Below are 40,497 nucleotides of genomic sequence, written 5' to 3' on the forward strand. Positions count from 1 at the left end.
CAGTCGGAGGCGGCGTACCGCCCTCCGGTATGGCCGGAACGGGCAGAGGAGCAACAGAAGATGCTCCATCTGGACATCCGGGTCGATGACCTCGACGAGGCCGGGGCGTACGCCGTCGCCTTGGGTGCGACACTGGCGGAAGTCCAGCCACAGGACGACGTCCGCGTGTTCTTCGACCCAGCGGGACATCTCTTCTGCCTCTTTCTCCACTGATTTCACCACTGACGGCCGGTCAGCGGATTCCACTCCCTTCGCGACCACGAGCCACGGGCCGCCCGAAAGGAAGAGGGCTTAGAGCGGCTAACACAATGAGCCGAATGGTCAGTGGCTGACTGAGCGGCAGCCAGGCCGGGGGACGATGTGGCAAGCGTTGGACAGAAGCACCTGTGGGGAGTCTCTGTGCATTCAGGACTGCTCTTTGCGGTCCGGGCCGGGGAAGCGTTCGGCGAAGCGTGCCCCTACTGCCAGGACCATGAGAGCCGCGGTGCATCCGCCCAGCAGCATGACTGCGGACGGAGAGGTGCGGTCCAGGATGACTCCCCCTACGAGTGCACCGATAGAGAATGTTGCCTGGAAGGAGGCGGTGAACAGGACCGTTGCCGCTTCCGGGGCATGCGGTGCCGCCTTGGAGAACCAGGTCTGCGACGCGACTGGCACGGCGCCATACGCGATGCCCCACACGATCAGCAGTATCACTGCGCCGACCTCCCAGCAGCCCAACGCTGGAAGCAGGAGGGTCACCGTGGCGATCAGGCCGGCCGCGAGCCCAAAGACGGTCCGGGGATACCGGGCCACCCAGGCGCCGCCCAGGAAGTTGCCGAGGATGCCGGCGGCACCGTAGAGCAGCAAGAACGTAGTGATCAGACCACCGCTGGCGTGGGTGACCTGTTCCAGGAACGGTGTCACGTAGGTGTAGGTGCCGAAGTGAGCCAGCACAACAAGGAACGTCAGCAAGAGTGCGAAGCGGGTTTTGACACTGCGGAGCATGCCGCTGAGGACGCCAAGCCGTGTGGCCTGGACCGGAGGAAGCGGCGGTACGAGCAAGAGCAGCATGACCAGTACGCCGACCGTCAGAGTTCCCATGACGGTGAAGGCCGTTCGCCATCCGGCGAGATCTCCGATGAGGGTCCCGGTCGGCACGCCGAGGACGGATCCCAGCGGGACGGCAGAGAAGATCACGGCAGTAGCCCTGCCGACCGAGGCCGGCGGCACCAGTCGTTCCGCCAACCCTGCCCCGATCGACCAGAAGCCGCCGATCGTGATCCCGACCATGATCCGGGAGGTCAGTACGAGCCAGTAGTTGGATGCCGCGGCGGCCAGGAAGTTCGCCAGTGCCAGCAGGAGCATGAAAACGCACAGCATCACTCGGCGGTCGAAGCGTGCCGTGGCCGCGGTGACCAGTGGGGCGGCGATAGCCGCCAGGAAGCCGGGCATGGTCATCATCAGTCCAGCCATCCCGTCCGAGATGGTGAAACTGGATCCGATCGAGGTCAGCAGACCGATCGGCAGGATCTCGGTGGTGACGATGGCGAAGATTCCCAGCATCACCGAGACCACGGCCAGCCACCCCATCAGCGGGGACCGAGGGGATAAGAACTGGCTGTTGACTGAAGCGGTGGTGGTAATCGGCATGGCGTTCCATCCTGTGAAGGCAGCGCGGTTCGCGATCAGTCCAGCAGGTTTCGTCGAGAGGTAGCTGGCAGGTCTGCGACTGCACCCTTGCCCTGCACGGGTGATGTCGCATACCCGCCGACAACGGCCTCCGCAATGAAGTGCCTTGGTCCTAGCGGTGGTGTCGGCAGGGCGCGCTGAGCACTCTGACCACATGGGGGCTTCACCATGGAACGTGTCGGATGAGCTGTGGGAGCGGATCGAACCGCTTCTACCGTGCAAGCAACGGCGGTTCCGGTATCCAGGGCGCAAGCCCGTGCCGGATCGAAAGGTTTTCTGCGGCATCCTGTACGTGCTGCACACCGGCATCCAGTGGGAGTACCTGCCCGCCGAGATGGGCTTCGGGTCGGGCATGACCTGTTGGAGACGGCTGCGGGACTGGAACGAGGCCGGAGTCTGGCAACGACTGCATGAGGTACTACTTGCCGAGCTGAATGCCGCATCGCGGCTCGACTGGGCGCGCTGCGTTGTCGACTCCAGCCACGTGCGAGCCCTGAAAGGAGGGATCCACACAGGTCCGTCGCCGGTCGACCGTGGCCGGGCAGGCTCCAAGCACCACATGATCACTGACGGGCACGGCACCCCGCTCACGGTCATCCTCACCGGAGGCAACCGCAACGACGTCACCCAGCTGCTGCCACTGCTCGATGCCATCCCACCAGTCCGCGGCCGGGTCGGCCGTCCCCGCCGCAAGCCTGACCCGCTGTTCGCCGACCGCGGCTACGACCACGACATCTACCGCGAGATGGTCCGTGCCCGCCGGATCCTGCCCGTCATTGCCCGCCGTGGCACGCCCCACGGCAGCGGACTGGGTATCTACCGTTGGGTGGTAGAGCGTACGTTCGCCTGGCTACACGGCTTCCGACGTCTCCGGGTGCGCTGGGAACGCCGAGCCGACATCCACGAGGCGTTCCTGAGACTCGCCTGCTGTCTCATCGCCCACTGGCAACTCAGCTCATTGTGTTAGCTCCTCTTAACCAAAGGTGGCCGGGTGGCCTGGGTGTGTGCGGATAACGGGAGGACGCCAGGCGGGACGGCGGGACACAATGCCGCAATGGTTGATCACGTTCACAGTGCCCCACGTCCCGACTTCGTCAGCAAGCCCACGCTGAGAGGGGAAAAGGTGCTGCTCCGGCCAGTCACGGTGGATGACGTGTCCGCGCTGATGCCGATGTTCCGGGACGCGGAGGCATCACGGCTGACCGGCAGCCATGACGACGGCCGACCTGATGAAGCGCGGATACGCACCTGGTACGACACCCGGCGGGACCAGGAGGACCGGCTGGACCTCGCCGTGGTCGAGCAGGCGACGGGGAACGTCATCGGTGAGGCGGTTCTCAACGACTGGGACCCGGGCAACGAAAGCTGCAACTTCCGCATCTGCCTCGTCCCTGGCACCTACGGGCACGGCATGGGGACGGAGGCGACCCGGCTGATCGTGGGATACGGCTTCGAGAAGCTGGGTCTGCACCACATCTCGCTGGAGGTCTACTCCTTCAATCCGCGGGCTCGCCGCGTCTACGAGAAGGTGGGGTTCGTCGCTGAAGGCGTACTGCGCGATGCGCTGCTGTGGGAGGGCACGCGGGTGGATGCGGCGGTGATGTCGTTTCTGGCGCCGGAGTGGTTCCAGCATCATGGCTGGCCGGAACCAGCCGGTCACACGTCGGTGTGACCGTACCGCTGGTGTCAGATCGTTCGCTGGAGGCCGCCCGCTGGCGCGGGGGTCCGCACGGCGGACGGCGCTTGGTTTGGCCTTGCCCGCCCTTGCCTTGCCTCACAGATACTTGCTGGTCGGAGGACGGAGACGGCGAGCAGGCGGGGGCGAGGAGGGAATCGAGGGGGCGCACGAGGGGCGCACGTGGTGACGAATTGTCACTGACTGCCCCTACCATGTCTCACATGTCCCCAACTCCTTCTGCCCCCATGGGGGATCCCGTCCCTTCGTCCGAGGCCAACGAATCGATCCGGCGATTTGTGCGCGCCCGGCACGGCTTGGCATGGACGGCGCAGGACATGGCGGAGTATGCGGTGCTTCTGGAGATCTGGACGGCCGCGGTGCGCTCAGAGGTGGTGGAGGCGGCATAGCCCGCAACGCCGGCGTCTGCCAGAGTGACTCCCGCCGCGGTCAGTGCGTCATCGCTCCCTGCGTAGGGGTCGGCCGTCACGACCGGAACATCGCCGCCGAGTGCCGCGGACCAGTGCATGCGGAACACTTCCGTTTGATGCGGCAGTGCGCAGACCACGCCTACTCGGCGGCCACCGGCCAGCGCATATGTTCCCTGCTGGACCAGCCCCTGGGCGGGAAGCAGTGGGCGCCGGGTGGTCAGCGAGGGGAGGGGCCCGCTGCACGACAACAGGGTTGCCACGGCGGCGTCGGCTTCTGCACGGCGCACCGCATCGGTCAGACGGGGCGCTACGGCCCGGTGGCCCAGCACGACAGGTGCGCCGTTGCGCAGCCGGGTGAGCAGTGGCACCTCGTCGGCGGCCGGACGCAGGGCGGCCAGTTACTTGTCGTCCGGGCGGTCCCCGAAGGGATCCAGGGCGCCATGTGCGATCAGCTCCACCGAGGTGAGCAGGTGCGTTACGTCGGGCAGCGGCTCGCCGTGCGCTGCTTGGCCAATATTGACCAGACCCGGCTTCGCCCTCTTCTTCGCGCACTCCTCCAAGAGCACAATCCCGGTATCGGATGCCGGAGGGGGCCCGGTGCGGTTCGTGCTGCTCGTCGGAACACTTGCCGAGTTGGACAGCGGTCATGCCCTGTACGCCAACCGCCTTTTCGCCGACGGGCATGAGGTGTGGATCGGCACTCTGAACGGGCTCACCGGTGCGGGAATCCGGATCCAGTGTCCGATGGGCCAGGTCGATGGCCCCCTGAAGGCTTTCGGGCCGTTCCTCGGCAAAGTCGAGGTGCGTGACATCGCGGGTGCGAACGTGGTGTGGGTACTGAACTACCCCTACCCAGGCGTGCAGGAAGTGGCCTGGCAACTGCTGTGGCAGCTCAACCAACAGGTGCCTTTGACCAGCTGCGGGACGCCGGCTGGTCTCGGCGAATCCCTTGGCCGCGCTCACCACGGCAGCGGCACGCGCTCAGATCAGCGGGCTGACCTGGTCACCGATACCGAGCAGAGCCCGGCCGTAGATCTCGGTCGCGATGGCAGGGTTGATCAGCGCGTGCCGGCTACCGGTCTCCTGATCTCGCCAGATGCGCTGCAACGGATTTCCGTCGGCGAAGCTTTTGGCTCCGTGGACGGTCAGCAGGATGTCCAGCGCCTCTCGTGAGCTGCGAGCGACCGTGGCGATGTCCATGCGCACCCGGGCCCGGTCGAGGAGGGGCATGCACTGGCCCCTCGCCGCACAGTTGTCGACATCGTCCGCCGCCCGCATGAGGTGCAGGGTGGCGGTATCGATCAGTTGGGCGGCCTCGGCGCATTGCATCTGGGTGGAGGGCGCCTGGCGTGCCTGCTCGTAGAAGGTGTGCGAAATGCCGCGTCCCCGCGCCAGAGAGGCCCGCACCAGTTCCATTCCGCCGCGGGCAAGACCCAGCAGCGGGCCGGCCAGCGACAGGGCAAGCGTCGGAACGAACGCCGCGCGGTAGAGGACCTCGTCCCTGAACTCGGTCGGATATCTGCCCTGCTTCGCCCCGGTCACCGACAGGATGCGGTGCGCAGGGACAAAGACGTCGTGGGCGATGAGGGTATTGCTTCCGGTGCCGCACATCCCGGCCACATGCCAGGTTTCCTCGATCTTCAGTTGGTTCATCGGGACCAGCGCCAGTCCTTGGTCCGGCCGCTCGCCGCCTGCGTCGGTGATCGATACGCCGAGCAGCGCCCACTCGGCGTGCAGACAGCCGGACGCGAAGCCCCACCGTCCGGTGATGACCTGCCCTCCGTCGGCCGGCGTGCTCGTGCCGTGGGGCGGGAGGGCAGCGCAGGCTCGGGCACGGAGGTTCGCCTCGTAGACCTCACGCTGCGCGCGTTCCGGAAAGAGGCCGATGACCCAGCCGGAGACGTTGATCAAACTCGTGGTCCAGGCGGTGGACCCACAGCCGCGGCCGAGTTCCGCCCCCACCTCAACAAGGGTGCGGACGCTCGCCTGGTGGCCACCGAATCGCCTGGGAACCGTGATGCCGAACAGTCCGGCCTCGTCGAGTGCCGCGATGTTCTCCTCGGCAACCCTTCGCTGCTCCTCTGTGCGGGCGGCATGGCGCCGAAGCAACTCGACCAGTGAGGCGGCCCGTTCCGGTAAGACGACCGGCCCCTCGCCACCGCCGGATTCGGCGGACCGGTTCATCGCATTCGTCGTCACGAGGGAAGCCTCCTCCATGTCGGGCGCCCCGCTGCGGAGGGGAAGCGCCCTGCCTTGCCCTCATGGAAGCATCGTCGACCACCGCATGGCGGGGAAAGGGCAGCGTCTGCGCCGACATTCCGGAACCGCCTATGGCCGCATTCGTCCGCGCCGGTCGCTGCCTCACCGGAGACCTCCGAGCCCTCGGGTCGCCGCCCCGACGATGTGGTCCGCCGCCCACCGAGGCGGCGGACAGCGCCCATTACGCTCCGAGGGCGTGTGCGAGGGCCTCGTCGAGCAGCTCCCGCAGGGCCGAGGAGGTCGGTGCGACGGCGGTGGCGAGCAGGGCAGGGCCGCCGGCCAGGGGTGCGAGGACGGCACAGCCGTCGTGGGTCCCATTGCGGAGGAGGACGGGGTCGTGTTCGGCGTCCATCTCTGGTTCTACGAGGAGGAGTTGGCCGACGGCGCGGTGCCCGTCGAGGAGGGCGGGACCGTCCCAGCCGGGCTCGGGGTCTCCGTAGGCGGTGTGCTGGTCGAGCAGTGGGCGGCCGGCGCGGTGGACCCGGATGCGGCTGACGAGGTGACCCGACTTCTCGTCGGCTCGGCCCAGGAGCTGCTCCTCTCGCAGCAGGAGTCGTGCGGTGGCGGCGAGGTCGACCGTGCAGGTCTGGTGCAGGTTGCTACCGGCGGCGCTGATCAGCGGCCGGGGTAGCCAGCGCAGGCTGGCGCCTTCCCCGGCGGTCAGTCGTACGTCGTAGGTGGCCGGGGCGGTGGTCGGGCCGCGGAGGGCGAGTGTGGCGGCGGCCGTCGTGACTTCCAGTTCGGCCCGGTCTTCGGCGGTGATGTCGAGGGCGAGCCGGTCGCCGCCGAGCGGGGCGCTCATCGCACCGATGATGCCCACCGTGGCGCCCCGGCCGCCGGTGCGCATGCGTCGGAGGTGGAACGGGCCGTCGCTGTGCATTTGCGGAAGCGTGGTGACACGTCCGTTGTACGTGGCGCGGATGCGGGCGGTGGCGCGCACGCCGTGCGGGTGTCCGGCAGATTCCCCGGCGTCGGCGGCTTTGAACGGGCCTTTGGGTACGGCGAGTTGGGTGTCTGCGTTCATGCCGTCGCCTCCGCACGCCACCGCGTGAGGTGGCCGGTGACCCGGTCGGCGATCTCGCGGATGCCGTCGTCGGAGGTGAGGCTGGTGAGGACGACGGGCAGGTCGCCGCGGTGTCGTTCGGCGTCGGCGGCCATGGTGGCGAGGTCGGCGCCGACGTGCGGGGCGAGGTCGGTCTTGCCGGAGCCGACGGGTCCGCCCAGGCCGACGCGGAAGGCGCGGCGGCTGCCGTCCGCGCGAAGCGGCGTCGCGCTGTAGGCGTGGCGGTGGGGCAGGGTCACGGGGTGGTCGGGGTGCATGGGAGCTCCGAGAGGCGGGCGGGAGGTGGGGGTGGGGGGGGGGTCAGGAGGCGAAGAGCCGCACGGTCCAGGCGGCGTGCTGCTGCGCGGTGATGTCCAGGAGGGGAGCGGATGCCGACGGCAGGGCGCCCAGTCCCTCGGTCGCGACGCGGTCCGCCGCGTCGGCGGCGGCCAGGGCAACGGCGTCGATCTCCGTGCTGAGGCGCGCCAGCAGCCGCGAGGCGCCGAGCGGGTCGAGGCTGAGCAAGCGCACCGCCGCGGTGGTCGGTCCGCCGACGCTCTCGTACGCGGCGGCGCGGGCCGCGTCCACCGGGGCGAGTCCGGCGGCTCGGGCGGCGAGGCCCTGGACGACGGGCTGATGGGCGCCCCGAGGGCGCGCGGCGGCCACACGGTCGAGTTCGGGGGACGGGAAGGTGGCGCGTGCCGCGCGCATCATCTGCCGGCCCAGCCTGCGGGCCACGGCGCGCAGCGCGGGAACAGGGGTGCGGGCGTCGGCGGCGTCGTCCAGCAGCAGCGGGTCGCAACCGGCGGCGGCCGCGGCGGCCAGGCCGGCCGTGGTCAGACCGGTGGTGTGCAGGCGTCCGCGGCAGAACGCTTCGAGGCTGTCGAGGTCGTGTACGGAGGTGTGGGCGATGGCGGCTTCGACGCCGCCGGAGTGGGCGTGCCCACCGGCGGGAAAGCGACCGTCGGCCAGCAGGAGCAGGGCGGTACGGCTCATGGGCGCGCGGCTGCCTTTCGCGGGATCGGGGGCGGATCGGAGGGTGCGCCGTGGCGCGGGCGGGCGCGGGTGCCCGTCCACACCACGGTCGCCGTGCCGACGCCGTCGGCCGGGCGGGCCGGTTCGGGTCAGGCCGGTTCGGGTCAGGCCGGTTCGGGTCAGGCCGGATCAGAAGAGGAAGTACCGCTGCGCCATGGGCACTTCATTCACGTAGGACCGCGGCACGGTCACTCCGTTGAGTTCCGTACGGGTGTCACCCGTGGTCGCGCCGCCGATGGTGACCTCGAAGCTGTTGTGGTCGACCTCGAGCTCGATGTTCCACGTGTCGTTCAGCTTCATGTCGGCCTTGGTGACGCCCCGGGTGCTCTTGATCGGTACGAACTCCTTGTCGAGGCCGAGGCCGGGCCGGGTGCGCTTGTTGAGGCGGGCAGCCACTGTGTTTGCTGTGCCGCTGCGCGTCACGTCGGGTGCCACGAAGTTGACCGAGTTGGTCTTCGTGGCTCGGCCGGTGGCGCCCCAGACCGCCCGGGGCAGGTAGGGCTGCGGCGTCGTGATCGACGCGTTGGCATCGCCGACCTGCGCGTACGCGAGCTGCCCGCCTTTGAGGACCATGTGCATCTTCACGCCGAAGAACTTCGGCTCCCACAGCACCAGGTCCGCGAGCTTCCCCGTCTCCACGGAACCGACGTGTCCGTCGATGCCATGTGTGACCGCCGGGTTGATGGTGTATTTGGCGACGTAGCGACGTGCTCGGTAGTTGTCGTTCGGCGTCAGCCGGTCCGCATTGTGCGGGTGGCCCGTGTCGTCCGTGTCGTCCTTGACCGGGCGGACCTGCGCGTGCGCGAGGTCCTCCGGCAGATGGCCGTAGCGGGACTTCATGACGTGCGCGGTCTGCCACGTACGCATGATCATCTCTCCGATCCGTCCCATCGCCTGGGCGTCGGAGGACATCATCGAGATGGCGCCCATGTCGTGGAGCAGGTCTTCCGCGGCCATGGTGGACGGCCGGATGCGGGAGTCGGCGAAGGCCATGTCCGCCGGAATATCCGGGTTGAGGTGGTGGCAGACCACCATCATGTCGACGTGCTCCTTCACGGTGTTCACCGTCAAGGGGCGGGTCGGATTGGTCGAGGCGGGCAGGACGTTCTTGTATTTGACCAGCTCGATCATGTCCGGAGCGTGGCCACCACCGGCTCCTTCGACGTGGAAGATGTGAACCGAGCGTGCCTGGCCCGACTCGCCTGTGAAGGCGTCGCGGGTGCTGTCCAGGAAGCCGGACTCGTTCAACGAGTCGGCGTGCAGGGCCAGCTGAACTCCGCGGGTATCACACACCTTCAGCGCCGCATCGATCACGGCGGGCGTGGCACCCCAGTCCTCGTGGACCTTGAACCCGATGACACCGGCGTCGACCTGTTCCTCAAGGGCATTCTCGTCCACCGTGCTGCCCTTGCCGAGCAGACCGATGTTGACGGGGTACTGGTCCAGGCTCTCGAAGGCCCGCGTGATGTGCCAGGAGCCCGGGGTCACACTGGTGGCCGTACTGCCCTCGGCCGGGCCGGTACCGCCGCCGATGAGGGTGGTCACTCCCGCGGTGAGCGCCTCGTCGATCTGCTCGGGACAGATGAAGTGGACATGGGTGTCCACGCCGCCCGCGGTGAGGATGCGCCCGTTGCCAGAGATGACCTCGGTGCTCGGGCCGACCACGAAGTTCTTCGGCCGCGCCGTCACCGGAAGCCGATGCCCCTTGGGGATGCGGCGCGGCATCTCGAACTTCTTGATCTGGTCCATCGTCTCGGGGTTGTACGCCTTGCCGATGGCGTCGATCTTCCCGTCGCGGATACCGACGTCTGCCTTGACCACACCCCACCAGTCGAGGATCAGCGCACCTGTGATGACGGTGTCCACGGGCTTGCATCCCTTGTCGTCCCCGGTCCTTGGGATGTGCGCCATGCCCATCGACTCACGGATCACCTTGCCGCCGCCGAAGATCATCTCGTTGCCGCTGTGCTCGGGCCCGCCGCTCCAGTCCGCCTCGATTTCAAGGGTCAGGGCGGTGTCGGCCAGGCGCACGCGGTCTTTGGTGGTGGGCCCGTACAGAGCGGTGTAGTCGGCCCGCTTCAGCATGTTGCCCGGTCGCCCGGCCTGCTGGCTCGCCGAGCCGGTGCCCGACGGCATGTTCGCGCTCTTGCTCACGGGTTCACCTCCTTGCGCAGTCCCTTGACGATCCGATCCCCCTGGATATCCACGAGTTCGACGCAGCATTCGTCGCCCGGCTCGAAGCGCACGGACGTACCCGCGGGGATGTTGAGCCGACGCATCCATGCGGCTTCGCAGTTCCTGAGCTTGCGGTCCTTCGGCGGAACCGTGGCGGGGACCTCGACCGCGACGACCTCCAGGTCGGGATTGACCTCGGCGAAGTGATAGTGGGAACCCACCTGGATGGGACGGTCCGACACGTTCTTCACCTTGATCTTCGTCCTGCCCCCGGCGATCTTCGTGTTGCTCCGACTCCCCTGGCGGGTGGCGTCTTTCTGCACATTCCGGTTGAACTCGATCGCCTCGTACCAGGAGGCGGCGTCCTCGCACGCGTCGCAACACGCGGACGAGCCGTTGCCGTTGCCTTTGCCGCACTCGACCGGGCAGTCCGGTGCGCGCGGCGGCCGGGGATGCTCGACCTTGCCCGGATGGACCTCGGGTTCCTCCGCGGCCTCGGGGAACGGGTCGTGGAGGGTGACAAGCTTGGTGCCGTCCGGGAAGGTGGCCTCCACCTGGACGTTTTTGATCATCTCTGGGACGCCCTCCATGACCTCGTCACGGCCGATCAGGCGTCGGCCCGAGTCCATGATGTCGCTGACCGTCTTGCCGGCGCGTGCCTGCTCGAAGACGTGCACCGACAACAGGGCCATCACCTCTGGATAGTTGAGGAGCAGCCCGCATGCGCGGCGCCGCTGCGCTACGTCGGCGGCCACATGAATGAGCAGCCGTTCCTGCTCATGTGGAGTCAAATGCACGAGGTGCCGTTTCTCTCGCTCGGACAGTGCGTGCAGCCGGGCATGCCGAAGGCCGCGGAAGACGTCCCCGGTTGGCGCCAGGCGCTCGTCGAGCATGGACGGGAGAAGCCGATGGCAGACTTGAAAGGCGGATCATGTACTCGATGAGGTGACGCCGACGCGCAGGGGTTTATACCGCGGGGCAGTGGGGGCCTGGGGCGGAGGCGCGAAGATACCTCTGCGCCGAGCGACCCCCAGTCGACGCACTATCGCGGCCGCCCCAAGGCGTCGAGTCGAGTCATACCCGGATCCGCATCAGTATCCGCACCGTATCCGGATCCGTACCCGTATCCGTCGGGAACACAATGCGGCCGGGCAGTCGCGCAGGGCAGCCGGGTGCCCTGCACCCTGTCGGGGCCGTCAGGCGGCCGGAGGCGACGGGAGGGAATAGAGGCCCGAGGTGGCTGGAGGTCGCCACCCGGCGGCTTCCCACGCCCCGCGGGTACGCCGCTCCATGGCACGCTGAGGAGAGGACAATCGCAGGAGCACGAGCAGCCAAGCCACTGGCGCGATCGGTACACCGCGACCGCCACAGCAGCGATCGACGTGGCTGCCACGTGGCAGCCACCGGGCCGACGAGACAACAGGCAGGTCGAGGAGCACATGAGTACGCCACTTCCCGGCTTCGAGGACTTCGGGGGGCTTGAGCGGAACGGGCTGCCGGGAGACATCGAGGGACCCGCGGGAACCGGTCGTTCTTCGGGAACCAGGGCTGCAGGAGCCAGGATGCCCGCGAGAACCACGGGCGGCGGCTCTGCCGGGACCACGGGCCCTGCGGGGGCCGAAGGCACCGACCAGCCCCAGCGGACTCCTCGCACGCCCGCCGCCACCGGCAATGACATCAACGACACCGACGCTACTGACGGTACGGCCAGCTCCTCCCCGCCCCCCGGCCAGGAACGACACCCCTCCCGCCACGTTCTCGCCCCCGGCGCCGTCCACGTCCCCGGCTGGCTGACCCTGGACCAGCAGCGCGAGCTGGTCACCGCCTGCCGCGGCTGGGCGCGTGGCCCGGCACCGATCCGGCACACCAAACTCCCCCGGGGCGGCGTGATGTCCGTCCAGACGGTGTGCATCGGATGGCACTGGCAGCCGTACGCGTATACCCGGACCGCCGACGACGTCAACGGTGCCCGGGTTGCCGAATTCCCTTACTGGATGATCGAGTTGGGTCGCAGGGCGCTGGTCGACGCGTATCAGGACGCGACCGCGGGCGAGGGCTACACACCTGACACCGCACTGATCAATTTCTACGACGACCAGGCGAAACTCGGCATGCACCAGGACAAGGAGGAGCGGTCCGGCGCACCGGTGGTTTCGCTCAGCATCGGCGACACCTGTGTCTTCCGGTTCGGCAACACGGAGACGCGGACCAAGCCGTACACGGACATCGAGCTGGCTTCCGGCGATCTGTTCGTCTTCGGCGGCCCGTCGCGCTTCGCGTACCACGGAGTGCCCAAGGTCCGGCCGGGCACCGGCGACCCGGCGACGGGCCTCGCCAATGGCCGCCTCAACATCACCATGCGAGTCACCGGGCTCAGCTGACCCGCGAGTCGGCCCCGTATTGACCCGCCCGTCGACCCCGTATCCAGTGCGGAGTTCCGCCCGACCGTCACCGCACCCGGCCCTGTCTCCCACACAGCGAACCAAACGGCGGGCCCCGCAGCCGGCTCAGCTCCCGGCCCCCGCCCACGGCCCGCCTCCAACGCGGCAGATCCACACACCCCGCCCATATCCGCTCCCAGGAGACAGAGGCAGAGGCACACTGGACTCATGTGCCGCAGCATCAAGACCCTTCGCCCGCCCGTTACGCCCGAAGTCACCGATGACGACGTCCGGGCCGCGGCCCTTCAGTACGTCCGCAAGGTCTCCGGCTTCCGCGCACCGGCCGCACACAACCGCGAGGTGTTCGAGCACGCCGTGGACGCCGTGGCGGCCGCGACTCAGGAACTCCTCAACGGTCTCCAGATCCGTGGGACGGCAGCACAGCAGCGCTGAGCCCGACTGTCCCGGCAGCCCATCCCACAGCCGACGGCCCCACAGCCCTCACCACTCCAGCAACGCCTGCACCGGAAGGTGATCGCTCGGGAACTGTCCGTGCTCGGAGAAGGTGTTGATCGTGGCACACCGTGTCCGCACGCCCGGCGAGGTCAGAATCCAGTCGATCCGGTCCCCGTCCAGCACCAGCGGCCGATACCCGTGAAACGTCCCGTACTGAGCGCTCCGCTCCTCGGCCACGTCCCAGCTGTCGACGAGCGCCCCGTCCGCCAGCATCGCCTCGTATACGGGATTCTTGTGCGCCGCGACATTGAAGTCACCCGTGACGATCCGCGGCAATGACGGATCGAGCACACCGAGCCGCTCACGGATCAGCGCAGTCGATCGCTCCCTCGAGTACTGGTTCGCATGATCGAGGTGGGCATTCCACGCAGCGAACTCGCCCCCGCCCCACATATCTCGGAACCGCACCCAGGTCACCATCCGAATCACGGTGTTCCCCCAGGTCGCCGACCCGATCAGATACGGCGTATCGGACAGCCAGAAATGGTCGTACTCGACCGGTGCGAGTCGCCGCACATCATAGAAAATCGCCGCGAATTCATCCCGGCTTCCGCCTCCCCGCCCCGTCCCCACCCAGGCGTAATGCGGACCCAGATCCTCCGCGATATCGCGGAGCTGCCCGTAAAGCCCCTCCTGGGTCCCGATCAGATGCGGAGCCTCGCGCCGTAGGAGCGACCGCATTACGGGGCGCCGCTCGGCCCACGAATGCGGCCGGGTGTCGGAGGCGTAACGCAGGTTGAAGGTCATGACCCGCAGCCCCCTCCCCTCCCCCCGATCGGCGGCGCCCGCGTGCCCGGCCCCGTACGCCACCGCCGGTACGGAAGCCGCCCCCGCGGCCGCCACTCGCAGAGCCGACCGCCGGCTGAATCCCACCGCCGCGGACGGCCCGGCGAATCCTGACGACGCCGGCAACGCCGTGTCCGCAGCGGCTCGAGACTCCCCGACGGGAAGACGGTCATCGTTCACAACGACTCCATTCGTCCCTACGCAGGTCAGGACCAACACCCCATCCGCAGAGTCCCGAGCACCGCCATGAGCCGAAAATGGCCTCGAACAGAACCGCACGGCAATCCGGGGCGAAAAAATCTCCCCCTCAATTCCGTCCGGCAGGTCCCTGCCATTCCGCATGCCGGATACGGGAGATCGACTGCACGCCGGCGACCGTCCCCCACTCATCCTTGCCCAGCCGCGACAACGGCCGAAGCTTGGCGATCTCCGGATGCCCGTCAGCCAGCACGGCGGCCGATACCACTGCGTGCACCACCCGCCCGAACACCACCGTGGAATCCCCGATCCCCAGCGTGCTGTGCACCTCGCACTCCAATGCCACCGGCGACTCGGCCACCCGCGGCGGCTTCACCCGCACACTCGGCTCGGAAGCGATTCCCGCGGCCTCGAATTCATTCACCCCGTGCGGGAAATCCGTAGCACTTTCGTTCACCTGCTGCTCCATGCCCTCCGCGGCAAAACTCACCACGAATTGGCCGGTTGCCTCGATGTTCCGCAGGGTGTCCTTCCGCCCGACGGAGCTGAACTGCACTACGGGCGGCGTCACGCTGGCTATGTTGAAGAAGGAGTGCGGGGCAAGGTTCGCTGAATCACTATATGGATCGTAGGTCGACACCCAGGCGATCGGCCGCGGCACAACCACCGCGGTCAGCAGCCTGTAGAACTCGTTGCGAGACATGTCAGCGGGATCAAAGTCGATACGCATGGTGATCAGTATCCATGCAGGCGGCCGCGCATCCTACGGCGGATCCCCGGCACCACCAAACCCCCGAGTTCGACGGAAAGTGCCCGGTACCGGAGCCACCGAGCACCAGGAGCCGAACACCGTGACGACCGCAGCCCCCACCGTCTGGGAGGACTTCGACGTTCCCGCGCACGCCCGCGGTGGACAGGTGACCCTCAACCTCTACGACCACCTGGCGGCATACGCGCCCAAACGCCCCGGCGCGTACCTGCGCATCTCCTCCGACCGCTTCGGTCTGGAGACCGGCGTCGACCGTCAGCTCGAGGACGCCCAGGATTCGCGCACCCGCCTGCGTTGGGGCCCGTTCGCCAAGATCTACCGCGAGAACGACACCTCGGCCTTCAAGAAGCGCAAGGTCGTCAAGTCCGACGGATCGGTCGACTGGGTGGTCCTGCGCCCAGAATTCCGCCAACTGCTCGCCGACCTCGCGCACGGTGTGATCGACGGCGTCATCTTCTACGACCTCGACCGGCTGGTCCGCCAGCCGCGGGATCTGGAAGACCTCATCGACATCGTCGAGTACGTCAAGAGGCCTGTCACCGGGGCCACCGGCGGCCGCATGAATCTGATCAATGACAGCGACCGTCACATGGCTCGCATGATGTGCGTGATGGCGCTCAAGTCCTCCGAGGACACCGCCCGCCGCGTCGCCCGCCAACACCTGTCCGCCGCTCAGAACGGACTCGCCCAAGGCCGCATCGCCTACGGCTGGGTACGCAAGGGCGGGCGCAAGGGACAGCTCGTCCCGGATGAGGCCGACGTCGTCGTCCGCATCTTCCAGGACTTCATGACGGGAGAATCGGCCTACAGCATCGCCAAGGCATTCAACAACGAAGGCATCACGCCGCCCTCCGCCCGCACCTGGTCATCCACCATGATCGCCAAAATGCTCCGCAATCCGCGCTACGCGGGCATGGTTTCCTACGCGGGCAAGCACCGAGTCGAAGCTGCCGCAGCCGGGGACGGCTGGTCCTTGGTCCTCTTCGACGACGAGGGGCGTCCCCTGCTCGGGACATGGGAACCCATCGTCACCCCGAAGCTGTGGTCCCAGGTCCAGTTCGAGTGGCAGCGCCGTCGCCAAAAGGCCGGCATCAAGCCGGGCGAGTCCGGCGTCGCACCGATCAACAAGTACTTGCTGTCCGGAATCCTGCGATGCAACAAATGCCGTCGCGGCCTTGTCGGTCATTCCTACAGGGAGCGCAGGTCAGGAAGGACCATCCGCAATTACATGTGCCCACCCTCCGATCGAGGGGGCTGCGGCGGAACCGCCATCGCGGCTCAGACTGCGGACGCAGCAATCGAGGAAGCAATGGCGACGTTCCTTCGCAAGCAGCTTCAGGCCGCCAAAACCGATCAGGTGGAATCCTCGGGCGCCATCACAGCATTGCAGGCTCGACTTGACCAGGATCTCTCGCGCAAGAGTGAACTCATCCATCAATGGTCGGAAGGCTCCTTGCACGAAGCCGGTCTCACCGAAGAGGACTACTTCACCATGCTCGCGACCCTCAACCGAAAGATCTCCACGCACAGGGAATCGATCGCCGCCCTGGAGGGCGCACCGGAACCGGCAGTTGCTCCTGACGAGCTCCTCAAAAACTGGACGGGCGGTTCACTGCGCCAAAGGCGCGCGATACTCAAGCGCTACCTGCACTCCATTACAGTGCAACCGCCCCTCCCGCCATCGGATTTCAACCGATCCGAACTCGTGAAGGAACGCCTCACTCCTCACTGGAAGTCGGCCGGAGAACTCGCCGCGTAGACGAGAGGCGTCCCCAGGGAGGTGATCGGGGCTGCCGATGCCGGAGAGCATCAGCAGCTTGGGGGACTCGACGGCGCCGGCCGCGAGAATCACCTCGCCGGCGGCGCACGCCTGGTGCAGGCCCAGCCGGACCGGCTCGCCGTGCACGTCCCGTACTTCGCGGCCACCCACGCCAGGCCGCTCCCGCCGTTGGAGGTACTCCCCCCCACACAGGTGTCACCGGCGAAGGCGAGCCCGATGACCTGGGCGTTGCAGCGCAGGGTGAGGTTGGAGCGGCGGAGGGCCGGCTCCAGGTAGGAGGCGAGGACCCCGCGGCGCCGCCCGTCGGCGATGTCGAGGTGATGCCATCCGGCGCCCTGCATGACGCCTGCGTTGAAGTCCGCCACCTTTTCGTGGCCCAGCTCGGCGCAGGCATCGAGGAATGCCTGGGAGGCCGGGTGGGGATCGTGCTGGGCGGCGGAAACGGGCGGAAGGGTCTCCAGGCGCTCGAAGTACGGCCGGACATCCTGGAACGACCAGCCCGCGGCGCCCTGGTAGGCCCAGTTGTCGAAGTCCGAGGGGTGACCGCGGACGTGCATCATGAGATAGAGGTTGCTGGTGCCGCCCACCGCGCGACCGCGTGGTTCCCGGGTCACCCGGCCGTTGAGGCCTGGTTGCGGAGTGCTGCGGTAGCGCCAGTCGATCCGGCCGCCGAGCAGCCGGAGCCAGGCGGTGGGGTCGTCGACCTCCTGCGGGATCCGGCCGGTTCCGGCCTCCAGCAGGAGGACGCGTACGTCGGGGTCCTCGGTGAGCCGGGCGGCCAACACGCTGCCGGCGGTGCCCGCTCCGACGATGACGTAGTCGAAGTCTTCCTTGATGGAACTCATAGGGCTCATGGGGCTCATAGGTCTCTCCGGGCGTTCCGTGCAGGGGGCTAGCTCTGGGAGAGCACCTGGAACGGCTGGGTGTCGTGGTGGTTGGCCAGGTAGGTGATGCGCCCGTTCTCGATGCGGAAGTAGTTCATGGCAGCCGCCTCGATGGGCTTGCCCGAGGAGCTCCGCGCGGAGATGTGGGAGACCACCGCGGCTTCGTCCCCGTCGACCAGGAAGTGCGACGGGATGTTCTCGAAGGAGGCGTACAGCTCCTCCATGCCGGCCATCATCGAGCGGAGCTTGTCGCGGCCCTCGATACGGCCGGCCAGTTGTTCGTCCATTACCATGTCGTCGGCGAACAGGTCGCACCACCGGTCCCAGTCACCGGCGTTGGCGTAGAGGTAGTAACGGGCGAGCACATCGCGGGCGTCCCTCACGTTTCCCAGCTCCTCACAGGGCGGCGGAGCCCGGCATCGGCTCCAGCGCATTGCAGATGTAGGTCTTGATCAGCGGTGTGGGTCCGCTGTGGCCGGCGACCACGGTCCAGGTCTGGCGGGCGTCGAAGCCGAGCCACTCACTCCTGGCTGACGGCGGATTCCACATCCGGGCCTGCCAGTTGACGCGGACATGGACGCGGGCCTCGGAGCCGTCGACGACGACCCGGGTGCCGGTGACCTTGTGCTCCTCGTCGAAGAACCGGTGCGAGACGGCCACGTACCACTTGGCGAAGCCGACATGCCCCCGGAAGGTGCCTTCGGGGAAGCGCATCACCAGGCCGTCGTCGACGACGAACGTCTTCATCTCGTCCAGGTCGTCATGGCGGTCCAGTGCGGCGTACCACCGCTCGGCCAGCGCACGGACGGTTTCTTCGGTCAGCCCTCGGAGGGCGGATGCCTCCGGCATGGCGGGACTCCTCGGGTGTCGGTCAGAGGTGTCGGTCAGACCTGCAGGTCGACCAGGAAGGGCCCCGCTGCGGCGAGCATCCGCTCGACAGCGTCGGCGGCTTCCTCGGGCTTCTCGACCCGAATGCCGTCGGCGCCCAGGGCGCGCGCCACGTCGGCGAAACGGATGTCGGGGCGGGACAGGTCGAAGGACGACGGGAAGTCGTGCCGGGGGATGTCCCGTTCCTTCCAGTACTGCGCGATGTTGTCGTCGAGCAGCCGGTACTTGCGGTTGTTGCAGACCACGAACTTGGCCGCGACCGAGTGCCGGGCGGCGGTCCACAGGGCCTGGTACGTGTACATCGCCCCGCCGTCGCCGGTGAAGCCCACAACCGTACGGTCGGGGTGGGCGAGCTTGGCTCCCACGGCCCCCGGGATACCGACTCCGAGGGAGCCACCACGGGTGAGGAAGTAGTCGCCGGGCCGGTCCGGAGGCAGATGCTTGACCACGGCGGGCGAGGAGGTGAGGGCCTCGTCGAACACGATGAGGTCGTCCCCTGCCCGGCGGGCGAGTTCCTGCAGAAAACATTCCAGCGTCGAGCCGCCTACCGCCGCATCGCCCAGGGTCCGCTGCCGCTCCTCCTTGCGTACCGCCAACCGCCGGGCAGCCGCGGCGCGTTGGACGGAGGTCAGTCGGCCGGGCAGCTCGGCGGCGAGCACCGTGAGGGCCGGCCGTGGGTCCGCCACCACACCGAGATCGACCGGGAAGTTCTTGGCGATCTCGTAGGAGTCGAGGTCGATGTGAACGATCCGGGCGTCCGGCCGGAAGGGGCTGCCGAGCCCCGGGAAGACCTCCGGGAAGACGTATGTACCCACGATCAGCACGGCGTCCGCCTCCGCCACGACGGCGGCACTGCGCTCGCCGAACATATGGCCCAGCTGGCCACGGTACAGCGGATGCGAGCCCGGGAAGTTCACCTCCGAGGAGTCGACGCCCCAGACGTCTGCCCCCAACTGCTCGGCCACAGCTACCAGTTGCCGCTGCGCCCCGGCTGTTGAGACACCGTCGCCGGCCAGGATCAACGGGCGCTCTCCGGCCGCCAGCAGCTGCGCGGCCCGGGCCACCGTCCCCGCCTCGGGTGCAGAGACCGTGACGGGAACGGTGGAAGCGATGACGGGCTCGTCATTGAGCTCGTCGAGCACGTCCATCGGCAGGGCGACGAAGACCGGGCCGCGCGGCGGGGTCATGGCGATCTTCACGGCCCGGCGCACCACCCGCAACAGCGAACGTGGATCGGTCACCCGGGCCGCGTACTTGGTCACCGGGCGCGCCATGGCGACGAGATCGGCCGCCATCTGGGCGTCCATGGCGTCGTACCGCACCCCGGCGTCGCCGGCGATGGCGACGAGCGGAGTGTGCCCGCGCATCGACTGGTAGAGCATGCCGATCGCATTGCCCAGGCCCACCCCGCTGTGCAGCTGCAGCAGCGCCGCCTTCCCGGTCGCCCGCGCATAGCCGTCCGCGATTCCCGCCGCCACCGTCTCCTGAAGAGCCAGCACATACCGGAATCCCGGGCCCTGTTCGGCCGCGTCGAGCAGGCCCTGTTCCGCTGTTCCGGGATTTCCGAACATGACATCCAGGCCGTCGGCCTTGAATTGCTCGATGAGTTTGACGTTTCCAGACTTGCCCACCATCGTGCACTCCCTGCGGATTCTTTTACGCGACTGCTGCCAACGGGTCCGTTACCAGCCGAACCGGGTGATCCCGTCCTCCAGCACCTCGACCATTTTCTGACCGGTCAGGAAGGAATCGGGGGTGGAACGACCGGTGATGAACGGGAAATCGACAATCACCGAGAGCGGCTTTCCGAAATTCCCGTGATAGGCACCCTGCGGCCCCGTCGCATCGCGCAGGATGTACTCCAGCGGGTACGGCGGCGGGCCCATGACGAAGTCGGTTCCCAGGAAGCCGGTGCCCTCCTTGTAGTCGTACTCCTTGCAGTGACCGGTGACGTGCTTGCCCCAGATGATGCTCCTGCGGTCGTCCCAGTCGCGGGCGAAGGCAAGGCAGGCGACGCCGTAGCACTCGGCGCCGACCGGCTTGCCGGCCCGGACGAACGCCAGGATCAGATCGTGCAGCCGCTCGTTGTTGGCCAGGTCGACGATGGGCCCGCTGCCGCCGACGATGAGCAGCGCGTCGAACTGTTCCAGCTCCGTGTCGACCTGCTCCAGCGACCGGTGGTACTGCTCCAGCTCGCGGAGGTAGTCGGGGGCGCTGGTGTAAGGCCGCTCCGGGATCCGGCCGGTGAGGCTCAGCGGATTGTCCAGCCGGTTTCCGCTCTCCACCTGCCGGCCCAGTTCGGCCACCTCGGCGGTGGTCACGGAACGGCCGAGCGGCGGGTCGATGTATTCCTCGTCGAGGCTCGGCGGAAGGGCGTGGGCGCGCTTTCCGGTGGGCGTCGCAAAGGTGACGCGGTATCCGCGCTCGTCGAACTCGCGGAGCGGGCCGACCAATTCCTCGGCCCAGTATCCGTACTCGGAGAGAACGACCAGAATGTGCTTCACGTGAATCCTCCGACGTGGTCGGTTTCGGTGTCCGACCATGACACTGGGCCAACGGCGAACACCTGTCAAAGGAAATCGGAAGCAGTTTGTTAGGTGCTCGCGACTTGTTGAGGTCGCGAGCGGCCGGCGTCAAGACTCCGCAGTAACAAGTAAGAGTTTGTGAGGTCGCCGCATGGGGTACCGGCCGCCTGGCTAATCTCCGTTCGCCGACTCATCCCTAAAGAAGGCAGAAGAAAAGGATGACGACTCCAACGCGCCAGGAATTCATAGCCGTAGTGCGCGACGGCGATACCGAAAGGGTGTCCGGGCTGCTCCACCTCGGGGCCGACCCGAGCGCCCGTGACACAGCCAGTGGGCTGACCGCCTTGATGATCGCGGCGGGCCGGGGGGACACGGCCACCGTACGGCTGCTCCTGACGGCCGGCGCGGACGTGTACACCACGGACTCCCGCGGCGGTGGGACGGCTCTGCACAAAGGCCGTCCAGGGCGGCGACACCGAGACCGTCCGGGCTCTGCTGGAGGCGGGCGCCTTCGTGGATGCCGTCGCCGCCACCACGGGGCACACCCCACTGATGGACGCCCTCTGGTACAAGTGGCCGGAGGTCGTGGCCGTGCTCCTGGATCACCAGGCGGGCCTGAACCTGTCGACGCACTACGGCTTCTCGATGCGCGAGCACTTCGAGTACGAGCTGAACGTCAACAGCCGCGGCAAGGACAAACTGCTCGCTGCCGAACGCCTGTTGAAGGACCGTACGCAGAGCGACACGGCGGCGGCACAGGCACAGCAGCTGATGGGTGCGGTGGTCGCCGGGGACCTCGATGCGGTGCGGGGTCAGCTCTCCGAAGGTGCCGCGGTCGACGCCCGCTTCCCGGTGGTCAACGGCTTCAACGACGGCCACACGCCACTCCTGGTGGCCTGCCGGGACGGTCATGAGGAGATCGCCCGCGAACTGATCGCCGCCGGCGCCGACGTCAACGCCACCGAACCCACCTTCGGTGCCGTACCGCTGCACAAGGCCGTCTACAACGGCCACGCCGGTATCACCGCCCTGCTGGTCGACACCCCCGGAACCGACCTGGACCTCCAGGGCATCACCAATGGCTACACCCCTCTGCACGACGCTCTCTGGCACGGCTACGAGGGGTGCGCGCGCGGGTCCTCATCAACGCCGGTGCACGACAGGACCTCGTCGGACACGACGGCAAGACACCGGCCGACATCGCCCGCGACAGCCTCGGTGCCGAACACTCGCTCACCCGCGCCCTGACCACCGTCACCAGGGCGGCCGCCGCCCTCCACTCCGCCTGACGAGGAGTCACCGTGCTGTTCTACGTACAGATGAAGTGGAATCACGAAGGCCGCATCACCCTGGACGAACTCTGGGACGTCGAAGCCCAGGAGACCGCGCACGCCAAGGAGACGATCGACTCCGGAATGGTCGTCGGCATCTGGAAGGTCGCCGCTCAGAAGCGAGTCATCGCGGTCGTGGACTGTGCGGACGCCGAGGAACTCGACCGCACCGCACTTGGACGGCTGCCCATGCGTGAGTACCTCGACTTCGAGGTGGTCTGGCCGCTGCGCGACTACCGCGGCTTCGCCGAAGACGTGAACGCCCACTACCGGGTCTGAGCCCCCGACGGGGTCTGCCGTTCCACCCTTCCCCCTGGGAAAACTAGGAGAACCACGTGATCCACCAGATCATCCTTGCCCACCCCAAGCCCGGCATGTCAGAAGAGGAGTTCCAGCGCTACTGGGTCGAGCAGCACGCGGTCCGGTACGCGGTCAAGATCCCGCAGATCAAGCGGTACTGCGTCGACACCCGCATTCCCCGGCCCGGCGACGAGGACGACCCGCTGTGGAGCGGAGTGGCCGAGATCTGGCTGGAGAACGAGCAGGAGCAGCTCGCCTCCCTGCAGACCCCGGAGTTCCTGGAGGGCGCGCGACGGGACGAGCCCCGCTGGGCGGCGTTCTGGCGCACCGTGGTGCTGGACACCGACGCGCATGTCGTAGTTCCCGGAAACGACAGCGACGGACCCACGACCAAGGCGATGATCCTGGTCAAGCGCCGCGAAGGCCTGCCGCTCCGCGGATTCAGGGAGCGCAGTCTGGCCCGTCACGCCCGGCTGTCCGAGAAGGTCCCCGGCCTGCGCAAGTACACCCAGAACCACACCCGTGACTCCTTCTACGGCGTGGGCGAGGCGGTACTGGACGCCGCTTACCAGCTCTGGTTCGACGACGTCCCCGCCTTCGAGGCCGCGCAGGAGACGCCCGAGTACCGGGAGATGCTCGCCGACCTGAGCCTGTTCACCGAGCCGCGCTACGTCCACACGCTGCTGCTCAAGGAGAACTGGATCGCCGGCCGCGAGGGAGCCCGATGAGCGACGCCGAGCTCCGCGACCGCCTCGACATCATCGAGGTGTGCACCCGGATGTGCTGGCACACCGACAAACGCGAATGGGAGCAGCTGCGCTCCCTTGTCTTCGCGGAGAAGGTACAGGTCGACTACACCAGCCTGAACGGCGGCGAGCCGGCCGAGATGGCGGCCGACGAACTGATCGACGCCTGGCGGTCGTTGCTGTCCCGTCTGGCCTCGACCCAGCACTTGCTCACCAATCAGCTGGTGCGGACATCGGGCGACACCGCCGTCGCCACGGCCGACTTCCAGGCCACCCACCTGCTGCCCAACGCTCTCGGCGGCTCCTTGTGGACGCTCGGCGGTCACTACCGCTTCACCCTTCGCCGGGCCGCCTCCGGATGGCGGATCGACGGGCTGACGATGACCACCGACTGGGCCAAGGGCAACCGGAAGATCATGGAAGGGACCACACGATGACCCGTACCACCCGGGAGACCGCCACCGGCTGGTTCTCCGCACTCACCAGCGGCGACGCCGACCGCGCGCTGGGCTATCTGGCCGACGACATCGAGTGGGTCAACTACACCCCGGTGCCCGGCTACAACGACCGTATGCCGTGGATCGGCACCTATCACGGCCCGGCGGCGGTGCTCGACAGCCTGAAGGTCTTCCTGGACATGGTCGACGTCGGGACGGAGAAGCTCGTGGACCTCATCGTCGAAGGCGACCAGGCCATCGGCATCCTCCATGAGAAGTCCGTGGTCAAGGAGACCGGCCAGGCCTTCGAGATCGAGTTCATCCAGCACCTCACGGTGCGCGACGGGAAGATCGTGCGCTGGAAGTCATACACCGACCCGTCCCAGATCCTGCGCGCGATCGACGGGAGGGCGGCATGACGCACACCGTACGAACCGAGCGGGTCACCTTCGACAGCGACGGCGAAACCCTCGTCGGCACCCTGTACCGGCCCGACGGCCAGGAACTTCGGCCCGCGATCGTCGTCACCGGATCCTGGACGACCGTCAAGGAACAGATGGCCGCGGTCTATGCCCAGCGGATGGCCGAGGCCGGCTTCGTCGCGCTGGCCTTCGACTTCACCGGCTTCGGCGAATCCGGCGGCCAACCCCGCCAACTGGAGTCCCCGGCGCGCAAGATCGCCGACATCCACCACGCCATCACCTTCCTCGCCCAGCACTCCGCCGTGGACGCCGGACGAATCGGCGCCCTGGGCGTCTGCGCGAGCAGCGGATACACCGCTGTGAACGCTGCGGACGACCCGAGGGTACGAAGCCTGGTGCTGATCGCCCCCTGGCTCCACGACGCTGACCTCGTACAGGACATCTACGGAGGCGCCGACGAGGTACAGAAGAAGATGGGCCTCGGCCTCGACGCCCTCGCCCAGTACGAGAAGGGAGCGGCCGCGCACTACGTGCCGGCCGTCAGCCTCACGGACCCCCAGGCCGCGATGTTCGGCCCCTTCGACTACTACCTGGACGAGAAGCGCGGGGCGGTGCCTGCCTGGGACAACCGGTTCGCCGTGATGTCCTGGCCGCAGTGGCTGACGTTCGACCCGCATCCGGCGGCCTCCCGTATCAAGGCGCCGACCGTGCTCGTCCACAGCCGGGACGGGGCGATCCCGCAGGGGGCGGAGAAGTTCCACGCCGCTCTCGGCGGCCCGAACGCACTCGTCTGGACCAGCGGAACGCAGTTCGATTTCTACGACCAGGACGCCAAGGTCACCGAGGCCGCCGGAATTGCCGCCAGGCACTTCACGGAGACCCTGACCTAGCGCGGCAGACCCAGCACTCGGCGGGGCACAGCGGTGGGCAACACGGCACCGCTGTGCCCCGCCCCTTGCCCCGATCCCTGCCCAGCCTTGTGCTGACGGAGGCACTCACCCATGCCCACCCTGCCCAGCTGCTCTCACCTCGACCAGATCACCCGGACAGCCCCCGTGGACGTCATGCCGTCGGAAGGCTGCCAGGAATGCCTGCGATCCGGAGACGGATGGATCCACCTGCGCCGCTGCCTCACCTGCGGCCACATCGGCTGCTGCGACTCCTCCAGGAACCGCCACGCCGGCCGCCACTACGAGTCCACCCGCCACCCTGTCGTCGTGTCCCACCAGCCGGACGAGTACTGGGGATGGTGCTTCCCGGACCAACTCTTCCTCGAGTTCGAGTTCACCGAGGGGACATCCCGATGACCCCGGCTCCATCGCCGACGACGGCACCGGCCCCGACCACGGCCCCTGCCGACGAGGCACGAAAACCGGTGATCCTCGCGGTGGACGACGACCCCCAGGTACTCCGCGCCGTACGCCGTGACCTGCGCAGCGTCTACGCCGACCGCTACCGAATACTCGGCGCGTCCTCCGCCGGTGAAGCGCTGAAGGTCCTGGACGCTTTGGACGAGCGAGGCCACGACCCGGCACTCTTCCTCGTCGACCAGCGCATGCCCGACATGACCGGAGTCGACTTCCTGCTGGAGGCCGTGAGCCGTTTCCCCGACGCCCGCCGGGTGCTCCTCACCGCATACGCCGAGACCGACGCCGCCATCACCGCCATCACCGCCATCAACAAAGTCCGGCTCGACTACTACCTGATGAAACCCTGGGACCCACCCGCCGAACGCCTCTTCCCTGTCCTCGACGACCTGCTCTCCGACTGGCTCGCCGCCTACCGCCCCGCCTACCAGGGCATCCGCGTCGCCGGCCATGTCGTATCAGCCCGCACCCACGCCGTACGCGACTTCCTCACCCGCAACGGACAGCCATTCCTCTTCCTCAACGCAGCGACCGACCCCGAGGCCCGGCACCTCCTCGACCAGCACCCCACCGCCACCACCGGCCTCCCGCTCGTCGCCTTCCCCGACGGCACCGTGCTCTCGGCCCCCGACAACGCCCAACTCGCCGACCGGCTCGGCCTCTCCACCACCGCCTCCCGCCCGCACTACGACACCGTCATCGTCGGCGCGGGACCGGCCGGCCTCGCCGCGGGCGTCTACGCGGCCTCCGAAGGCCTCTCCACCCTCCTCCTGGATGCCGACTCCCCCGGCGGACAGGCAGGAACCTCCAGCCTCATCGAGAACTACCTGGGCTTCCCGTCCGGCCTGTCGGGCGGCGACCTGACCCGACGCGCGGTCAGCCAAGCAGGCCGTTTCGGCGCCGAGTTGCTCCACCCCGTAGAGGTTGTCGCACTGCGCCGGGCCGACCCCGTCCGCATCATCACCCTCGCCGACGGCTCCGATATCAGCGCCGAGACCGTCCTGCTCTCCACCGGAGTGTCGTACAACCGCCTGGACGTCCCCGGCGCGGACCGCTTCGAAGGCGAGGGCCTCTATTACGGCGCGGCAACGACCGAGAGCAGCTCCTGCATCTCCCATCACGTCTTCATCATCGGCGGCGCGAACTCGGCCGGTCAGGCCGCCATCCACTTCGCCAAATACGCCGCCAAGGTCACGGTCCTCGTACGCGGCGACACGCTGGAAGCCGGCATGTCCCAGTACCTCGTCGACGAGATCCACCGGACCACCAACATCGAAGTCCGGCTGAGCACCAGGGTCCTTGCCCTCGGCGGCGACCGGCACCTGGAACGCATCACGCTCATCGACGACCACACCGGAGCCGAAACCGAAGAAGCGGCGCGCTTCCTCTTCACCTTCATCGGAGCACGGCCGCGCACCGGCTGGCTGGACGGTGTCGTGGAGTGCGACGAGCACGGATTCGTTCTCACCGGCCCCGATCTCCGGCGTCCCGCCGATCCGTCTGCCTCTTCCTCCTGGCCGCTGGAACGCGACCCCCTGCTGCTGGAAACCAGCGTGCCAGGGGTGTTCGCGGCCGGCGACGTACGAGCCCAGTCGATCAAACGGGTGGCCTCGGGAGTGGGCGAGGGCGCCATGGCGGTGGCGCTCGTCCACCGCTACCGGGCGGCGGGCGGAGGCGGCGGCCCGGAGTGGCGCCCCACCAGGGTGGCCGGACAACCGTGATGACTGACCGTGTTCGTCATTCCCGCTGCCGCGTCTCCTGCATCAACTGGCGCAAATAGCGCGTACGCCGACGCCCAATCGCCAGCACCCCCACAAGCGGCCCGGCCGCGGCAACCAGGAGGCATGCGGTGCGCAGCCCCCCGCTGCCGTATCCGATCCCCGACACCAGCAGTACCACGGCGAGGAAGGCGGCGCCGAAGCAGATCACGCCCGGTGTGTGCACCTGTGGCTGCCACACCGCGTACGGGAGTGCCGGGCGGGACGGTTCCGGCGCGGCGCGGGGGCCAGTAACCGGTTCACCCGGCGCGGCGCCCAGGGGCGTGCCGAGGGGGGTCGCTCCCCGTATGTACCGGCCGTCGTCCAGGACGAGCAGGGCGGGGGCGGACCATTCGGGCCGGTCTCCCACCCTGGGCATCCAGTACAGCCGGCCCTGACTGTCCTTGAGGGCCGCTGCGAGCGGAACGGGATCGAGGCACCGTTCGAGCAGCAGATCACGGCCTCCGCTCGGCGAGGCGAGACGGAGCGAGGGCGTCAGGAGCGGCGTGGGGCGCCTGGCAGCATCGAGGGCGATGGGGCGCCAGAGCCGTTCGCCCGCACCGACGCCGGCGATGCGGACCCGAAGCATCCGGGTTTCACCGGCGCCGAATACGCCCGCTGTGGCGCGTGCGGCGGCACGGGTACGGAGGGCCCCTGCGGCGCCGGCCAGAGTGAAAAGACCGCAGACCCCCAGCACCGCGAGCTCCTGCGGCCCAGGGGGTCCGCCGAGAAGCGAGCTCAGCTCGGCGCGGCTGTCCATGATGACTCCGGCAGCGGGGTCGTCCGGAGCGTACAGGCCCGGGGACCGGTCGCCCGGGTGCGGCGGCTCAGGGGTCTTCACCGTTCCCTCGAGCCGCAGCACCTCTTTCCCGGACCGGCCGCCGCCCAGCGCAGTCGCCGTGACCTCGGACTCGTAATGACTGGAGCTCTTGCCGGTCTTCCGGACGGAGTGGTGAACCTGAGTGATGGTCACCTCAGCAATACGCCGACTGTGGGCGGTGATTGCGGCCAGCTGCGGTGTGCTGGCCTTCGTCGAGAGGAACAGCATGACGAGTGGCAGCGTCAGCGCCACCAGGGCGAGCAGGACGAGCTGGGGCCGGCTCGTGGGCCACCACCGGGTCCGACGCCGCCCCACCGGGGCGGACCGGCCCCAGGTCGACGCCGCGCGCTCCGTGTCTGCCGACCCTCTGCGCGCCCGCAACCACCACACCAGGACCGCTCCCGCCGACACCGCCAGACAGGCCAGCAGATCCCAACGGGGATACGGGGCCACCTTGCGCACCACCAGACAGACCAGAAACGCGGCAACGCCTGCCCATGCCACCGCGGCGGCTGCCGCCACCGCACGATCTCGTTCCCTCACCCGAATGCGTCCTTCACCTTTGTCACCGTGCCTTGCTGCGGGCCAGGGCCCTTTCCGCCATCTCCGTCAGGCTTACTGCCGACCGCCGCAGGAGGCCGTGCCCGACTCAGGGTCAGCAGGCGCCCGGCTGCCCCGGAGGAGCCGGTCGGCAGCGGTCAGTCGCCTCGGCTCCTCGACACGGATGCGGCAGGACAGCCCGATCACGACTACAGGGACCAGCCGTTGCCGGCGTGCTTCGCCCCGTTGCCCGACCCCTGGCCCTGCTGCCGCGTCTCCCGCCGCTCTTTCGCTATTTCTTGACGTTCTTCTTCGAGACGCCGTTCACCGTCGGCAGCAAGGGCTTGGCGTTCGGTGTCGGACAGTTCGTCCCACTTCTCTTTGAAGGGCTGCATGCCGGCCACAATCGCCTCTGAGTAGGCCGAGATCGTTGCAGCCTCCCGCAGCCCGACACGACCGGAGAGGACCTCCTGGGCCATCTCCTTCAACGTGTCACCTGCCCCGCCCTCTGCGAGCCTTTCAAGCGCCTTCCGCAAGAGACGTGCTTGTGCCGGATCTTTGGCGATGTCCATAAACTCGGAATCGTCCACCTGATTTTTCGGGTCTGGATGTTCAGCCATGTTTCGTCCTCCGGTGGAGAGTTCAGTATCTGCGTCGACTGACTCGACACCGATGCTCCCTGGAACGTACGAGTACCCGCGAGGTGTTCTCAAAGCGCCTGTAGGGCAGTGGAGTCCCAGGCTCAGGAATCCGAGAAGGAGAGTGCGGGGCGCCGAGATCAGCGGGGAAGCGTCAGACGACCTGATTGTCGTAGCCCGCCTTGGGGACGGGGAACGACTTGATCTCAGAAAGCGTCGCTATCACCTCGGCCTGTCCTGCGGTCTGCGCCCCCTGGATTGCGAGGTAGAGTCCGGTCAACGCCGTCCCGATTTCGGTCGACAGCTGGATCATCCTGGCAACCCTGAGCGCGATGTCGGCGGCGGCAGCAGCAGTGACTACGAGCCCCACCCCGGTAAACCCTGACGCAGCACCAGCAGCTGCTTCGAGGGCAGCCATGAGAGCCAGGTCAGCGATCGTCGATATTGCCGCCTTGAGCATGTTCACGAACGAGGCGATTTCGCCGCCGATTTTCTGGTAGCACTCGTCGATCTTGTTGAATGTCTCCTGCGCCTTGAGAAGTTTTTCCGCGACGGCATGGAAGTAATCCCACGCAACGTTAGCCGCTTGCCCCTGCCAGGACAGGCTCAGAAGGTCGTTCCCGTGCGACACATTCGTGGCTACGGCAGCACACAGAGATCCCAGCTTGGCCCAGGCTTGAGCGCATTCGTTGAACGTCCCCCAGTCGCCGGCAACACAGTTCGCCAAATCACCGAAGAGATCCCAGCCGAAGGCCAGTTTGAGCCCTTCGTTGACCAGTACGGACGGGCTGGTTAAGTCCAGTACGTCGCCAACAAGCTCCCCGATAACTCCCAGTGCACCATTGGAGTTGTTGAAGATTCCATCGATGCGAGGCTTGACGACGGACGCGACGTTGGCGAGTTGCGAGGCAAATACCGAGGGCATTCCCGCATGCTCGTAGATTTGTTCCGGGGTGCGGGTGGCCGCCAAGCATGCCTGCGCATCAGTGCGGTCGTTGAAGCCGCCGCCGAAAATGTCAGTGGCGGCGCCAATGGAAGCACTGGGCGGCGCCCCGCGGCCGGATCCTCCGTATACGGCGTCTACCGCTGCAGCCTGATCGATGTCGGTGTCCTTATAGTATTGGGCAGACCTGATCAGTTCGCTGCTTGAGGAGTTCAGTATCTCCCCGTACCCCTTGAGCGCCCTATCGGCGAGCTCGACATGATTCTGGTGCAGGTCAACGACCTTTCCCCAAATCTCACCCGCACCCCCAGAGGTATCGATCTTCGCATTGCTGCGCAGAAATTCACCTCCGGCGAGCATGTCATGTTCCGCCCGGTCGACCAGCTTCCCGAAGCTGTTCATGTCTCCGGGTTCGACGCGAAATCCCATCCTGCTCCCCGTTCTGATGCCTCGCGCAAGGTTGCTGTCTATGTAGCAGCGACAATCTATACCCCGCCACACAGTGGGGATCACGCGTTCCCATGCGGTGACCAACTAAGCGTTCAGGTTTGTCGCCACTGCGGGGACTGGCCCTGGCGCCACTACTCACTCAAGATCCGGGCTATGGGAGCATGGTGACGTTTTATGAACCCTTAGCGCCTTTCTGACTCCGCCTTAACGGCGGTCAAATGCCTTGCACCGAAGCGTGGGTTAACGCCGAGACGTCCGCAATGTAGTGGGTAGGCGACCGGCCATGTCGTTTCTTCCGTTTCGGATCGGCCCGTGTGAATTCGGTAGTGCACCCGAACAGTGCGGGACATGTTGCCGCACCGTCAAAGTGCCTCTTCCGTAGGGCCTTCAGGCCGGGTGGTTCGGCCGCGGGACAGGGCAGGCGCGATCAAAGGGTGCGGTTGCGGTCCCGTTTGCTCTGGCTGCTCGGGCAGGGTCACGGCGACTGGGCGGTGTCCCCGGGATGGCTGGCAGGCCTGTAGATCAGGATGTCCTCTCGCCGTCTTCCCGGTCATTGCCTGTGGGTGGTGTACGTGGCTGCGGCGGAAGGGCCGGAGGGGGCGGTGGAGCGTAACCGGCTGCCGCGGCCGAACGAGACCCCGCGGCCTGGGAAGCGCCGGCGGCAAATATTCGCAGCGCCATCGGCGGAGCGAACCCCTTGAGCCGCTCAGTACGCACCACCCAGTTCAGAAGGAGTCCCACCGGGATCAACAGCGGAGCCACGTGAACGATCGCGAGTTGAAGCCCCGCATCGACACCGGCGACAGCGCCCACCGACACTGCGCACACCCCCAGCAGCGCCAGGCCAAAGCACAACGTCCCAGCCAGAACCGGGCGTGGACGCAGAACCGCAGGCTCCATCGGTCGTACCTCCGGCCAGTGTTGCGGGTCCGGGTCATGGAATTGTTCGCCCTGCGGCATGGGAGCGTTAAGAGCACCGTGTGTCCATCCCCTGATGAAGCGTCCGTCCCCCAGGACTAGGAAGGCCGGGACCGTCCATCCGGGACGTTCCATGCCTGTCGGTGCCCAGTAGAGCCAGCCCTGCCGCCCGTGCAGCGCGGCCCCGAGCGGCTCGACGTCGACGGGCCGGTCGATGAACAGCTCACGCTCACCCCCGTAAGCCGACAGGCGAAGCAGGGAGGAGTATTGCGGACGCCGCCGGTTCACAGGTGTGTGACTGGACGGTTGGGGTGCGTGTGCGCCGGCCCCTGCTCCGCTGACAACGACCGGCAGCGCCCGCGCCGCACCCTCGCACACCGCGTTTTCGACGATTTCCGCGATGTTCGTCTCATCACCGTCGACCGGGTACCGGCGAAACCGCCGGAGGGGCAGAGCCCACAAGGCGATGTGCACTGCATATACCGTCACCAGGACGAGCATCACCGGAACGGTGAGCTGGTGCCCCTCCTCACTAAACCGACCCGGCAGCATCGCGGAACCGTCAAGCACCCAGATATAGAGCAACTGGAGAGGGAGAATCACCGCTGCAAACGCGCCCAGGCCCGCTCGCAGGCTTCGATCCGGCCACCAGGTGCCCCTCATATGCACGCCGGAAGGGCGTGGTGGTGCCGGCACATGAGGGAGGTTCACAATATTCCGCCGAAGGGCGTCCACACGGACCCATCCCAGCAGCAGTCCGGCCATGGAAACCGCCACACACATCAGCAAGTCCCCGCGAGGTGCGGGAGCCGCGAAGCGCATCAGCAGGCACGCCTCGAAGGCCGCAACACCGCCCCACACCATGACTGTGGCGAGCACGGTAGCGCTGGATCGGTCTCTCATTGTCTGGCAACTTTCTGGAAGCGTTGGTCCCGCAGAGACAGGCACCCAGGGAGCGAAGTTCCCCCGCTGCGGACGCAATTCTCCGCTCACCTCGTGAAGTCCGGTTATTAGGTCATGCTGTCAAGTGAGGGTGTCGTCAAGGTCGTTCGCTCCGAACCGGCCTCCTCGGTCACGGTCTCGGAACCATTGCCCCGTGTTGCCGATCGCCCAGTAACGCAAGCAGCGGATCACACGAGCCCTGGGCAGCAGCGTCTACACGAGCAGATTCGGCCGCAACCTGATCAGGCTTGGGTTGTGAGGCAGTCGTCGTTGGCTCCGCAGCAAATGGCGTGCCTAATCCGGAACCGGCAGCAGGTTGTCCACGGGTGTCACAGCAGGACCATCCCTAGTGCTATAGGCAGCGGAAGACGGTCTGTGAGCGGTTCCCCACCAATGACAGGCCGATGGCACGTGGGACCGGCTCTTGGGCCATGTCGAACAGCAGTTGGATGCGCGGTCGGCGAGGTCGGCCGGTCGATCGTGTGCGTTGACTCCACCGTCGTGCGAGCTCCTGATTCACGCGTCCGGTGCGCGAGAAAAGGGACGTGGGGCGGTGAAGAGTGCTCGGACGGTCCCACGGCAGACTGACCATAAAGGTCCATCCGGCCCATGACGGACATGGGCTGCCGCTGGCGTTCGTCGTGACCGACGGGAACATCAACGACTCCACGCAGCTGGCGTGTCATGGAACGCATCCGCGTCGCACGGAGCGGTCCGGGTCGTCCGCCGACCCATTCGGTGCGAGTTGCGGCCTACAAAAGGTACTTGTCCCGGAAGATCCGCGCCTGCCTGCGGTGTCGCCGTTATTGCCTGAATCCGAAGTCTGCCGAGACTGCTCCAATGCAGGTTCACCGTCCGGTGCGGTTGGCGGGGCTGTGTTGGTGCGGTGGTGTACGGGCAACGGCTCAGGCGCCTCGGGGGCCGCTGCGGCACGGCGGCGTACTTCGGTGTGCCGTCTGACGAATCCCACGGCTGCCGCCCCATCGGCCAAGCACATCACCAGCACGTCCGCGACCATGGCGAAGTCCGCGTAGCCCGACGCGTCCCCCACATCCCGCTCGAATTCCGGTTTGACTGCCCCCTCCGGATCCCAGACCACCCGCACTTCATCACCGGCCCGGTCATCCTTCTCGCAGGAGACACTCCCCGGCCCTTGGGCCCCACCCCCGTAACGCATGATGCACTCGTACGAGGTGGACTTCCCTTGGTGCTCGACGACCCGCGCGACGACGGCCGGCCGCGTCACACCGCGCACCTCCAGCACATACGCGTGCGTCGCCAGCGCGGCCAGGATCACAGGGGCGAGCACCACGCCCAATATCGGCACCAGCAGCACCCCTGGCGGGTCCGGAACCGGTGACGGGAACGCCCGGATCACCGCCACGACCAGACCGGCGAAGGCAACCGTCCCCAGGACGACCGTGAGCAGCAGCATCCAACCGAACGGCGCCAACGCCCCGGCGACGAGCAGGGTGAGCGCGGACGGCGGAATCAGCAGCAGGATGAGCAGCCGACGGACCGGGGTACCGGGGCCGCCCGGCCGCAGCCAGCGCCGGTGGGGCGGCTGCGGCACGATACGTGCCCCGCCTACACGGTGACGCCCGGTCACCACCAACTGCTCCCCGCGCACCATTCCCGCCCCCTCGGTCCCCGAGCCAACCCCACCGCCGGGGACATGCCAAGCCGCCACCAGGCCTCTTGACGCCTATTTGATATGACGGCCCGTCACACGGGGCCGTAGCGGGCGTGGCGCTGTGCCACACACCGTCAGAATGCATCCAGGCGGGTGGGGGCGGCCGCTCCTTCTTCTGCCGCCATCGCGACTTGCTGCAGATCCTCCACGCCGCGGCCGCCACGCCCTCAGGCGCTCACGGTTGGCTGCAGTCAGCAGGACCTCGCTCCAAGCTGACCTGGCCAACGCCGTCGCGCTGAAGTATCCCTCCCCCGCCGGGTGTTGTCAGATCCACACCCTAGACTCGGTCTCTCAGGGCTCAGCCCACGGGGGAACGGAGTAGGTGTCCATGAGCGGGGAGTGGACTTCAGGGGGGCTGCCACCGGTGGCGGCGGCACGTATGGCCGAGGCACGGCGGAGGGGAACATGGTCCTCGGCGCTGTCGACGGGCGAGTTCGCCGCGATCAGGTCCGTGGGCTTCGAGCCGGTCGGGCAGGTTCTGGGCTCGGCTGTTTACCACGTGTCGGGCAGCGGGACCTACTGGCGCTATTACGACTGCGGCTACCCGTACGCCGGTCGGTCTTGGCGAGGCTCGGCGCCCGCGCTGGTCGCCGCCTCCGGACAGGGTGCCGCCTCCAAGGCGCTGGTCGATGTGTTGCTCGCGGCACGTCATGCGGCGCTCGCGCGCATGACGGCGGAGTGCACAGCACTGGGCGGCGACGGCGTGGTGGCTGCCAACCTCACCATGGCGCCGTTCCCCTCCTCTCCCAACTGTTTCGAGTTCCAGGTGATAGGCACCGCCCTACGCGCACAGGGGGACGTGCGGCCGAGGCGCCCTTTCACCACGCATCTGGACGGCCAGGGCTTCGCCAAGCTGATCGCCGCGGGCTGGGTGCCGGTCGAACTCCTGGTGGGGCTCGCCATCGGCACCCGTCACGATGACTGGACGACACGGCAGCAGAACTGGTTCGGGGCCGGCAATCAGGAGGTCACCGGCTGGAGCAATCTGGTCGCGGTGACCCGTCACGACGCACGTGAACGGATCAGCGAGCAGGCGTGGCACACCGGAGCGGACGGCGTGGTGCTGGGCGACAGCCGACTGCGCATATGGCGGGAGGCTTGTGTCAGGGCGCGCAGCCGCAGCAACGACTCTGACCAGGAAGACCATGTCGCCGAGGCCACCTTGGTCGGCACCGCGGTGGCTGGGTTCACGGTGCGCCAGGAGCCGCCGCACACGCTGACAGTAATGCCGCTGGATCCGAACCGGCGCCGTTCGCGTTCTGTGTGACGTACCGCCGAACACAGCCCGTCATGGTCCGTCCATCATCACCAGGCACTTCACGAAGGGAACCGCTCATGACCGCCACCGACCCGACCGCCCAGGGCGTACCGGCCGATGCGATGCGGCGGCTGGCCGAACTCCAGCCGGGCAAGCCGGGATCGATCTTCACCAGTGACCTGACGGTCAACGAGTTCCTGCTCGTGCGCGAGGCGGGGTTCCGCCCGATCGGTCTTGTGCTGGGCAGTTCGATCTACCACGTGGGCATCCAGCTGGGCCGCTGGGGGAAAAACCAGGAGCTCACCACGTTGAGCCAGGCCATGTACCACGCCCGAGAGCTGGCCATGACACGGATGCAGGCCGAAGCCATGCAGCTCGGCGCCGACGGCATCGTGGGCGTGCGGCTCTCGGTCGAGGCGCGTGAGTTCGGCAGCGACATCGCCGAGTTCATCGCTATCGGCACGGCGGTCAAGGCCGACGCGCCCGCGCCCGGCGGCAACGGCAGCTGGCGCAACGCCAAGGGGCAGCCTTTCACCTCAGACCTGAGTGGGCAGGACTTCTGGACCCTGATCCGCGCCGGGTACGCCCCACTGGGCATGGTGATGGGCACCTGCGTCTACCACATCGCCCACCAGAAGATCGGCTCGATGTTCTCCAACATCGGCAAGAACGTGGAGATCGAACCGTTCACGCAGGCCCTGTACGACGCGCGGGAGCTGGCGATGGAGCGGATGCAGCGGGAGGCGGAAGAACTCCACGCAGAGGGCATCGTGGGCGTCCAGCTCAACTCGCACAACCACCGCTGGGGCGGGCACACCACGGAGTTCTTCGCCATCGGCACGGCCATACGGCCGCTGCGCGACGACCACGTCATCGAGCGTCCGACGATGGTGTTGAGCCTGGACGGCTGAGCACGTCACCCTGTTGCCCCCAGACCGAAACGAAAGGTCACCGTGCTGATGTCCTCCCACCACCCCGTGTCGTCCGAGTCCGGAGGTGGTCCCACCTCCGTCGAACTGCTCGCCGCCGCACTGCGCCGGGACTCCGCCGACCTCGAGATGTATGCCCAGGTACTCACCGGGACGCTGGCAAACGCGCTGCCGCCGGGCTCGGTGGCAATCGAGCGCAAGCGCGGCATGGCCGACCGGCTGGCCGGCAGGGAGGGCAGGGTGGCCCGGCTGGACGTCTCACTCGGCGAGCAACGGCTGGTGCTCAACTTCTCAGGCGGCCGCCCGAGCGGCGAGGTCTGCAAGGAGGTGCGGGGCGTGGTCCTCTCCCGGCGCCCGGTGGCCCTGGACGAGTGGCTGAGGGAGCTGGCCGAGGCAGTCGCCACCCGCGCCGAGTCCGACGCACAGGCCCGGGCGGCACTGGAGAGGCTGCTCCTCGGCGGCTGACCGCACGCGTCCACACCGGTTGGCCGGATGGTGGCGGACCAGGCGAGAGCAAAGGCCACGTACAAGCGCGTGAGGGCACGTGCCGAGGCATCCACACCCGCACGGCGGCCGAAACCAAGGGACTGGCACACGAACTGCACCGTATTGTACTTGCCGCCTACAACTAGGGCCTGTTGCGAAAGTGCTGGTCATAGCCAATCGGCAGGTGGCCATGACGACGACCAGTCTCGCCTTCTCGGATCGGCAAGCCCGAAACGCCGTTGCCGCTCGACTCAGGTGTCGAGGAGTTCCGGCACGAAGATGTCCTCGCACGTCAGCTTTCGCTTCGACAGGCCCTGCTCGTGGTGGTAGCGCAAGAAGGTGTCGATGGCCTTGCGGTTCGCGGCGACGCCGTAGGGCCACCAGTCGTCGCCGAGCAGCCGGCGGTTCTCCTCGAACAGCGTGCTGAACCACGGCGTGATGACGCTCATGTGCTGCTTCGTGGCGTCGTCGAGGTGCTTGCGCTCGGCTAGTACCTTGGCTTGCGTGAAGGCGTCGTACACGGCCCGTGCGAGGCCCGGCCGATGCGCCAGTTCCCTGCGGATCGCGATGATGTGCATAGGGGGGAAGATCCCGGTGCGGCGGTAGTAGTCACGCTCCACGGCCTCGTAGTCGGGGAACAGGCGGGCGACCTTCGGGGAGCCGTCCAGCACCGCCTGCGGCACGTCGACGGAGATCAGTGCGTCGATCTCGCCGGATTCGAGCATGGCTCCCAGGATCTGGCCTTCCTCCGCGTGGCGCACGTCGACGCCGTCCGGGACGGGCTGCGGGACCCAGTCGAAGGCGGGGATGGGGTGGTTGGTGCCGCCGATCACCCAGCGGCACCGGTCGGGGGTCACGCCGTACTCGTCGGCCAGGATGCCCTTCGGCCAGATCCCGGCGTCGTGGCCGTAGAGAGCGAACTCGCCGACGGTCATGCCGGCCAGGTCCTGCGGCTTCACGATCCCGCAGGCGGTGTTCACGAAGATCGCCGAGTGGCGGAAGTTGCGGTTCGGCAGGATCGGCAGCGCCAGGAACGGCGCGTCGTCGAGGTCGAAGGTGCGCAGGAAGTAGGTGAGACCGAACTCGGCGAGGTCGTAGTGTCCCTCGACGGCGCGGCGGAAGATGTCCGACACGAGCAGTGCCGTCTCGAACGTCGCGTCCACCCCGTCGACCGTGACCCGGCCGTCGAACAGTGCCTCGGTGTGCTCGTAGGCGTAGACGCCGATGCTCAGCTTGGTGCTCATCAGTGGATCTCCTCTCCGGGAGTCCGTTGGGTGGCCGCTTCCGTAAATGACCGTTCACTTTTAGGGTGTTCCCGGAACAGTGGAGCTGTCAAGATGAATGTTCATTCACGATGAAGGAGGCGACCATGCCGCGCATCACAGCCGGGCGCCGCGAGGCGAAGCGTGCGGAGATCGTCGCTGCGGCCCGTCGTTGCTTCGCCCGCGACGGGTTCCACCAGACCTCGATGCCCGACATCGCCGCGGAGGCAGGCGTCTCGGCTGGAGCGCCTTACCGCTACTTCACGAGCAAGGAGGAGATCATCCTCGCTATCGCGGGCGACGCGTTCCGGCTGATCTTCGAACCGGTTGAGCGGCTGGCCGAGAGCGCGGACGCCCCGTCCGTCGCGGAACTGGTGGCCGCCGCGCTCGGCACGATCAGCGGCGAGACGGTGCAGGACGCGACGGGGCGCGAGGTCGCAGTGGAGGAACTGCTGCGCTGTGTCGTGCAGACGTGGGCGGAGGTGCTGCGCAACGACGAGGTACGCGGGCCGGCCGCGGAGGGCTTCGAAAAGGTCCGCGCCACTATCGCCGATGCTCTGCGCCGCGGCCGGGCCGCAGGCACGGCGCCCGCCGCCATAGACCCAGACCGCGCAGCCCGCGTGGTGATGGGACTGCTGCACGGATTCCTGCTCCAGCGCGTGGCCTTCGGACTCGCGGACACGGCCGGCTTCGCAGACGACCTGCACGCCGGGCTGATCTTGTGATGAGCTATGACTGCGCCAAGGCGGCGTGACACCGGCATCACGGCGGACGGACACTGGCACATTGATCCCCGCGCCGCGCGCGTCGCGGTAGCTCACTGCGAAGCACAGGAGTGCTGGTCATAGCCACTCGTTGATGGCTGCGACCAGCGCGGTCGCGTAGTAGCGGACGGCGAGTTTGTCGTACCCTGTGGCGACCGCGCGATGGCGCTTGAGCCGGTTGATCCCGCACTCCACCTCGTGCCGCTCCTTGTAATCGTCCTTGTCGAACTTCGGCGGGCGGCCGCCTCGGGAGCCGAGCTTCTGACGGTTGCGGACCTGGTCAGCCTTCTCCGGGATGGTGCACTGCACGCCGCGTCGGCGCAGATAGGCGCGGTTCGCCCGGGACCCGTAGGCCCGGTCGGCGCGGACCTTGGCCGGTCGGGTGCGCGGTCGGCCCGGTTTGGTCCGCGGCACGCGGATGCCGTCCAGAACCGGCTGGAACTGGGGCTGTCGTGCCGCTGGCCGGCAGTGATGAGCAGGGAAAGGGGCTTCTGTCCCTGCTCGACCGCCAAGTGCAGCTTGGTGGTCAACCCGCCGCGCGAGCGCCCGAGACCGTGGTCGTCAGGCTCGGTATCGACCCCTCCGGGAGGCGTTTGGAGATCCCCTTTTTACGCGCCCCGGCGGCGTGCTGGTGGGCACGGGCGACGGTGGATTCCACGCTCACATCCCACGTGATCAGGCCCTTTGCGTCAGCCTCGGCCTGTAGCTGCTCGAAGATCCGCTTCCAGGCGCCATCACGCTGCCATCGCCGGAACAAGTCGTAGGCCCGGTCCCACGGCCCGTACCGCTCCGGAACGTCACGCCAGGGCGCGCCGGTTCGGGTACGCCACCGTATGCCGTTGATCAGCTGCCGATAAGTCCAGGTCCGTGGGCGGCCCGGCTTCTTGCCCACTGGCAGCAATGGTTCCAGTCGTGACCACTGGCCGTTCGTCAGATCGCCTCGTCCCACGCCCCATGATCATCCACGACCTTGATCCACTTTCGCAACAGGCCCTAGTGCCAACGAAGTCGTGGACCCTACATTTACGGCTGGGGTTGGAAGCTGACCACTGGACTCGAAACATCCCCGTGATCGAGCCAGCGGTCGTGCCCTTCAAAGACCGACACTCGCCCCCACGCACCTGAGCCGGTCTAGCCGAATTGTCAGATACACAGGGCCACATGATTGCTACGGTCCGGACATGACGCTGCTTGCACCTCGTGCTGTTGATCTTCGTCAAGAACCAGTCGAGGAGGTGCTGAAGCGTGTGGAGCGATCACTTCAGGTGCATCTCGACCGGGAAACGGTGGTGTGCAAGCGCCGGTCGGTCGGGGCGCGGACGGATCGCGAGACGTGGGTACGGATTGAACGGCGTGGGTTCGACCGGATCAGCGCCCAGGGGTGGAACGGCCCGGAATCCTCAGCCGTCCTGAGCGGCGTCGCCCTCCCCCAGTGGTACGCGGGGTTCGCCTGGCGTGAACCCCGCGAGCCAGTGATGT

Annotated in this window: 40 protein-coding genes and 4 pseudogenes (1 of these 44 only partly in view); 20 read left to right on the forward strand and 24 right to left on the reverse strand. The window is 67.5% G+C overall.

What is annotated here, in order from left to right; genetic code table 11:
• Positions 1-213: the 3' end of a VOC family protein gene (locus SNA_RS19170; protein WP_241779731.1), read on the forward strand. Its footprint begins 279 nt before the window's first position; the window shows 213 of its 492 coding nt (coding positions 280-492); its start codon lies beyond the left edge, outside the window; it ends in the stop codon at positions 211-213.
• Between the two features lie 192 nt (positions 214-405).
• On the opposite strand, the gene SNA_RS19175 is transcribed toward SNA_RS19170, so the two are convergent.
• Complete coding sequence (locus tag SNA_RS19175; RefSeq protein WP_030065747.1) at positions 406-1,632, reverse strand: MFS transporter; 1,227 nt, start codon at positions 1,630-1,632, stop codon at positions 406-408.
• 193 nt (positions 1,633-1,825) lie between these two features.
• Between SNA_RS19175 and SNA_RS19180 the strand changes: the two genes are divergently transcribed.
• Both SNA_RS19180 and SNA_RS19185 read left to right on the forward strand, forming a co-directional pair.
• Positions 1,826-2,638 carry an IS5 family transposase gene (locus tag SNA_RS19180; RefSeq protein ID WP_030065748.1) on the forward strand — a complete coding sequence of 271 codons (813 nt, stop codon included), beginning with the start codon at positions 1,826-1,828 and terminating at the stop codon, positions 2,636-2,638.
• A gap of 87 nt (positions 2,639-2,725) precedes the next feature.
• Positions 2,726-3,343, forward strand: a complete 618-nt coding sequence (locus SNA_RS19185) for a GNAT family N-acetyltransferase (protein ID WP_030065749.1) — start codon at positions 2,726-2,728, stop codon at positions 3,341-3,343.
• Positions 3,344-3,566: 223 nt separating this feature from the next.
• On the opposite strand, the gene SNA_RS39855 is transcribed toward SNA_RS19185, so the two are convergent.
• From SNA_RS39855 to SNA_RS43955, 9 genes and pseudogenes are all read right to left on the reverse strand, one after another.
• Positions 3,567-4,175 carry an AroM family protein gene (locus tag SNA_RS39855; RefSeq protein ID WP_078970004.1) on the reverse strand — a complete coding sequence of 203 codons (609 nt, stop codon included), beginning with the start codon at positions 4,173-4,175 and terminating at the stop codon, positions 3,567-3,569.
• Complete coding sequence (locus SNA_RS42490) at positions 4,176-4,343, reverse strand: hypothetical protein (protein ID WP_157879987.1); 168 nt, start codon at positions 4,341-4,343, stop codon at positions 4,176-4,178.
• A gap of 415 nt (positions 4,344-4,758) precedes the next feature.
• Entirely contained in the window at positions 4,759-5,976 is a 1,218-nt protein-coding gene (locus SNA_RS19190; protein WP_241779732.1) for an acyl-CoA dehydrogenase family protein, read from the reverse strand.
• Positions 5,977-6,217: 241 nt separating this feature from the next.
• Positions 6,218-7,060 carry an urease accessory protein UreD gene (locus tag SNA_RS19195; RefSeq protein ID WP_030065751.1) on the reverse strand — a complete coding sequence of 281 codons (843 nt, stop codon included), beginning with the start codon at positions 7,058-7,060 and terminating at the stop codon, positions 6,218-6,220.
• Positions 7,057-7,356 carry a P-loop NTPase family protein gene (locus tag SNA_RS45230; RefSeq protein ID WP_030065752.1) on the reverse strand — a complete coding sequence of 100 codons (300 nt, stop codon included), beginning with the start codon at positions 7,354-7,356 and terminating at the stop codon, positions 7,057-7,059. The genes SNA_RS19195 and SNA_RS45230 overlap by 4 nt, the downstream gene beginning before the upstream one ends.
• A gap of 43 nt (positions 7,357-7,399) precedes the next feature.
• The gene (locus SNA_RS19205; protein ID WP_030068495.1) at positions 7,400-8,074 is read right to left on the reverse strand and encodes an urease accessory protein UreF; all 675 of its coding nucleotides are present in this window, start codon (positions 8,072-8,074) and stop codon (positions 7,400-7,402) included.
• Between the two features lie 168 nt (positions 8,075-8,242).
• Positions 8,243-10,198, reverse strand: coding sequence for an urease subunit alpha (gene ureC / locus SNA_RS19210; protein ID WP_030068496.1), 1,956 nt, complete (start codon positions 10,196-10,198; stop codon positions 8,243-8,245).
• Positions 10,199-10,263: 65 nt separating this feature from the next.
• Complete coding sequence (locus SNA_RS43950; RefSeq protein WP_241779734.1) at positions 10,264-10,611, reverse strand: urease subunit beta; 348 nt, start codon at positions 10,609-10,611, stop codon at positions 10,264-10,266.
• Positions 10,612-10,791: 180 nt separating this feature from the next.
• Positions 10,792-11,085 (reverse strand): annotated as a pseudogene (locus SNA_RS43955) (urease subunit gamma); the annotation flags it as partial.
• Between the two features lie 765 nt (positions 11,086-11,850).
• Here SNA_RS43955 and SNA_RS19220 point away from each other — a divergent pair.
• Both SNA_RS19220 and SNA_RS19225 read left to right on the forward strand, forming a co-directional pair.
• A complete protein-coding gene (locus SNA_RS19220; RefSeq protein WP_241779733.1) occupies positions 11,851-12,669 on the forward strand; it encodes an alpha-ketoglutarate-dependent dioxygenase AlkB family protein in 819 nt (272 codons plus the stop codon).
• Positions 12,670-12,897: 228 nt separating this feature from the next.
• Positions 12,898-13,122 (forward strand): DUF2277 domain-containing protein, encoded by a 225-nt coding sequence (locus SNA_RS19225; protein ID WP_030068499.1) that lies wholly within the window; start codon positions 12,898-12,900, stop codon positions 13,120-13,122.
• Positions 13,123-13,170: 48 nt separating this feature from the next.
• On the opposite strand, the gene SNA_RS19230 is transcribed toward SNA_RS19225, so the two are convergent.
• The gene (locus SNA_RS19230) at positions 13,171-14,058 is read right to left on the reverse strand and encodes an endonuclease/exonuclease/phosphatase family protein (RefSeq protein ID WP_044365948.1); all 888 of its coding nucleotides are present in this window, start codon (positions 14,056-14,058) and stop codon (positions 13,171-13,173) included.
• Positions 14,059-14,278: 220 nt separating this feature from the next.
• Positions 14,279-14,899, reverse strand: coding sequence for a flavin reductase family protein (locus SNA_RS19235; RefSeq protein ID WP_030068501.1), 621 nt, complete (start codon positions 14,897-14,899; stop codon positions 14,279-14,281).
• A 121-nt stretch (positions 14,900-15,020) separates the two neighbouring features.
• Here SNA_RS19235 and SNA_RS19240 point away from each other — a divergent pair, with 121 nt between their 5' ends.
• Complete coding sequence (locus tag SNA_RS19240; protein WP_198535082.1) at positions 15,021-16,697, forward strand: recombinase family protein; 1,677 nt, start codon at positions 15,021-15,023, stop codon at positions 16,695-16,697.
• Between the two features lie 89 nt (positions 16,698-16,786).
• Here the strand turns inward: SNA_RS19240 and SNA_RS19245 are convergent, their stop codons facing one another.
• From SNA_RS19245 to SNA_RS19265, 5 genes are read right to left on the reverse strand one after another with little or no spacing between them, the layout of a single operon-like run.
• Positions 16,787-17,563, reverse strand: coding sequence for a GMC family oxidoreductase (locus SNA_RS19245; protein ID WP_051877422.1), 777 nt, complete (start codon positions 17,561-17,563; stop codon positions 16,787-16,789).
• Positions 17,564-17,610: 47 nt separating this feature from the next.
• Positions 17,611-17,985 carry a nuclear transport factor 2 family protein gene (locus SNA_RS19250; RefSeq protein ID WP_030068503.1) on the reverse strand — a complete coding sequence of 125 codons (375 nt, stop codon included), beginning with the start codon at positions 17,983-17,985 and terminating at the stop codon, positions 17,611-17,613.
• A gap of 13 nt (positions 17,986-17,998) precedes the next feature.
• Positions 17,999-18,451, reverse strand: coding sequence for a nuclear transport factor 2 family protein (locus tag SNA_RS19255; protein WP_030068504.1), 453 nt, complete (start codon positions 18,449-18,451; stop codon positions 17,999-18,001).
• A 35-nt stretch (positions 18,452-18,486) separates the two neighbouring features.
• Complete coding sequence (locus SNA_RS19260; RefSeq protein ID WP_030068505.1) at positions 18,487-20,124, reverse strand: thiamine pyrophosphate-binding protein; 1,638 nt, start codon at positions 20,122-20,124, stop codon at positions 18,487-18,489.
• Positions 20,125-20,172: 48 nt separating this feature from the next.
• Positions 20,173-21,033, reverse strand: coding sequence for a type 1 glutamine amidotransferase domain-containing protein (locus SNA_RS19265; protein ID WP_044365950.1), 861 nt, complete (start codon positions 21,031-21,033; stop codon positions 20,173-20,175).
• A gap of 200 nt (positions 21,034-21,233) precedes the next feature.
• Between SNA_RS19265 and SNA_RS45235 the strand changes: the two are divergent.
• The 9 genes and pseudogenes from SNA_RS45235 to SNA_RS19305 form a co-directional block, all read left to right on the forward strand.
• Positions 21,234-21,428: pseudogene (locus tag SNA_RS45235) on the forward strand (ankyrin repeat domain-containing protein); the annotation flags it as partial.
• 22 nt (positions 21,429-21,450) lie between these two features.
• Positions 21,451-22,263, forward strand: coding sequence for an ankyrin repeat domain-containing protein (locus SNA_RS44740; RefSeq protein WP_051877423.1), 813 nt, complete (start codon positions 21,451-21,453; stop codon positions 22,261-22,263).
• A 53-nt stretch (positions 22,264-22,316) separates the two neighbouring features.
• Positions 22,317-22,625 carry a muconolactone Delta-isomerase gene (locus SNA_RS19275; RefSeq protein ID WP_030068507.1) on the forward strand — a complete coding sequence of 103 codons (309 nt, stop codon included), beginning with the start codon at positions 22,317-22,319 and terminating at the stop codon, positions 22,623-22,625.
• Between the two features lie 56 nt (positions 22,626-22,681).
• On the forward strand, positions 22,682-23,374 hold the full coding sequence (locus SNA_RS19280; protein ID WP_030068508.1) for an EthD domain-containing protein: 693 nt from the start codon (positions 22,682-22,684) through the stop codon (positions 23,372-23,374).
• Entirely contained in the window at positions 23,371-23,829 is a 459-nt protein-coding gene (locus SNA_RS19285) for a nuclear transport factor 2 family protein (protein ID WP_044365951.1), read from the forward strand. The genes SNA_RS19280 and SNA_RS19285 overlap by 4 nt, the downstream gene beginning before the upstream one ends.
• Positions 23,826-24,248, forward strand: a complete 423-nt coding sequence (locus SNA_RS19290; protein WP_030068510.1) for a nuclear transport factor 2 family protein — start codon at positions 23,826-23,828, stop codon at positions 24,246-24,248. The genes SNA_RS19285 and SNA_RS19290 overlap by 4 nt, the downstream gene beginning before the upstream one ends.
• Positions 24,245-25,141, forward strand: a complete 897-nt coding sequence (locus SNA_RS19295) for an alpha/beta hydrolase (RefSeq protein WP_030068511.1) — start codon at positions 24,245-24,247, stop codon at positions 25,139-25,141. Before SNA_RS19290 ends, SNA_RS19295 begins: the two co-directional genes overlap by 4 nt.
• A gap of 111 nt (positions 25,142-25,252) precedes the next feature.
• Positions 25,253-25,558 (forward strand): UBP-type zinc finger domain-containing protein, encoded by a 306-nt coding sequence (locus tag SNA_RS19300; protein WP_044365952.1) that lies wholly within the window; start codon positions 25,253-25,255, stop codon positions 25,556-25,558.
• Entirely contained in the window at positions 25,555-27,339 is a 1,785-nt protein-coding gene (locus SNA_RS19305) for an NAD(P)/FAD-dependent oxidoreductase (RefSeq protein WP_063752781.1), read from the forward strand. The genes SNA_RS19300 and SNA_RS19305 overlap by 4 nt, the downstream gene beginning before the upstream one ends.
• 16 nt (positions 27,340-27,355) lie before the next feature.
• Here SNA_RS19305 and SNA_RS19310 read toward each other — a convergent pair whose 3' ends face one another.
• The 5 genes from SNA_RS19310 to SNA_RS19325 form a co-directional block, all read right to left on the reverse strand.
• On the reverse strand, positions 27,356-28,738 hold the full coding sequence (locus tag SNA_RS19310; protein ID WP_157879988.1) for a hypothetical protein: 1,383 nt from the start codon (positions 28,736-28,738) through the stop codon (positions 27,356-27,358).
• 206 nt (positions 28,739-28,944) lie between these two features.
• Positions 28,945-29,355 (reverse strand): hypothetical protein, encoded by a 411-nt coding sequence (locus SNA_RS19315; RefSeq protein ID WP_030068515.1) that lies wholly within the window; start codon positions 29,353-29,355, stop codon positions 28,945-28,947.
• Between the two features lie 172 nt (positions 29,356-29,527).
• Complete coding sequence (locus tag SNA_RS19320; protein WP_030068516.1) at positions 29,528-30,718, reverse strand: hypothetical protein; 1,191 nt, start codon at positions 30,716-30,718, stop codon at positions 29,528-29,530.
• A gap of 570 nt (positions 30,719-31,288) precedes the next feature.
• Positions 31,289-32,563, reverse strand: a complete 1,275-nt coding sequence (locus SNA_RS42495) for a hypothetical protein (RefSeq protein WP_157879989.1) — start codon at positions 32,561-32,563, stop codon at positions 31,289-31,291.
• 745 nt (positions 32,564-33,308) lie between these two features.
• Positions 33,309-34,061, reverse strand: a complete 753-nt coding sequence (locus SNA_RS19325; RefSeq protein WP_198535083.1) for a hypothetical protein — start codon at positions 34,059-34,061, stop codon at positions 33,309-33,311.
• Positions 34,062-34,698: 637 nt separating this feature from the next.
• Here SNA_RS19325 and SNA_RS19330 point away from each other — a divergent pair.
• From SNA_RS19330 to SNA_RS19340, 3 genes are all read left to right on the forward strand, one after another.
• Positions 34,699-35,586: a heavy metal-binding domain-containing protein gene (locus SNA_RS19330; RefSeq protein ID WP_198535084.1), complete on the forward strand. Its 888-nt coding sequence runs from the start codon at positions 34,699-34,701 to the stop codon at positions 35,584-35,586.
• Positions 35,587-35,654: 68 nt separating this feature from the next.
• Positions 35,655-36,488, forward strand: a complete 834-nt coding sequence (locus SNA_RS19335; protein WP_104532008.1) for a heavy metal-binding domain-containing protein — start codon at positions 35,655-35,657, stop codon at positions 36,486-36,488.
• A gap of 48 nt (positions 36,489-36,536) precedes the next feature.
• Positions 36,537-36,971, forward strand: coding sequence for a hypothetical protein (locus SNA_RS19340; protein ID WP_030068520.1), 435 nt, complete (start codon positions 36,537-36,539; stop codon positions 36,969-36,971).
• A 272-nt stretch (positions 36,972-37,243) separates the two neighbouring features.
• Here SNA_RS19340 and SNA_RS19345 read toward each other — a convergent pair whose 3' ends face one another.
• Positions 37,244-38,236 carry a 4,5-dihydroxyphthalate decarboxylase gene (locus SNA_RS19345; protein WP_030068521.1) on the reverse strand — a complete coding sequence of 331 codons (993 nt, stop codon included), beginning with the start codon at positions 38,234-38,236 and terminating at the stop codon, positions 37,244-37,246.
• Between the two features lie 125 nt (positions 38,237-38,361).
• Between SNA_RS19345 and SNA_RS19350 the strand changes: the two genes are divergently transcribed.
• Positions 38,362-38,979: a TetR/AcrR family transcriptional regulator gene (locus SNA_RS19350; RefSeq protein WP_030068523.1), complete on the forward strand. Its 618-nt coding sequence runs from the start codon at positions 38,362-38,364 to the stop codon at positions 38,977-38,979.
• 117 nt (positions 38,980-39,096) lie between these two features.
• Here the strand turns inward: SNA_RS19350 and SNA_RS39870 are convergent.
• Positions 39,097-39,967 (reverse strand): annotated as a pseudogene (locus tag SNA_RS39870) (IS5 family transposase).
• Between the two features lie 232 nt (positions 39,968-40,199).
• On the opposite strand from SNA_RS39870, the pseudogene SNA_RS42500 reads away from it, so the two are divergent.
• Positions 40,200-40,497, forward strand: a pseudogene (locus SNA_RS42500) (hypothetical protein); the annotation flags it as partial.

It is taken from the genome of Streptomyces natalensis ATCC 27448, assembly GCF_000935125.1.
Lineage (GTDB): Bacteria > Actinomycetota > Actinomycetes > Streptomycetales > Streptomycetaceae > Streptomyces > Streptomyces natalensis.

Excerpts from the sequence above, each read along its gene's own strand:
- SNA_RS19175 (WP_030065747.1), bottom strand. The coding sequence starts at position 1,632 with ATGCCGATTACCACCACCGCTTCAGTCAACAGCCAGTTCTTATCCCCT.
- SNA_RS19180 (WP_030065748.1), top strand. The coding sequence starts at position 1,826 with ATGGGGGCTTCACCATGGAACGTGTCGGATGAGCTGTGGGAGCGGATC.
- SNA_RS19185 (WP_030065749.1), top strand. The coding sequence starts at position 2,726 with ATGGTTGATCACGTTCACAGTGCCCCACGTCCCGACTTCGTCAGCAAG.
- SNA_RS19195 (WP_030065751.1), bottom strand. The coding sequence starts at position 7,060 with ATGAACGCAGACACCCAACTCGCCGTACCCAAAGGCCCGTTCAAAGCC.
- SNA_RS45230 (WP_030065752.1), bottom strand. The coding sequence starts at position 7,356 with ATGCACCCCGACCACCCCGTGACCCTGCCCCACCGCCACGCCTACAGC.
- SNA_RS19205 (WP_030068495.1), bottom strand. The coding sequence starts at position 8,074 with ATGAGCCGTACCGCCCTGCTCCTGCTGGCCGACGGTCGCTTTCCCGCC.
- ureC (WP_030068496.1), bottom strand. The coding sequence starts at position 10,198 with ATGCTGAAGCGGGCCGACTACACCGCTCTGTACGGGCCCACCACCAAA.
- SNA_RS19220 (WP_241779733.1), top strand. The coding sequence starts at position 11,851 with ATGCCCGCGAGAACCACGGGCGGCGGCTCTGCCGGGACCACGGGCCCT.
- SNA_RS19225 (WP_030068499.1), top strand. The coding sequence starts at position 12,898 with ATGTGCCGCAGCATCAAGACCCTTCGCCCGCCCGTTACGCCCGAAGTC.
- SNA_RS19235 (WP_030068501.1), bottom strand. The coding sequence starts at position 14,899 with ATGCGTATCGACTTTGATCCCGCTGACATGTCTCGCAACGAGTTCTAC.
- SNA_RS19245 (WP_051877422.1), bottom strand. The coding sequence starts at position 17,563 with ATGAGTTCCATCAAGGAAGACTTCGACTACGTCATCGTCGGAGCGGGC.
- SNA_RS19255 (WP_030068504.1), bottom strand. The coding sequence starts at position 18,451 with ATGCCGGAGGCATCCGCCCTCCGAGGGCTGACCGAAGAAACCGTCCGT.
- SNA_RS19260 (WP_030068505.1), bottom strand. The coding sequence starts at position 20,124 with ATGGTGGGCAAGTCTGGAAACGTCAAACTCATCGAGCAATTCAAGGCC.
- SNA_RS19265 (WP_044365950.1), bottom strand. The coding sequence starts at position 21,033 with ATGGTCGGACACCGAAACCGACCACGTCGGAGGATTCACGTGAAGCAC.
- SNA_RS19285 (WP_044365951.1), top strand. The coding sequence starts at position 23,371 with ATGAGCGACGCCGAGCTCCGCGACCGCCTCGACATCATCGAGGTGTGC.
- SNA_RS19290 (WP_030068510.1), top strand. The coding sequence starts at position 23,826 with ATGACCCGTACCACCCGGGAGACCGCCACCGGCTGGTTCTCCGCACTC.
- SNA_RS19295 (WP_030068511.1), top strand. The coding sequence starts at position 24,245 with ATGACGCACACCGTACGAACCGAGCGGGTCACCTTCGACAGCGACGGC.
- SNA_RS19300 (WP_044365952.1), top strand. The coding sequence starts at position 25,253 with ATGCCCACCCTGCCCAGCTGCTCTCACCTCGACCAGATCACCCGGACA.
- SNA_RS19305 (WP_063752781.1), top strand. The coding sequence starts at position 25,555 with ATGACCCCGGCTCCATCGCCGACGACGGCACCGGCCCCGACCACGGCC.
- SNA_RS19315 (WP_030068515.1), bottom strand. The coding sequence starts at position 29,355 with ATGGCTGAACATCCAGACCCGAAAAATCAGGTGGACGATTCCGAGTTT.
- SNA_RS19320 (WP_030068516.1), bottom strand. The coding sequence starts at position 30,718 with ATGAACAGCTTCGGGAAGCTGGTCGACCGGGCGGAACATGACATGCTC.
- SNA_RS19325 (WP_198535083.1), bottom strand. The coding sequence starts at position 34,061 with ATGCTGCTGCTCACGGTCGTCCTGGGGACGGTTGCCTTCGCCGGTCTG.
- SNA_RS19330 (WP_198535084.1), top strand. The coding sequence starts at position 34,699 with ATGGCCGAGGCACGGCGGAGGGGAACATGGTCCTCGGCGCTGTCGACG.
- SNA_RS19335 (WP_104532008.1), top strand. The coding sequence starts at position 35,655 with ATGACCGCCACCGACCCGACCGCCCAGGGCGTACCGGCCGATGCGATG.
- SNA_RS19340 (WP_030068520.1), top strand. The coding sequence starts at position 36,537 with ATGTCCTCCCACCACCCCGTGTCGTCCGAGTCCGGAGGTGGTCCCACC.
- SNA_RS19345 (WP_030068521.1), bottom strand. The coding sequence starts at position 38,236 with ATGAGCACCAAGCTGAGCATCGGCGTCTACGCCTACGAGCACACCGAG.
- SNA_RS19350 (WP_030068523.1), top strand. The coding sequence starts at position 38,362 with ATGCCGCGCATCACAGCCGGGCGCCGCGAGGCGAAGCGTGCGGAGATC.